Raw genomic sequence first — 57,025 nt, 5'->3', positions numbered from 1 at the left:
GAGTCGAATTCACGGACTGCCTTGACCACGGAAACGAAGAAATTCTTGTAGTACGACATGGTCCGGACGCAAATGAGGTCGGGCTTGAAGTCGGCAAGAATGGTCTTCAGGCCTTCATCACTGTCAAAGTCGACATAGGATTTGATGATTTTGCCGTTGACTTTGTCACCAAAATCCTTGTTGATGTATGACAAGAGCGCCAGCATGCCCAAAGGTGCTTCCACGATCTTCAGTTCGGCATTGTCGTCTTTTGAATAAAACTGCGTGGCATCGATGAACAGCACATTCAGTGCGTCGGGCTTTTTCTCGACGGGCTTGCCTTGCATCGTCTCGTAATCAATCCGAGAGGGATTCGGGCTGGGTTGAACTGAAAAATCAATTTCAGAACGATCGATTTTGGCCAGTCGCAGGATGTCGTCCATCGTATTGATCTGGCTTGGAAAATACGACTGGTACTTGAAGATCAGTTCGTCTTCGTTGAATGTCGACAATTGCTTCTGAATGATGTATTTCAGGCGATCCTTGTTGAGAACATAGTTTCTCACCAGATCCAAGCGCAATTTCATCGAGAATGCCGGGTCGAAATGCATCGTGGTCGGCATCAGGTGGTAGGGGATGGTCAATGATTCATTGATCTGTTCCGGGGTCACGCCATTTTCAAGCGCAACTTTTTCCAGCAAAGAGCCGGGGAAGATTCTGACATTGTGGAAGCCGATGAAGTGCAGCCACTTGATGTCCTTGATGAAGTCGACGGTGGAGCGTGCTTCTTCCTCGGTTTCGGTCGGAAATCCGTGCATGGCGTTCAAACCCAGAACAACATGCGGGTACTGCGTGGCGATGTATTGAAGATTCTTGAGGAACTTGTCGATGTTCAGGAACTTCTTCATCATCTTCTGGAGACGCGGCGACGCACTTTCCAGGGAGATGTTCACGCTCTTGACGCCGCCTTCCACCATGGCGTCGGCCGCAGACGCATCCAGTGCATCGCCGCGCAATCCACTTTGGAAGTAGAAGTTCATGTTCAAGCGGTTGTCTTTCACCATCTTGAAGAAATTGATGAATTCCTTTTTGTTGATGTTGAAGATGTCGTCGACAAATTCAATGTCGCGCACGCCAAGCGATGCCAGATGCTCTACTTCCGCATAGATGTTTTCGGAAGTTCGACGGTACAAATTGGGGGTCAGTTTCTGAACGTCGCAATAAAAGCAACGGTAGGGGCAACCACGCCCCCCTTGAATCGTCATGCAATTTCGAATGCCACTTTGCCCGATGTATTGATGGTACTTTTTGTAGTCAATCAGGGACCGATCGATCAATGGCAAGGTGTCCAGATCTTCAATCTGTTCGCGCAGATCCGTAAAGCATATTCCGCTGGCAGTCACCTTGTGCTTGACGTGCTGTTTGATGTGCTGCGTCGAAGGGTTGTGGAAGATGATCTGCGGGGAAATTTGTTGAAGCATGACGGGTCTCCGTGGCGGTGTGGTTGTTCGGGAGTGGGTTGGTTATTGTTTCAACGGCTGAGAAAACGAGGCCTGCCTTCAGATTCCAACGCCCTGGGGGCTGTCGAGCCCGTGCTGTCAGAGTCGCTGGATCGGGGGCCTCTGATCCGCCACCTCAGTGCAATTCGGGCCGCACGCCTCTTCCGGTCGTGAACGACTGCCCCACCATCAGGGGCCTGGCCAGAGGGATGTGTCAGGTCAGGCATGTCAGCGTATCCAATCGGACTCATTCGGCCAAGCCAGTATCGATGATGGATTTGATCTTAAAAGGGGCAAATTAGGGGGGGAACGGCAGGCTGTTCGCAGAAAAGGCCCTGTCAGTGGGCAAGATGCTACGTCCGAAGCACTGGTGCAGGCATTCCAGGCGGAATGCCCCTGCGGCCAGAAGTCTTGTACGGGCTGCGTGGCCGACATGGCCTTTAGGCTGGCGCGCCCTGCGTCACTGCATGGGGTGATTTCCACGCCGGTGACGGGTTCTCTTTCAAGGCCCCTGCACCCCGATTTTGAAGCACGCCTTCTGGGTTCAAATTGCGAGGCAAATCGGTGTCATTACGTCTCTTACGGGCTGGGCCGCTCTGCTAGCATCCAGGCGATCAAGCCGGGATGAGCCCGGCCGCATGCGCATCGATCGCGTGGTTTTCAAATGAAATGAGGTGGACCATGTCCAACAAAGAACGGTACGACCAAGTGTTCGAGAAGTGTTTTTCCGTCCAGCCCAGTGTGCTGGATGAGAAATTTGTCTACAACTGCATTCCGGCCTGGGATTCGGTTGGGCACATGGGTTTGATCGCAGCCCTGGAAGAGGAATTCAACATCATGATGGACACGGAAGACATCATTGAGTTTGGCTCTTACACCGTGGGCATCGACAAGTTGAAGAAATACGGCGTCGACATCTCGGCATGAACCTGCTTTGCCCCCGCTTTCCGCAGCGGCCAGCGCTGGTGCTGGACGGGGGGGCGGTGCTGAGTTATTCGGAGTTGCAGGAGGCCGTGCAATCGTTCAAGTTGCACTGGCAAGCCCGTGAGTTGGTCTTTTTGCTGCTGGACAACGACCTGAGCTCCATGGTGGCTTATCTGGCTGCCTTGGACGCCGGTGCCGTCCCCTTGCTGCTGGGGGCAGGCCTGCCGGCGCATGCCTTGCGCAGCCTGCTCGATCGCTACCAGCCTGAGTGTGTCTGGTTACCCGCCTCGCGTCAGGCCGAGTTGCCAGACTTCGAGGCCGTGCAGTCGCTTGGCGCTTATGGTTTGTTGCGGCGTCGCCAGGCCATGGTGCCGACGCCGGAGCCGCTGCATCGTGATCTGGCGCTGCTGTTGGCCACGTCGGGGTCCACCGGGACGCCTAAATTGGTCCGGCTGTCCACCCGGAATCTGCTGTCGAACGCCGACGCGATTGCACAGTACCTTCAGTTGGATGAGCAGGACCGGGCGATCACCACGCTGCCGTTCAATTACTCCTACGGGCTGTCGGTGATCAACAGCCACCTCCGCGTGGGGGCCAGTGTGGTGTTGACGCGTCTGGGCCTGTTCGACGGGGCGTTCTGGCCCCTGCTGAAGCAGCAGCAGGTCACCCGCTTCCAAGGGGTACCCTTCACGTATGAAATGTTGCTCAAGCTGCGGTTGGAACGGCTCGACCTGGGCGGCATGCGCTCCATGACCGTAGCCGGTGGCCGCCTGGCGCCCGAGCGGGTGTTGCAGGTTCATCAGCAATGTCTGGCCAAGGGGATCGACTTCTATGTGATGTATGGGCAGACCGAGGCCACGGCGCGCATGGCCTACCTGCCGCCGGCGCAGGTCGGGCTCAAGCCCGGCAGCATCGGACGGGCCATTCCCGGTGGTCACCTGGGTTTGATCGATGAGCAGGGACTGGCGGTTTTGGAGGCTGGCAAGACGGGCGAGTTGATTTACCAGGGCCCCAACGTCAGTCTGGGCTACGCCGAGTCCCGGGCCGATCTCCAATGCGGTGATCACCACCGCGGCGTTTTGCGAACGGGCGATCTGGCCCGCTTCGATGCCGACGGGTGCTTCTACATCGAAGGCCGTCTGCACCGCTTTCTGAAGATCCATGGCGTGCGTGTGTCGCTGGCCGCGGTGGAGCAGTTGCTGGAGCAGCGCGGCGTGGCCGCGGCTGCCTGGGGTGAGGATGATCGGCTCTGCATTTCGGTTCAAACCCAGGATGCCTCGGCCTTGCAGGCGCTGCGTGAGGAGTTGGCGGGGCTGCTGAATGTGAATCGTTCGACCTTGTCATTGCAGGCGCTTGCCGAGTTGCCTCGCCTGGACTCGGGGAAGATTGACTATCCACGCCTGATGGCGGTTGTTTGATGGACCTTTCGTCGATCCCCCCCTTTGGCCTGGCCTCGGCGGAAAAGCGCGAGTTCCTGGGCGAGCAACTGCAGCAGTTGCTTGATTGGCACCGTGCGCACTGTGAGCCTTATGCCAAAGTGCTCGATCGGTTGTGGTCCCCGATGGCGCCGGCTCCAGCGTTGGAGGATCTGCCTTTTCTGCCGGTTCGGCTGTTCAAGGACATGGAGCTTCTGAGCGTGCCCAGGAGTGACGTTGTCAAGACCATGACGTCGTCGGGCACGGGCGGGCGGGTGTCCCAGATCTTCCTGGACAAATCGACGGCGGCCTTGCAGATCAAGGTGCTGGCCAAGATCATGGCCGACTTCATCGGTCCCCAGCGTTTGCCCATGCTGGTGATTGACAGCCGTTCCACCGTGTCGGACCGGCTCAAGTTCTCGGCACGAACCGCGGGGATCTTGGGGTTTTCGATGTTTGGTCGCGAGGTCGAGTTTGCGCTGGACGACGACATGCAACTGAACCTGCCGCGGGTGACGCGCTTTCTCGACAAGTACCCGGAGGGTCCGATCCTGTTGTTCGGCTTCACTTTCATGATCTGGCAGCACCTGGTGCTGGCATTGGAGGGGGCAGCGCAGTGTCTGCCCCTGGAGCGTGGGGTGTTGATCCATGGCGGAGGGTGGAAGCAAATGCTTTCCCAGGCCGTCGATGCGTCGGTCTTCAAGGCCCGACTGGCCCGGGTGGCCGGGCTGAACCGGGTGCACAACTACTATGGCATGGTGGAGCAGACCGGCTCGATCTTCATGGAATGCGAGGCGGGCCACCTGCATGCTTCGTCGTTCTCCGAGGTCATCATCCGAGACCCTCATGATTTTTCGCCGCTCGGCCCGGGCCAACCGGGGTTGATTGAGTTGCTGTCGGTGATCCCCCGCAGCTATCCCGGGCATGCCTTGTTGAGCGAAGACCTGGGCGAGTGGTGCGGGGAGGACGACTGTCCCTGCGGTCGCATGGGGCGCTATTTCAAGGTACATGGCCGCATTCAGCAGGCCGAAGTCAGGGGCTGCAGTGACACCTATACCCGCTGAGTTGCGTGCCAGGATCGACTTCCTGATCGGGAAGCCTGACAGGCTGAGTGACCTGCCTGTGCCCGTGTTCGATCCAGCGCGCATGGCGTTTCTGGCCGATCTGTCGAGCCAATTGATGCAGGACGTGCGCCACCTGGATTTGCCGGACCTGGTCACATTTGCCTTCTGGTGTCGCAAGGCCAACCTGGCCCGCCTTGCCTTGGCCGCTCAGGATGAGCGTTTGCGCGTTGGCCTGGGCCTTGTTTTTCACATCTGCCCGTCCAATGTGCCGGTGAACGCGGCGTTTTCGCTGGCCTTCGGCCTGCTCAGTGGCAACAGCTGCGTGTTGCGCCTTCCGTCTTCCCCGACGCTGACGCAGGATATTTTGTTGGCGGCGATGGCGGCCACGCTGGCTCGTCCCGAGCACGAGGCGATGCGTTCGGCCGTGGCGCTGTTGCGCTATCCCCATGACGATGAAGTCAACGCCTGGTGGATGTCTCAGGCAGATGGTCGTGTGATCTGGGGCGGCGATGCCACGGTGGCCCACATGCGTGGCTTCGCCACCCCGGCGCGCTCACGCGAGGTGGCCTTTGCCGACCGATATTCATTCGGCGCTTTGGGGGCCTCAGCCTTGAACGCCTTGCCCGAGGCCGACCTGAAGGGGCTGTGCACCCGCTTGTTCAATGACCTGTACCTCATGGATCAAAATGCCTGCTCGTCACCGCATCTGCTGGTCTGGGTGGGGGCGGCCACCGAGATCGAGTCGGCCCAGGCGCGTTTGTGGGCGGCTTTCGAGGTCGAGGTGCTGGCGCGCTACACCCTGGCGCCGATTGCCGCGATGGACAAGTTTGTCGAAGCATGCACCCGAAGCGTTAACGATGAGGCCGTGCAGCGCATCCATCGGCACGGCAATGGCCTGTATCGGTTGGCACTCAGCGGCCTGGACTCCTCACCCACCACGCGCCGTGGACACCACGGCATGGTGTACGAGCTCGCAGTGGATTCGATCGATGCGGTGGCCCCGTGGGTGGATCCGCGCTTTCAGACACTCACCTACTTTGGTCTGGACGTGGCCCTGTTGAGGTCGTTCCTCGTGCGCCATCGGCTGCGAGGGATCGACCGGGTGGTTCCCGTCGGGCGCGCCTTGGACATGGGGATGCAATGGGATGGCTACGACCTGTTGTCATCCTTGTCCCGCTGGGTCGATATTCAATGAAATGAGGTTTTGCGTGGAAAAATTCAGTCTTGATTGCGTGCAGTTGCAGGCCTATCAGCCCAATCGTTATCCGTTCCTGATGATCGACCATGTCGACGAGGTGGTTCCAGGCCAATACGCCCGTGGCTACAAGAATCTGAGCCTCAACGAGTGGTATTTCCCGGTGCATTTCCCGGGCGCGCCCAACATGCCGGGGGCCCTGCAACTGGAGGCCTTGGCCCAGATGTTGACGGTGGCGATCACCACCTTGCCCGGCTTGCAGGGCAAGGTGACCCATGCCCTGTCCCACACGGTGCGCTATCGCAAAGAGGTTCTGCCCGGCAAGAAGTTTGAGATCCACACGGAGGTCCTGTCCTGGAAGCGTGGCATCTGCAAGGGCAAGGGGGTGGCCTATGTTGATCAGGAGGTGGCCTGTGAAGCCGAGATGATGATCACCATCCCGGACATCCTGAAGCAATACCTGCCGGGTCGACCGGCCTGAGGCGGCGTGGTGCAAGAGGCTGACGTCCTGATCATCGGCTCTGGTGCCTGCGGAGCGGCGGCAGCGTGGCGCCTGAGTCAGGGGACGGCCTTGCGCATCGTCTGCCTGGAGCAGGGATCGGCGTCGGCCCCTGAAGACTACCCTTCGCACACGGCGAGCTGGGAGTTGAGCCGGCAAGGCGATTTCAGCCCCAATCCCAACGTGCGGCAGCGGCCAGGCGACTACCCTGTCGACGATTCGCAGTCGCCCATTTCGCTGGCCAATTTCAATGGCTTCGGCGGAAGCACGATCTTGTACTCCGGCCATTTTCCACGCTTTCACCCCTCTGATTTCAAGGTGCGATCCCTCGATGGCGTCGCTGATGATTGGCCGCTGAGCTACGAGCAACTGCAGCCGTATTTTGCTGAGAACGAAAAGCAGATGGGGGTTGCCGGCCTGGTGGGCGATCCGGCCTATCCCGACTATGAGTCCCTGCTTCCGCCGGTGCCGCTGGGCGAGATGGGCAGGGCGTTGGCCCGGGGCTTCAACCAACTGGGTTGGCATTGGTGGCCGGCCTACAGCGCGATCAACACCCACCGGCATCTGAATCGGGCCTCTTGTGTCAATCTGGGACCTTGCAACACCGGCTGTGCCCAGGGCGCCAAATCCAGTGTGGATGTCACCTACTGGCCTCAGGCCCTGCGTCAAGGGGTTGAGGTCCGAACTGGTTGCCGTGTCGTGGAGATTTCCCTGGACGGCGCCGGCGCCGCCAATGGGGCCCTCTATCTGGATGACAAGGGGGCGATGCACCGTTGCCGGGCCCGCGTGGTGGTCGTGGCAGCCAGCGGTCTGGGCACACCCCGCTTGCTGCTGAATTCGGTGTCCACAGCGTTCCCGGATGGCCTGCTCAACGAGCAAGGGCTGGTGGGCACGCATCTGATGCTGCACCCGCTGGCCTATGTCGAGGGGGTGTTCGAGCAGGATCTGCGCTCCAGCATCGGCCCGCACGGTTGCTGTTTGCTGAGTCAGCAGTTTTATGAAACCGATCCTCAGCGTGGCTTTGTGCGGGGTTACACCTTGCAGGCCCTGCGCGGCGCCCCGCCCGTGGAGACGGCCGTCAATGGGTACTTCATGCGCCGCATCCCGCTGGGACCGGACCATCACCGCGAATTCATGCGCACCTACAACCACACGGCCGGGCTGGCGGTGATCACCGAAGACCTGCCCGAGGTGCACAACCGCATCGTTCTGGACCCCGAGCACCGCGACAGCAGCGGCATGCCGGGGGTCAAGGTGCACTACGCCCTCAGCGACAACACCCGCAGCATGCTCAAGCACGGCGTGGAGGCCAGCAAGCAACTGCTGACAGCCGCAGGCGCCAGGATCAGTGCTTCTTTTGCACCCGTGCGACATGCCGGCTGGCACATCATGGGTACGGCCCGCATGGGGCAGGATCCCGCCACCTCGGTGGTCAACCCCTTTGGGCAGGCCCATGCGGTCAAGAACCTGTTCATCGTGGACAGCAGCATTTTCGTCACTGCTGCCGCGGTGAATCCGGTGGCCACTTCTCAGGCACTCACCTTGTACCTCTGCGACCACATCAAACAGCACCTCAATGGGTTGGGTGAAAAGCCATGTTGAATCTGGTGCTTGACACCCTGCTGCCTGGCGACGAGTCGCTTCAAGCCCCGCCTGGGTCCTCGATCGACTTCGAGGCCTATCAGACCCGCTTTGGCATCCAGCAGCAGGTTGCCGATTTTCTGCAGGCCTTGCGCGACCTGGCTGAACAGCGGCATGGGCAGCGTTTTGAGTCGTTGGACACCGAACAACGACTGAAACTGGTCGATGCACTGCGTCGGCAGGATCTGCGCCTGTTCACCGGCATGGTCACCCATTGTCTGCGCGCCTATTATTCGAGCGAGGGGGTGTTGCGCGGTCTTTCGTCTGGCGCTGTGCCACCGTTTCCGGCCGGCAATCCGATGCCGGCCGACGATTGGTCTTTGCTTGAACCCGTCTATGTACGAGGCCCCATCTACCGTTCTGTGGAGCACTCTTTGAAATGAATACCCAGCTGCTGACAGGAAAGGTGGCCGTCGTGACAGGGGCCAATCGCGGCATTGGCCGCGCCATCGTGGCGTGTTTTCGCGCCCATGGATGCAGCGTCTATGCCTGCGCCCGAAAATTGGATGCGCGACCCGACCTGGCGGTCGATCCGTTGCCGGAGGCTGATGCCGGCTTCATTGAATGGGTGGAGCTTGACCTGTCCAATGAGACCTCCATTCGTGAGGCCTCCCGCCGCATCCTGGCTGACAAACGGAAAATCGATGTGCTGGTGAACAACGCCGGCACCGCCAGTGGTGCGCTGTTTCAGATGACCTCAATGGCCGACATGCGGCGCACTTTCGAGGTGAATCTGTTCGGTCCCTTGCAGTTCAGTCAGGGCCTGGCTCGCTGGATGACGCGCCAGGGCGGCGGCTCCATCATCAACCTGGCGTCGACGGCGGCCTTTGTGGCTGACGCGGGGACCCTGGCCTATGGCAGCAGCAAGGCCGCGCTGGCCCGGGCGACCCAGAGCATGGCCACCGAGTTGGGCGCTGCGGGCGTGCGTGTGAATGCCATCGCCCCAGGCCTCACAAAAACAGACATGTACGAGCAGATGGACCCCAACGCCCGCGAAGGGCTGCTGGCGGCCAGTGCCTTGAAGCGAGCTGCATCGCCCGACGAAATTGCCAATGTGGCCTTGTTTTTGGCCTCCGATCTGTCTTCGTACGTGACCGGTCAGGTCATCCGTGCGGACGGAGGCCTGGTTTGAACCTGGAAACCTTATGAGTACCGAGCACATCGAGCAGATGGCCCGCCTGATGCGGCGCAAGATCCTGGACATCAGCCACAGTTGCAACCTGAGCGCCCATCTGGGCGGTGGGCTGTCGATGGTGGACATCATGGCCACCCTGTATGGATCGGTGTTGCGTGTCGACCCGGCCCGTCCCAGATGGCCCGAGCGCGACCGTTTCATCCTGAGCAAGGGGCATGGGGTGCTGGGGTTCTTCAGCGCGTTGCTGGCGGCTGGTTTCATCACCGAGACGCAGTTCCAGTCGTTTCAGACCAATGAGAGCGACCTCATTGCCCATCCTGTGATGAACCTGGACCTGGGCATCGAATCCTCCAACGGCAGCCTGGGACAGGGCCTGTCCATGGGCGTCGGCTTGGCTCTGGCGGGGCGCAAGAGGGGCTTGGCTTACAAGACCTACGTCATGCTGGGCGACGGCGAATGCAACGAAGGCTCGGTCTGGGAAGCGGTCATGTCGGCCGCCCAATTGCGTCTGGATTCGTTGGTGGCCATGGTCGACTACAACAAGCTGCAAAGCGATGGTGACAGTCGCGCCATCCTGGATCTGCAGGACCTGGCGGCCAAGTTCCGCAGTTTTGGCTGGCATGCCCTGGAGGTCGATGGCCATGATGTGCCTGCCTTGCAGGCAGCGTTTGCTGCACCTTCTCCGTCCGGGCTGCCCAAGGTCCTGGTTGCGCACACAGTGAAAGGCAAAGGGGTTTCCTTCATGGAAAACAACAATGAATGGCACCACAACCGCTTGACCAAGGCCAATTACGAGCGTGCATTGGCTGAACTGGGAGACGTTGGACATGCTTGAAATCACGCCCAGCAATGCACGGCAATGGTCTCGCCTCGGTTCCCGCGGCGTGTTTGGCCAAGCCATCCTGTCCTTGGGGGCAGATCACCCTGATTTGATGGTGATGTCGGCCGATCTCGGAAACTCCTCGGGTCTGGACCGGTTCAAGGCTTCTTTTCCGGATCAGTTTCTCAACATCGGGATTGCCGAGCAGAACCTGGTCGGGGTGGCCGGGGGGCTGGCCAAAGAGGGCTACAACGTTTTTGTGACCTCGTTTGCCCCCTTCATCTCGATGAGGGCCGCCGAGCAGGTGCGCATGAACCTGGGCTACATGGCGCTCAATGTGAAGGCGGTCGCGATCGGCAGTGGTTTGGCCATGGCCTTTCTGGGCAACTCCCATTACGGCATTGAAGATGCGGCCGTCATGCGTGCCATTCCGAACCTGACGGTGGTGTGTCCCGCGGATTGCGCCGAGATCGTGAAAACGGTGCAGGCCGCCGCCCGCTTCCAGGGGCCGATGTACATCCGGCTCACGGGCGCGGTGAACAACCCGGTGGTCTACTCTGAAGACTATGAATTCACGATTGGCAAGGCCCTCTGGTTGCGGGAGGGGAGCGATGTGACCTTGGTGGCCCACGGCACCATGGTCTACGAGTCGCTGGAGGCCGCCAAACTGTTGGAGGCCGAGGGGGTGTCGGCTGCGGTGCTCAATATGCACACCCTCAAGCCGCTGGACACCGACGCGCTGGACAAGGCCCTGGCAGGCTCGCGGGCCCTTGTCACGGTTGAAGAGCATTCGCTCATCGGGGGCCTGGGTGCCGCCGTGGCGCAGTACAAAGCCCCTCTGCGGCACAGCCCGCCGCAGCTTTCACTGGGGCTTCCGGATGAGTTCGTGGCCGCCGCCGACTATCGCTTCATGTTGGAAAGGCATGGCCTGGTCGCGGCCTCGATTGCGGCGCGGGTGCGCGATTTCCTGGCCTGAGCGCGTGTGGGAAGCTGGCCTGAGGTTCAGGCCTGTGTGATGAGCCCGGCGATGGTGTCCACCTCGTCATCGCTGAGATCCGGGTAGATCGGCAGGCACAGGATCTGGCTGGCCATTCTCCGGGCCACGGGCAGCAGATGGGGTTGTGCCGAGGGCAGACCTTTGTACATCGGGAAGTCGCTGATCAAGGGGTAGAAGTAACGCCTGGCGTGGATGCCATGGGCGGCCAGGCGCTCATACAGCGCATCGCGGCTGAGCGGGAATTCACTGCCAACCAGGATGGGGAAGTAGGCATAGTTGGCCGTCTCCGAGGCCACCCCGTCGACACACTGGATGCCCTGGCAGGGGCTCAGCAACTGACGGTATCGCTGATCAATGACCCGCCGGCGATCGATGGCCTGCTCGACATACTTCAGCTGCAAGAGACCCAGCGCGGCGTTGAACTCGCTCATCTTGCCGTTGATGCCCGTGGCCACCACGGTGGTTTCATTGGCAAAGCCAAAGTTTTTCAGGTGGTTGATGCGTTCTTTGGTTTTGGCATCCGGGCAGACGATGGCGCCGCCCTCAAAGGTATTGAAGACCTTGGTGGCATGAAAACTCAGGACAGACAGGTCGCCGTGGTTGAGCACGCTGCCCGTTCCGGTTTTCACGCCAAACGCATGGGCTGCGTCGTAAATGACCTTGAGGTTGTAGTCGTCGGCAATCTTCTGGATGCTTTCCACGTCGCAGGGGTGGCCGTAGCAGTGCACGGGCAAGATGGCCGTGGTCTGGGGGGTGATGGCGGCCTCGATTTTGCTCGGGTCGAGGTTCAGTGTTTTTTCGTCGATGTCCACGAACACGGGCTTGATCCCGTTCCAGAGCAGGGAATGGGCCGTGGCCACGAAGGAATAGGGGGTGGTGATCACTTCCCCGGTGATGCGCAGCGATTGAAGTGCCGTGACCAGCCCAATGGTGGCGTTGGCAAAGAGCGCCACATGGGGCACACCCAGGTAGCGGGCCAGCTCGGCCTCAAGCTGTTGATGATACGGGCCACCATTCGTGAGTCGGCCGCTGGTCCAGATTTCCTGCAGATGGGGAATCAATTCCTCCAGGGGGGGCAGGAAGGGGCGGGTGACGTAAATCTTCTTGTTGCTCATCGTCAAGCCTTGTCGGTATCGCCTGCCTTCTGGCCTGCTTTGGTACTGCTGGTAAACAGCCTATAACTTTTGAATCAGTCCTCGCAATTCTTCCAGATGCGCATGGGGTGTCACAAGAGGGCGACCCCGATCGGCCAGATCAAAGATCAAGGTGCTCAGGGCCTCGTAGGTGCATTGCAGCAACTCTTTGGCAATGGGGCGCAATTCCCGACCCAGCTCACTGGACTGGAGCATGGTCAGCACGGCCTGAATGACGCCCATGTCGCTGAGCAGGCGCCCCGTGCAGTTGGCTTTGCTGAGGTAGCGCTGAGGTTTCGTGAAAAAGGTGTGCTCGTCAAAGATGAAGTCGTAGGTGCGAACGGTCTCTTCGGCCCGTCTGGACAGACCCACGGTCTGTGCGGTGCTGCTCGAGTTGTGAATCCGGTAGACGCCCTGCGACTCGTTCAGCACATAGGCTGCCGAGCGAGCCGCGAGTCGGGCAAAGATATACAGATCCACGTAACCGTAGGCCGGTTCTCCGACAAGTTCATTGCGGGCGATGTGGCGCAACAGGCCGCCCACCTCGTCAAAGGTGGAGCGCCGGATCACGGCAAACGAGGTGATGATCCAGTTGGTGATGCACAGCGAGTTGATCAACTGATGCGGCCCGGTGGGCAAGTCAGGTCGATAAACCCCCATGTCGGGTGAGATCTGACCATTCTGGAACCTGTCATACAGGCTGTAGCCGAAGCCGCATTCGGGGTGCTGCATCATGCCGTTCAACACCAGTCGCTCCAGAAACCGAGGTTTGATCACGTCGTCGTGGTTCAGCCAGACCACGTACTCGGCTTGCGTCTGGGCGTAGATCTTTTGCAGGCTGCGCACGGCGCCGATGTTTTTCTCGTTTTGGGTGAAATCGATGGCAAGGCCCAGCCCTCGCCATTTGTCGATCACGGCTTGTACCGGGTTGCCCGGGCTGTCATCCACCACATGGACCCTGAAGTCCTGCCAGGTTTGCCGGGCAACGGATTCGAGGCATTCGTCCAGGAATTCCGGCTGGTAGTAGGAAGTGATGAGGATGTCGACGGCGTGTGTCATGGTGCAGCTCGTTCTTGAAATCAGGGCGCAGTGGGACTCAGTTCAGCCACCCGTCAGTTTGTAATTGACCAAAGCGGTTGGGATTGGCTTGAAGCAGGTGCAAACGGGGGTGCACGCCCTCCAGCGTGCTCGCGTCGCTGACCTGGTTCAGCAGCACGGTGTGGGCCGGGGCCAGCAGGGGGCGCAGGCGGCTGCGCAGCAGGGCCGGGTGGGGGGGGCACAGGAAGTTGTCGGGCTGCTTGAGCTTGTCGGGCTCGTCCAGCAACACCAGGCAGGGCCGTGTCGGTTGGTGCTCGGCGAGGGTGGCCAGCAAGGCCTGGACCAGCGGCAGGTGGATGCCATGAAACAGGATCCGGTCAGGGGCGGTGCGCAGCACGTCCATCAGCCACTCTGCAAGCGGTCCGGGCTGGGCGCCGATCTCGAAGCGGCTGAGCTGGGCATCGTCGGCCGCACGCAGGCTTTCCTGCACGCGCTGCCACGTCGACAAGGGGCTGGCAGCGGGGCCCACCAGCAGCCAGCGCAGACGGCGGGCGTGTGAACCCACCCAGTGCGCTTGTCGCGCGGTCTCTGGCAGGCCGGGCTGGCTCAGGCTGAGGTGACGGTTGTAATTCGGGTCTTCGGCCAAGGCCCGCAAGGGCAGGGCGGGCCAGACGGGCGGGGCTTGGTTCAGGGCGGGCCCCTCGGCAGCGGCGTGCGGGTGTTGCAGTACCACCGCGTGCGGTGTCCAGACCAGCAAGCGCTGCTGCGCGCGCAGGCGCAGGCCCAGTTCAGCCCAGGCAGCCCGCTCAGGCAGGTCTTCGCTCAACCACGGTGAGCCGACCAGTGCGGAGCGCTTGATCAGCAGCACCGAAGCATTCACGGCCAGAGCGCTCTGCTCGCACAGGGCGCGCTCGTGCTGGCCAGGCTCATCCAGCGCCAGGTCTTTGAAGACCGGGCCGGCCAAGCCCTGCAGCCCCCCCACCCAGTAGCTCTCGATGAGCAGTGAGTTGGCCGGGTTGACCAGGCGGGGGGCCACGGCACCCACTTCGGGGCGCTGGACGATGCCCAGCAGACGCTCCAGCCAGTCGGCCTGGATCAGGTGGCTGCGCACATCCACGCACAGCAGGTGTTCGGCGCTGCTGTGGCGCAGGCCCAGGTTCAGCGCCTGGGCGGGGGTCAGACCCCGTGCGTCCAGCCGTTGCAGGCGCCCTTGCCAGAACGCATCGTGCGCCAGGCTGTCCAGGTAGGCCTTCTCGTCGGGGTCTTCGCAGCCCAGGTCCAGCAGCAGGATCGGGGTGCGGTCGCCTGGGCGCAGTTGTTGCCAACTGGCCAGCAAGGGCTGCAGGTATTGGCGGTCATGGCGCACCGCGATCAAGGCGGTGACATCGCTTTCCATGGGGGCTGCATAACGCACCTGATGGGTGTGTGGGCTCAAACCGGGCCAGACCTCGGCGGCCAGCCCTTGACGGACCAGATGCTCGCCCAGGGCGACGCGCTCGGCTGCGACCTCGCCGTGCCGGCTGCTGGCGCTTGGCAGCAGCCACAGCAGTTCGCTCAAATGGCCGATGGCGGCGGCGCCGGCCTGGTCGTGCAGGCGCAAGGCCACGTCGTAGGCCGTGGCCCCGGTCTGTGTGCCCAGGCCCCCGCAACTCAGCAAGGCCTGCTTTTCGACGAACACCGCACGACCGATGTAGGCGCTGGAACGCAGCAGGTCCAGGTTGAAGTCGGGCTTGAAGTGCGGGTCGGGTGAGTGGCCTGCCTGCTGCACCGCGTCGTCGCCATAGACCAGGCGCCAGGCCGGCTGTGCATTGATCTGGTCGGCCAGCACCTGCAGTGATTGCGGCTCGGCCAGGACCACGCCCGCGGGCAACAGGCCCAGCCAGTCGGCCGGCGAGGCCTCGGCCAGGGCTTGCAGCACGATGGGGGCGGAACTGGCCTCGCGCAGGCACAGCCATTGGAGCCGCGGGTTGGTGGCGATGGCGCTGGGCGCATCGGCGGTGCTCAGGACCGTCAGAATCCACTCGGGGTAGAGTTGGGCGTCCAGGCTGCTCAGCAAGGCCTGCATCTGTTCCTGCTCGCCCGGCAGGCTGCTCACCAGCAGGTGAAAGCGGGGCTTGTGCTGCCAGTCCACCATCATGCGTTCGGCCAGGGCCTGGGCCGTGAACTCATTGAGCGATTGGCCCTGGCGCCACTGGGCAAAGGCCAGGTCGGCGGCACTGGGCTGGTAGAGCGCGGGCTGGGGCGTGGGCTCGATCAAGGGCAGGGCCTGACTGTCGCGGATGAATTGCTGCAACTTGACCCAGAACTGCTCCTCCAGCCGCTGGTACGTGGCCTGCATCTGGCCCACGGTGCGGCGGGCATAGGCGACCTCATCGGGCGCATCGCTGAAGGCCAGGCCCTCGCGGCCCAGCTCTGCCGAACTGATGGCATTGCCGTCAAAAAGGGGCGAACGAAGCACCACCGCGGGGCACCCGCACAGCACGGCCTCCAGGGCGATGGCGGTGGATTCGAAGCAATACAGCGTCTCGCTGCGCCGCATCAGGGCCGCCAGCTCGGCGCGGCTGGCGGGCCAGGTCGAGGTGATCACCGTGCCGTGGGCCAGCTCGGGGTGCTCCTTGAGTGCGTTCAGGTGCCGACCGGGGTAGACCAGGATGCCCTGGCGTTGTGTGTCCAGCGGGTTGTCGCGGTTGTTGAACAGGCCGGTGTCCACCGAGGGGAAGAACAGCACATTGCCCGGCGGTGCGTTGGCGGGCAGCAGGCTCTGGCCATAGGCGTAGATCAGTTCGGTGTCGGCAAAGGTTTTGTCGCCCCCGATCAGGCCTGGCACATTGAGCACGTAACGCACCACCGACTTGGCCCTGCGCGGGTTGCCGCTGACGATTTCGGGGTAGACCACGATGGGTTCACGCCCGGCCTGCAGGTGGCGTCGCACCACGTCTTCCGTGACGGTGGGGGTGTTCAGCTCAGGATTCACCTCGGAGGTGAAGACATAGGCCTCCTCGCCCAGCCGGTTGAGCACATGGCAGAGCATGTGCATCACCCGGATCCCGGCCGAGGAGCGGCGGTAGGGCGGCGTCTCGATGTAATAAGGGCGGCGCTGCGATTCGTACAGTTGAGGCATGGTCAATCCTGGGCAAGGGGCTGGCTGGGGTTGGCCGTGCCCGCAATGGCCTGGGCCAGCGGGGTCCAGACATCCAGCTTGAGCTCCTGACGGGCGCGTTCGATGGCGGGCACATAGCAGGAGCGAAGAGGGTTGTCGACAGCTCGGCGCGCCAGCGTGACGGATTGGCCGGGGCTGAGCTGGTGGTTGATCAGGCAGGCCAGTTGTTCAATGGTGATGGCCTGGTCTGATCCGACGTTGTAGGCGCGGCCGTGCTCACCGTGCAGCAACATCTGCAGCAACCACACGGCCAGGTCGGCCCCATAGAGGTAGCTGCGCACCGGCGTGCCGTCGCCCTGGACCTGCACGCCCCGGCCGGCCAGGCCATCTCGAATGAAGTTGCCGATCGCGAAATGCCCTTCGAGATCCAGGCCTGCGCCTACAAAGGCAAAACAGCGCGCCACCGGAATGCACAGGCCGTGGGCCTGGCCAAAGTGCTGGCACCACAACTCGGCCGTGGCCTTGGCTTCGCCATAGGGGTCGGGCTGGTCCAGGCTGCGCTGCAGCGGGGTCGCCTCAGCCGTGTGGCTGCTGGCACGCGCGGCCGGGCCATAGACCGCACCAGAGCTGACGAACAGCGCTCGTTTCACCCCCTGGGCCAGGGCCTGCTGCAAGGTGTTGCGCGTGCCGAGCAGCACATCGTCCATGATGGAAAGCGGCCGGGTGTGGGCCTGGGCATGGGTGTCTGTGGCAGCATGGATCAACCAATCGGCGGGCCGCGTGTCCGTGAAGTGGCGCGCGTCACCGGTGATGGTCTCGATCCAGGCTTGGTCTGCAAAGAAGGGGGCCACCGTCTGGAAACGCTTCGGGTCGCGCGTAAGCAGTCGCACCTGAAACCGGTGTCCGCGCTGCTGCAGGAGATCCAGCAGGCTGAGCAGCCAATAGCCGAAAAAGCCGGTGCCCCCCGTGATGAACAGGGTCTTGCCGTCCAGCGCCGAGGCGTCCAGGTGCGGCAGCAATTGGGCCAGCCGCCCCTGGATGGCGGGCAGGCCGGGGGCGGGGTAGGGCTTGCTCACGGGACAGCCGTTGCCGGGGGTCAGAGGCCTCGGTCGTAAATGGCCTGGCGCAGGGACTCGTGCTGGGCGTAGGGGCTGTCCACGTCGTCGATGGTCAGGGCCGAGTCACGCGAGACAGGGCGGGTCAGCTTCAGGCCGTTCATGGTTTCGCGGCAGGAGAGCTGGCCTTTTTGCAGCGGGATGGCGAGGTAGAAGTCCTCGTCATGGCCTGGGTGCTTGAACTCGTAGCCTGCAGGCAGGTCCCGCTTGACGTAGACGCCGCGCACCAGGCCATCGAGGTACTCGGTTTCTTTTTTCTTGGGCAGGCGTTTGGATTGGCCTGAACCGCCGCACATGGCCACAGCCTTGTGGTAGGCCTTGAACCAGGCGTCGATCTGGTGCGGCAGCGAGCAGTAGGGCGAGACCGGAATGCCCCCTTCCTCGATGTCGATGTGGCGTTCCCAGGTGCGCGCACCCTTGGCGTAGGACAGCAGCATGGACGAGGTCCAGTCGCTGTACTCGTGGGTGGAGAAGCCGATGACGTTCTTGGGATAGAGCTTTTTGAGGTAGTCGATCTGGTTGATTTCCAGCTCGTCGTCTTCGCTGGGGTAGAGCGACACGCAATGGTTCACGGCCAAGGGAATGTTGCGGTTGGCAAAGAAGGTCACCATGTCGTCGATGTCCTTCTGGCTGGAGCCGCCGGTGGAGACGATCACGGGCTTTTTGGTCTCTGCGATCCGCTCGATCAGGAACCAGTCGTTGATGTCTGAGCTGGCGATCTTGATCAAGGGCAGGTCCAGTTCCTCGCACAGATCGACCGAGCGCTCGTCGAAGGCGGTGGCCATGGGGATACAGCCACGTTCCTTGATGGTGCGGGTCAGGGTCTTGTATTCGGCCTTGCTGAGCTTGGTGACCTCGGTCTTCTTGATGTAGCGGATGTCTTCGCGACCGCGGAAGTCCTTGTGGATGAAGTGGTCCACTTCGCGAAACTGCAGCTTGATGGCGGCGCGCACATTGTTGAAGCGCACCACCTGGGCAAAGTCGTTCACGATGCGCAGGCCCCGGTCCAGCCGCCCCCAGTGGTTGTTGGCGAGTTCCAGAATGAAAAGGTCTTCGAAAATGCTGTTGGGATTGGTGTTAATAGGCATAAAAAACCCCGTCAAATGAGTTTCTGGAGTGGCTGCGGTACGCGAGCCTGTAGTTCAAGGCCAGTTCGGCGACAAAGGCCGGTATACGCCACAGATCATCCCAGCGATGGTAGGCCGCGATGGCCAAAATAGGCCGGCTTTTCAGGATCAAATCCCGGGCCCCCTGCAAGGTGGGGATTTCCTGTCCCTCGACATCCAGCTTCAGGTAGTCCACACGGGTGTTTTGCAGGCAGTCGTCCAGGCGAACCACCTGGATGATGCTGTCGCCGTCATCCTTGACCGCGCTGGCTTCGCCCTGGCCGGTGGCAAAACGAAGTTGTTCGTTGCGCCCTGACAGGCCACAAGGGTAGTTGACGGCCCTGAGCCCCAGCTGCCGGGTGCGTTGGGCCAGGTGCTCGTAGTTGCCGAGGTCTGGCTCAAAGGCATAGACCTGCTGGAAAGGCAACTGGCTCAGTGCGGCCTCCAGCGTGTCGCCGTTGTAGGCGCCCCCGTCCAGAAAAACCTGCGCGCCTTGCTCGCGCGCCTGGCAGGCCGCCACGGCAAAGTCCGGAAAGTAGTGCGTTACCTCGGCGTCGGGCAAGGGCGCTGCCAAGGTCTGCCCCAGCCGAAAGGCCAAGGTTTGCGCCATGGCTTGTCGGCTCGGTTCGTCGTGCAATTGATCGAATGCGGTGCTCAATTCGTGGGCATGGGCCGCGTAATCTGCCCGGGGCGTGAGCCAGTAACGCCATCCCAGCGCGTCGGCGACCACCTCAAAATACTGCTGAGGAAATGATGCTGCAAATCCAGCCGCGCGACAGGTCTGGTCAATCAGCGCGTAGTCTGAGTGGGCGAGGTGGTTGTACACCCCGACCCAAAGGGGTTTGTCCTTGTAGGCCTCGGGCAATTGACTGATCTGCCAGACCGGCAGGCCACTGCGCGCTGCAGGAGGCGAGCCTGAAACGACAAAGCCCAGCACCGGCAGGCCGCTTTCCTGTGCGGCCGCTGCCAGGTCATGGGCGAACGAGCCATATCCGAAAATCAGAAGCCCCTGTTTTCGCACTGTCCCCAGGTCCACCTGACCCACAGCATCCAGGGACGGGAATGAGGTTGTTTGCATGGGTCAGAGCCCTCAATGAGAGACGAGGCGAGCGGCCTCGGCGCGAACCGCTGCCACTTCCTCGGCAGGCAGGAAGGGGAACATGTCATCCAGTTCGGGGGTGGCAAACCCCCCCTCGGGCAAGGCGCGCGACTTGATGCGGGGCTCGAACCCGGGCTCCGGGTCCACCGTCACGGCCAGCAATTGCGGGCCGTCTTGTTGCAAGGCTGCGTCCAGGGCCGGCAGGTCGCCACTGTTGCGCACGTCGACCGTGCGCAAGCCAAAGGCCGTGGCCAGTCGTGCGAAGTCTGGGAAGGCCACACCCGAGGCCGGCGTGGCCCCCACGATGCGACCGAAGAAGTTGTCGTGCGTGAGCCGTATCGACAGGTAGCCGCCGTTGTCGATCACTACCACCAGCACGTTCAGACCCAGGCTCTTGAGGCTTTGCAGCTCTTGCAGGTTCATCTGCAGGCTGCCGTCACCGGCGAAGCAAATCACCCGGCGATGGGGGGCGGCCATGGCCGCACCCAAGGCGGCGGGCAGGTCGTAGCCCATGGAGGCCGAGCCCGAATTGCTGAACAGGCGCTGGCCTTGCTTGAGCTGGGCAAGCTGGAAGGGCAGGATGCAGGCCGAGGCATTGCCGCAGACCAGGATGTCGTCGTCGCGCAGCTGGGCGCAGACCCGATCGACCATCGCATAGGGGTGAATGGCGGTGCCCGTTCCGCTGGGGGCCTCCAGGTGGTAGCGGCGACGGATGTCCTGGCACCAACTGACCCAGGCCGCATAGCCGGGCAAGCCACCTTCGCAGCACGTGCGCAGGGATTGCAGGAAAGCGTGCGCGTCGGCCGTGATCTTCAGGTCGGCCTGCACCAGGGGCTTGGTCAGCTCGGCGGGATCGACATCCACTTGCACCACGAAGGCATGCTTGGCGAAAGTGTCCCAGTTGTAGCTGACCTGGCGGATGTTCAGCCGCGAACCCACCACGATGACCAGATCGGCCGCCTGCAGGCAGAAGTTGCCGGGGCGTGTGCCGATGGTGCCGGGGCGGCCAGCAAACAGGGGGTGATCGCTGGCGATGAGGTCGTGGGTCCAGGCCGTGGCCACCGGAATGCCGTGGGCTTCTGCAAAGGCCAGCAGGTCTTGCTCGGCCCGGGCCAGGCGTACGCCTGTCCCGGCCAGGATCAGTGGGCGCTGGGCCTGGGCCAGGCGCAGGGCAATCTGCTCGCAATCGGCCTGCAAGGTCTCTGGCTGCAGTGGCGGCGTGAAGACCGGGGCCGGGATGGGGCCGCATTCGGCCGATTGCACATCCAGCGGAATGTCCAGCCAGACCGGCCCGGGCCGGCCGCCCACGGCGGTGGCCAGGGCTTGCGGCAGCAGCGTCATCAAGGCCTCTGGGCTGCCCACGCCTTCGGCCAGCTTGGTCACCGGGCGGGCCATCTGCAGCACCGGGCCCTCCTGGTCACCGAGTTGGCGCAGACCAGGGACGGGCGTGTAATCCAGGCAGGTGGCGCGCTTGACCTGGCCGCTGATCACCAGCATGGGAATCGAGTCGGTGTAGGCACCAAAGACGCCGTTCAGCGCATTGATGCCGCCAGGCCCGGTGGTCACCATCACCACCGCCGGTTTGCCTGCAATGCGGGCATAGCCTTCGGCGGCCATGGCGCAGGCCTGTTCGTGGTGCAGGTAGGTGCATTGCAGACCGGGGTGCGCCCCCAGGGCCTGGTTGAGGTACATGGCGCCACCGCCCGTGACGGCAAAGACTTGGGTGATGCCTTGCTGGACCAGCCAGTCGGCGATGCGTTCGGAGAGGTTCATAGCGGTTCACTCAGAAAGTGGAGTCGTTGCCGGGCACCCGGGGCCAGGTTGTCCAGGGCGGCGGCAATCTGCTGAGGATCGATGGCCACACAGACGAGGATGGCCGCCTGCGGGTACTGCTGCAGCCCCAGCGCAGGCGCCAGGATGGGCAGGCCGTCGAGTTGCAGGCCTTGTTTGTTGGGGTCACTGTCGAGAAACGCCACCAGGCGGTCGCGCGGCAATTGCCCCTGACCCAGCAGGCGCTGGGCCCACGAGCCTGCGCCCCAGGCCAGCACCGGGCCTTGTGTGGGCAGGGGCGGCTGGGGCACACGGCTTGTGCCCTGGGCGCAGTCGGCCAGGTAGCGCTCAATCGCTTGCACTGTCGAGGGTTGGTGGGGCAGTGCGGGGGCGGCTCCCCGGCCGGCAACCACGGCCAGTGCCGGGTAGTGGCCGCCATCGGACAGGGTCAGGGTCACGGCCTCGGCACGGTGCAGTGCCAGCCCTGTCGGGGCCAGCAGCCGGCCCAAGGCCTGGGCGCTGAAGTGGTTGATGTGTTCGCTGTCGAAATAGTAGTAAGGGGGGCGCTCGCCACAGGCGTAACCCGCCGGGTGGGGGACTTCGATGTAGAGCCTGCCTTCGGGCGTCAACAGCTCGGCCAAGGCCGGCAGGCCCTGGAGGTCGCGCAGGTGCTCGGCCACATGGGACAGCACGATCAGGTCGTAGCGCTCACCGGCACAAAGGGTTGCGGCATCCTGGATCAGGCCCTCGTGCAGGTGCAGGCCTCGGGCCCGGCCCGCTTGCACCGCGCCGGGATCCGGGTCCAGACCTTCGACCTGGGACAGCCCCCGTGCCCGCAGCACCGCCAACAGTCCGCCAGCACCACAACCCAGGTCCAGCACCCGGCCCTGGCCTTGCGGCAGGCAGTGCTGCAAGCGGTCTGCCAGTTGTTCCAGCCGGGCTTGGTCGGCACTGTGCAGCCCAGCACCGGTGCCGGTGGGGCCGCCATACTTGGCACAGCGTTGGTAATAGAGGTCGTAGGCCGACTGCGGGGCCGGTGTCTCGGCAAACACCAGATCGCAGTGGGCGCAGGCCATCAGCCGGTAGCCGCCGGGCAGGGGCGAGCCCGAAGGTTGGGGCAGGGAGAGGGTCTTGAGGGCACGCGCCTGAGGGCTGGCACAGACCGGGCAGGGCCGTGCGCAGGGAGTGACTTCACCGGGGGCTGCTGCTGCTGCTGCTGGCGATGTCGGGGCGCGGTCGAGGGTGGGCATGGCCTGATGCTCAGAAGTTGAGGCCCAGCACCTGCCTGAGGTGGCCCACCATGTAGTCGAGCTGCGCGCGGCTCAACCCTGGCCAGACGCCGATCCAGAAGGTGTCGTTCATGATCTGGTCGGCGTTTTTCAGCGAGCCCACGACGCGGTACTGGCGATCCTGCATGTAAGGCTGGTGGATCAGGTTGCCGGCAAACAAAAGGCGGGTACCGATGCGGTGCTCGTCCAGGTATTGCAGCAGGTACTGGCGATTCAGGCCGGCCTCGGGGCGCAGGGTGATCGGAAAGCCGAACCAGGAGGGATCGCTGCCTGGGGTGGCTTCGGGCAGGACCAGCAGATCGGCGCAGTCTTGCAGTTGCCCGCTGAGGTAGGCGAAGTTGTCTTTGCGCGCCTGCACAAAGCCCTCCAGGCGATCCAGTTGGGCCAAGCCGCAGGCGGCCTGCATGTCGGTGATCTTGAGGTTGTAGCCCAGGTGGCTGTAGGTGTACTTGTGGTCGTAGCCGGCGGGCAGGCTGCCCAGCTGCCAGTTGAAACGCTTGCCGCAGGTGTTGTCGCAGCCGGGTTTGCACCAGCAGTCGCGGCCCCAGTCGCGGAAGGATTCCGCAATCTGGCGCAGTTCGGGGTCGCTGGTCAGCACGGCACCGCCTTCGCCCATGGTGATGTGGTGCGCTGGGTAGAACGACAGCGTGGCCAGGTGCCCGAAGGTGCCAACCTTGCGGCCCTTCCAGGTCGAGCCCAGGGCATCGCAGCAGTCTTCCACCAGCCACAGGCCGTGGGCCTGGGCAAAGGCGCACACCGCGTCGAGATCGAAGGGGTTGCCCAGGGTGTGGGCAATCATGATGGCCTTGGTGCGAGGCGACAGGGCCGCCTCCAGCTGAGACACGTCGATGTTGTAGGTGGGCAGCACCGCATCGACAAACACCGGCACGGCCCCGTTCTGGATGATGGGGTTGACGGTGGTCGGAAACCCCGCCGCCACGGTGATGACTTCGTCACCCGGTCGGATGGCGCGGATGCCCAGCCGTGGCGAGGTCAGGGTGGAGAAGGCCACCAGATTGGCCGAGGAGCCCGAGTTGACGGTCAGGGCGTGCTTGACGCCCACAAAATCGGCCAGGCGTTTCTCGAAAGCATCGTTGAAGCGGCCCGTGGTCAGCCACGCGTCGAGCGCGGCATCGATCATGGCGTTCTTTTCAGGATCGCCGACCACTTTGCCCGAGGGCGGGATGGCATCGATGCCAGGGCGCCAGGGCTGGGCCGTGGGGGCTGGGCGTGCCGGGCGCACGATGATCTCAAGCGCCTGGCCGGCCAATTCGGGCAGGTTGAGTTGGACCTGGCCATCGGCGGCGGCAGTCAGTTGATGTCGGGTCAGGCTCATGCGGCGCTTTCGAATTCGGTGATTTGGTCCAGGGTCAGCTGACGCATGTCCGCCCCGGTCTGCCAGGCGCGGTGCCAGTCCAGGGTGTATTGCAAGGCGGTGTCGGCCCGCCAGCGGGGCTGCCAGCCCAGGCGGCTGTGGGCCTTGCTGCAGTCCAGCTTCAACGTGTGGGCTTCATGGGGCTGGGCCTGGGTCTCGGTTTGCCAGCGTGCGTCCGGGCCCCAGCGGCGCGCCAGTTCTTGCACCACCCAGCCCACGGTGCGGGCGTCTGATTCGTGGGGGCCGAAGTTCCAGCCCTCGGCCCAGGGCAGGCCTTGCTCGTGCAGGCGCTGGGCCAGGGCCAGGTAGCCGCTCAGGGGCTCCAGCACGTGTTGCCAGGGCCGGATCGCACCAGGCTGACGCAAAGTGACCGCCTGTTGTGCCGAGAAGGCCGCGAGCACATCGGGGACCAGGCGCGTCGGGGTCCAGTCACCGCCGCCGATCACGTTGCCGGCCCGGGCACTGGCCACGGGCACCTGGGCCGCGTTCAGGAAAGATCGGCGGTAAGAGGCCACCACCAGTTCGGTGCAACCTTTGCTGGCGGAATAGGGGTCGTATCCGCCCATGGGGTCGGTTTCACGGTAGCCCCAGACCCATTCCTGGTTCTCGTAGCACTTGTCGCTGCTGATGGCCACCACCGCCCGCACGCCCGGCGTGCGGCGCACGGCCTCGAGCACGTTGGCCGTGCCCATCACGTTGGTGGAGAAGGTGTCCAGCGGCTGCTCGTAGGACAGGGGCACCAGCGCCTGCGCGGCCAGATGCAGCACCACTTCAGGTTGTGCCTGGGCCATGGCCTGGCTCAGTGCGTCGAGGTGGCGGATGTCCCCGAAGGTGGAATGCATGCCTTGGGCCACCGAGCCCACTTCAAACAGGTTGACCGAGGTCGCTGGGGGGAGGGAAAAGCCCCAGACCTCGGCACCCATGGCCTGAAGCCACAGGCTGAGCCAACCGCCCTTGAAACCGGTGTGGCCGGTCAGAAAGACGCGTTTGCCAGCCCAAAAGCCGGGGTTCACCACTTCTTCCACGGCGCGGCTCCACTGGCCCACAGTTCTTCGAGGTAGGTCTTGTCGCGCAGCGTGTCCATGGGGCGCCAGAAGCCGGTGTGTTGGTAGGCGGCCAGTTGCTGCTGGCGCACCAGGGCGTTCACAGGCTTGTCTTCCCAGATGGATTCATCGCCGTCGATCAGGTCCAGCACCTGGGGGGAGAGCACAAAAAAGCCCCCGTTGATCAGGTTGCCATCACCCAGGGGCTTTTCGGTGAACGCCTGCACCTGGCCATCGGTGATCTCCAGGGTGCCGAAGCGGCCCGGCGGGGCCACGGCGGCCACGGTGGCCAGCTTGCCATGGCTGCGGTGAAAGGCGATCTCGGCGCTGATGTCGATGTCGGACACGCCGTCGCCGTAGGTCATGCAGAAGAAGGGCTCGTTTTCGACATAGCGGCGGATGCGCCGGATGCGCCCCCCGGTCTGGGTGGTATCGCCCGTGTCCACCAGCGTCACGCGCCAGGGCTCGGCATGGTGTTCGTGGATTTCCATCTGGTTGGTCGTCATGTCAAAGGTGACGTCTGAGGTGTGCAGGAAGTAGTTGGCGAAGTACTCCTTGATCACATAACCCATGTAGCCGCAGCAGATCACAAAATCATGGATGCCGTGGCTGGAGTACATCTTCATGATGTGCCAGAGGATGGGCTTGCCGCCTATGCCGATCATCGGTTTGGGGCGGGTCAGCGTCTCTTCGCTGATGCGGGTGCCCAGCCCTCCGGCCAGGATGACGGCTTTCATGTCAAATTCTCCAGACGAGTGGGTGTCCAAGCGCACCCGATGGTTGGCGCCCTGGAGATTCTAGAGGCTGGGCTTGCTCTTGGCGCCCTGGGGTGAGCATGATTTGCCCCTCAAATGCCTCAATCGAAAATGGCTGAGAACCACCTCTCGGTATTTTTGGAAAGGTAGAAGTTTTCGCGCACCCACTGATTCAATTGCTGGCCCATCTGATGGCGCAGCGTGCTGTCGTCGATCAGACGCCGCACGGATTCGATCCAGGCCTCTTTCTCGTTGGGCACGTGCAGCACAGGCGGATTGGCGGTGCGGAAGGGGTAGACGTCCGAGCACACCACCGGCCAGCCCATGGCGCCGTACTCCAACAGGCGCAGGTTGCTCTTGCAGCGGTTGAACGGGTTGTCCTCCAGCGGGGCGATCGCGATGTCGAGGTCCAGCGAGGCCAGTTTGGCGGGGTAGTCCACGTACGACACGAAGGGGTGGTACTCCTTGATGTACGGGCGCAGGCTGTCGGGGCACATGCCCATGAAGATCCAGTCGACCTCGTCCTTGAACCGGGCCACGACCTCGCCGATCATTTCCAGGTCGCCCAGATGCTGCGCTGCGCCGGCCCAGCCCACGCGCAGGCGTGAACGTGGCGTGGGCGTCTTGTAGAACTCACCCCACACGCGGTCATCAAGGCAGTTGGGCATCACGCGCACGTCGCGGCAATAGTCCCCGTAGACGTCGACCAGGGGCTGGGTGGAGACGATCACGCGGTCGCACAGGCTCATGGCCTCGCGCATGCGCACATAGCCTTCACGCTGGTGGTAATTGTGCAGGTGGTGCTTTTGCGGCAGGTCGTGGAACAGGTCGTCCACCGTCTGGATGGTGAACAGGTCCGGGTTGGTCTTGCGGTAGTCGCGCAGCAGTTGCAGATGAGCGTCACCGATCGAGTGCTGAACAATCATGCGGTCCGGGTTCACTCGCGTGATCTCAAGCGCCGTCGGGGTGCGGTACAGGCTGTGGGTGACCGGAAACACGATGCACGACTGCGCCAGGCCCGCGTGCTGCAGTGCGTTCAGGGGCTCGACCACCCGGTACTGGCCCGAGCCGCTTGAGATGGGGAAGGCCATGGCCCGTGGTCTGTCCTTGCGCGAACTCATCCAGTCGACCACCAGATCCGCTTCGACGTCGTAAGGGGTCTGCAATGACAGGTGCCGGTTGTAGCCTTTGTCCTGGGCGATGTGCTTGACCCAACGGGTCAGGAAAGACTGCTTTTCGCGCAGCGCCGCTGACTTGATCTCGTAAGCGCGGCCGGCTTCACGACCCAGTGCCTCCACCGTCTTGCCGCCCTGGTGCAGCACGCTGCTGACCGGGGTCCAGATGTGCCGATACCCGGCCTGGCTGGCACGGATGCAGAAATCATGCACCGTGGTGAAGGTGTGGCAGTCGTCGGTGTTGAAGCCGCCGAGCGTCTGCCACAGAGTGCGCTGCAGCAGGAAGAAGTGGCCCGCCACGGTGGACACGTCCTGCGACGTCTGCAGGCGAGAGAAGACGCCTTGCTCGTCCAGCAAGCGACGCTCGCCGTTGTAGCAAGCGGCCCAATCGCCGATACCCAGGGTCATCGGGCCGCTCTGCAAGGTGGGTTTGTCCCCTATTTGCAATACCAGGCGTGGGGCCACGCACCCGACATCGGCTTGGTCCAGGTAGGCCGTCAGGCTGCTCAGCCAGGGGCGCTGGATGGCCTCGGTGTCATCATCGGCGAACAGCAGCACGTTGCCGGTGGCCATCGCGGCCCCGGTGTTCAGGGCCACGCCGTGTTGGTAAGGGCCCGCCGGGGTGGACACCACGTGCAGCGGGACTGGCAAAGTGACCGATGTCGCCGCGTTGTGTGCCGCCGCCTCGTGTTCAGGCTGGGTGACCAGAATGATCTCGTGCAGTTCCGGCTCGGCATAGAGCTGCAATGAACTCAGCAGACAGCGCAGGTAGCCGAGTTGGTACCCGGTCGGAATGATCACCGAGACGCGTCGTGGCTGTTGGCCCTGGTAGTCGAGTTGCCGGCATCCGGCAATCTTCTGGGCCTGCACGCGCGCGGGCAATGCCTGGTTGTTCAGGTGGGCTTGCAGTTGCTGCAGTTCGGCCAGTTCACGGGCTGGCGACACATGACCATCGCTCTTGAGCAGCACGGTATCGACGTGGCGGATGCTGACTTTGCTGGACGACAGGTTCAGCGCCAGGCCGTAGATGTGATCGAAATCCAGCATTTGCCCATGCTGGCGCCAATCAGCCGAGCGCACGGCCACGGCAGAACCCAGGTAATTGGTGCTGCGAAGCCACTCGATGTTCAGGTCGGGTTTGAAATGAGGTGTTTCAAGCCCATTGGAAGCGATGAAGGCCTCGTCGGCATAGACCAGCCGGGCCTCTGGCGCTTTGGCCGCCAGTGCAAACTCGACCAGTGCGTGGGGCGCCAGTGTGGTGCCGGATTCCATCAGCAACAGCCATTGCGGTAATGCGTGCCCGAAAGGGTCGTGTTGGGCCGGCAACTGGTGCCAAACGCACTGAGGGCCCAGGTCGGCAGGACTGATCGGGCATTCAAAGTCAGCCAGGATATGCAACTGGCTGGCCTGATAGAAGTTCTGCTCCAGGCTGTCCAGGGTTTGGGCCAGGCCGTCCAGGTCGCCTTTTCGAACATAGACGTAGACGGCCAAGGCGGGCAGATCGCCACGGGTCACGTGTTCGGCATAAATCTCGCCGTCGATCTCCCGCAGGGTGCTGCGTTTGCTCCAGCTTTGAAATTGACGCTGCAAGCGGATGTATTTGGACTGGTCGGCATGTTTGGCCAGGTCCTTGCCATCGATCACGAGTTCACCCATCAGGGTGACAGACTCTTCTGACCAAGCGGCCTCGAATGGCATGTCTCTCAGTGCACGCTGGGTGTCTTCGATGAAGCGATCGAGTTCGACTGCGCTGTCGCGGAAATTGGCGAGGTGTTGTTGTTGGTAGCCCGCAAGCTCGTGTTGTGCTTTGGCCATTTCGGCCGCGTTGTCACCCCAGGCCGTGGCCAGGCTCAACCAGGGAGAGGCGGCCGGCAGGGCCAAGGTGCGGTCATTCTGGATGTAGACGACGGGACAACCGCACAGCAGGGCCTCCGCGGTGATGACCCCGGCCTCATAACAGTAGATTCGGCTGGCTGAGCGCAGGATCTCGGCACGATCTTCAGCTTTTGCGTACCCGCTGGAGGGGGCGCCCAGGTTTTCCAGGTGGGCATGGCCGGCCTGCAGACTGCCACCGGCTTTCAGGTACTTGTCGGCATATACCAGGGCAGGACCGTCGGGCCGCATCGCCGCGGGGGCGAACACCGTGCTGTCCACCCAGGGCAGTGCCAGGGGCAGGTTGATGCTGGCGGCCTTGTCGCCCTGGGCGAACTCGATGCGACCCTTGCCGAGCTGTGTCTTTTCGCTGGCATGGATTTCGGGGGTGTAGGCCAGCGTCCAGTGTGATTGCTGGCGCAGTATCTTGTCGAAAGCGAGATGGATCCAGACGGGCTTTTTGCCCGCCTTGTAGTGCGCCGCCCGCTGTTCCAGCGACAGCTGGGGGGTCCATAAATGACCATTGAGGGTCTTGGCGCCCCAGACAAAGGCCTCGAAACCTCGGGTGTTCAGCTCATGGCACAACTGATGCAGTTGCCGGATGTGGATCTGGCTGCTGTCGTAATCAGCGGTGGCAATGTAATAGGGGTGCTTTTCGGCGGCGGGGCGTGAGGTTCCGTGCGCATGCATGGTGGGTGAACACTTTCTGCTTGAGCCCATGGGCAGCCTGGGCAAGGCATTCGTCAAGGCAACTGGCTGGCATCCATGAGGCGGTGAGCCGGCCTGCGGGTGGCCAGGCAATTCTCTCAGCCTTGGCTGGTGAGTTTAAGCTTGCCTTGGTGCACCGGCAGTCAGGGGCGTGGCGCATGGTGTTCTGGAAGGGGCAGGGGGGGATCTGGTGAGGATCCAGGTCTCAATCACCCGGAGGGTGATCGAGACTCAGCCCTTCAGCAGGGACAGAACCTGTTGCGGCAACTGGTTGGCCTGGGCAATCATCGCGGTGCCGGCCTGCTGCAGGATCTGGGCACGGCTCAGATTCGAGGTTTCCGTGGCGAAGTCGGCATCCATGATCCGGCCCTTGGCTGCGGTCTGGTTTTCCACGGCGCTTTGCAAGAATGTGATGGTGTTCTGGAAGCGGCTCTGGGCGGCACCGAGTTGGGCGCGGCTGTCGTTGATGGTCTGCAGCGCCTTGTCGATGGCATCGATGTTCGCCGCGTTGGAGCTGTTGCTGCCGGCCGCTGTGGTCAGCGCGCTGGTGGTGCCGCCGAAGACGGCAGACACGTTGCCGGCCTGGTCAAGGTTGAGCGTACCCGACGCAACGGTGATGGTCTGGCCCGAGTTGGCACCCACCTGGAAGTCATAGCTGCCGGTGGTGGTCAGGATCGAGGTGCCGTTGAACTGGACAGCGCTGATGGTCCGGCCGATTTCCGAAGCCAGCTGGGTGTATTCCTGGTTCAGCGAGGCCACGTCGGACGAGGTGTTGGTCGAGTTGGTGGCCTGCACAGCCAGCTCACGCATGCGCTGCAGCATGTCGGACACGGTCTGCATGCCGCTTTCAGCGGTCTGCAGCATCGAGATGCCGTCGTTGGCATTGCGGATGGCCACGCTCATGCCGCGGGCCTGGGCATCCATGCGGGTGGCGATGGCCAGGCCGGCAGCGTCGTCCTTGGCGCTGTTGACGCGCAGGCCTGAGGACAGGCGCTGGATCGAGGTGGACAGGCTCATCTGGTTGGCCGCAGCATTGCGCTGGGCGTTCAGTGAGTTGATGTTGGTGTTGATGGTCATTGCCATGGGACGGCTCCTTCAATGAATGCAAGATGAACGATCCACACGGTGCGATGTCTGTACGAAATACAGCGACCGATCCCAGCCGAGTGTTAGGAAAATTATTCGGCTTGGGCGAAAAACAGAAGGCTGAATAAGCGGGCTTCTGGCCGCTCAGTTCAGGACTTTTACCGAATGTCGGCGTCTGCTGAGGGCGTGGCCCACACGTCGCCCGGGGCAGATTGGGCGATGGGGCTGAAGAAGTGAAGCGCAGGCGGGCTGTTGCCGCCGTGGCTGGAGAAGGGGGGTGGAGCCGGGGTCAGGCGGACGATTTGTTCCAGGTGGTGATCTGCTGGTTCACCAGGCTGCTGAGGCTGTTGAGGCTGGTCAGGTTGGTGTCCAGGGCGTTGTATTGCTTGTAAAGGCGGGCCTGGATCACCGCGATCCGGTCCTGCATCTTGGTCACGTCTGAACTGTTGCGGGTCAGGGAGGTCTGCAGTGCCGTGGTGCGATTGTTGACGGTGCCGCCCACGTTGTTGGCCGCCATGGCGAAGTCCCGAATGCGGCGGGCAATGCCGTTGGTGGTGGTGCTGCCGCCGTTGGCGTCAAACAGGGACTCCAGGCTGCTGGGGTTGGTCGTGATGGCGGTACTCAGTTTGGAGCTGTTGACCGACAGTGTGCCGTCTTGCTGCATGGAGATGCCCACGGCGCTGAGGCTGCTGTAGCTGCTGCTGGCCGGGCCGTTGCCCACCACCATCTGGCGCAAGGCATTTTGCAGGCCGATGGCCGTGCTGTCACCCTGCAGGGGGGAGGCCGTTTTGGTGCCGGGGTCGTACTTGGTGAGGTTGCGCATGGCTGCAATCGCCTGGTTGTAGGCGGTCACGAAGGCATTGACCTTGTTGGTGGTGGTCGTGGTATCTGCCGCCACGCTCATGGTGACGGGCGAGGTGGTGACCTGCTGCAGATTGAGGGTCAACCCGGTGACTGCGCCGGTGATCTGGTTGTTGGCCGAACTCACGGCCACGCCGTCCACGGTGGCGGCTGAATTCTTGGCCGCCTGTGACAAGCCCATGCCAACGATGGCGCTACCGGTGCTGGCATAGGCCAGCTTGCCCGTGCCTGTGCTGCCATCGGTGATGGCCGTGCCGGTGCTGTCAAAGGCCTGGATTTGAAAACCATTGCTCTCGCCGGTGTTCGCACCGCGCACGACCAGCTTGTCCTGGCCGCCCGAGGTGACGACCGAGGCACTGACGCCAGAGTTGGAGCCATTGATGCGGGTCGCAATGTCGCTCAGGGTGTCGGTGGCGTTCACTGTGACGCTCACGGTGGAGCCGCTGCCCTGGGTGAAGGTGTTGCCGTTCCAGGTTCCGACCTGGATGTCCAGTCGTCCGTCCGAGCCGAAGGCACTGCCGGAGGTGATGCCGCTGGACAAGGTGGTTTGCGATTGCGCCAACTGGGTGACCGACACGCTGTAGTTGCCGGCCAGTGCGCCTGTGGTCACGGACCCGGTCACTGCGCTGCTGTTGCTGGAGCTGACAGTTCGGGACGCCCAGGTGGTTTTGTCCAGCAAGGCTGAGGCGGCGTCCTGGATGGCGGAAAGTTGGGATTTGACCGAGCCCCAGGACGAGATCGTGCTCTGGATCTTGGTTCCTTTTTGCTGCAGCAGGGTGACGGGCTGACTCTCGACGGCCACCAGCTTGGTGACAATCGAATTGACGTCAAGGCCATTGCTGCCAATGCCGGGTGAAGAAATGGTCATTTTGGTATCCCCAGGTGCAGACAGAGAGGCTGCGCTCTTCTACTCTAGCAAGCGAATCTCCAATTGAAAAGCCACAACTCCAGTAGAAAACCCCGGCTTATGCCGGGGTTCGAAGGTTCAACTTGAAGTGGGAGAAGGCTTAACGGAGCAGAGACAACACACCCTGCGGCAACTGGTTGGCTTGGGCGATCATCGCGGTGCCTGCCTGCTGCAGGATCTGGGCGCGGCTCAGGTTGGCCGTTTCAGAGGCGAAGTCGGCATCCATGATGCGGCCCTTGGCAGCGGTCTGGTTTTCCACGGCGCTTTGCAGGAAGTTGACCGTGTTTTGGAAGCGGCTTTGAGCAGCACCCAGTTGAGCGCGGCTATCGTTGATCGATTGCAGGGCCTTGTCGATGGCATCGATGTTGGCGGCGTTGGAGCTGTTGCTGCCTGCGGCGGTGGTCAGTGCACTGGTGGTTCCACCGACCACGGCCGACACGTTGCTGCTTTGGTCCAGATTCAGCGTGCCCGAGGCGATCGTGATGGTTTGACCCGAGTTGGCGCCCACCTGGAAGTCGAAGCCGGCCGTGGTGGTCAGCACCGAGGTGCCGTTGAACTGGACAGCGCTGATGGTCCGGCCGATTTCCGAAGCCAGCTGGGTGTATTCCTGGTTCAGCGAGGCCACGTCGGACGAGGTGTTGGTCGAGTTGGTGGCCTGCACAGCCAGCTCACGCATGCGCTGCAGCATGTCGGACACGGTCTGCATGCCGCTTTCAGCGGTCTGCAGCATCGAGATGCCGTCGTTGGCATTGCGGATGGCCACGCTCATGCCGCGGGCCTGGGCGTCCATGCGGGTGGCGATGGCCAAGCCGGCAGCGTCGTCCTTGGCGCTGTTGACGCGCAGACCCGAAGACAGGCGTGCAATGGAGGTGGACAGGCTCATCTGATTGGCGCTTGCGTTACGTTGCGCCGTCAGCGAGTTGACGTTGGTGTTGATGGTCATTGCCATTTTGAAGCTCCTTCAAGTTAAAAATCAGCCTATCGCTGATGTCAAACCTGCGGTGTCGCAGGCTTGGCAACGAACCCTTCTTGAAGCCCGTTGCATTGTTTTTCGGGTCGGGCCCGGAAAACTTTAGGTCTACTTGTGGGTGGAGATGCAAACAAGTTGGCATCTTGCGTGCGGAGGGCATCGCCCTGGGGTCTCTGGTCGGGCGTTTGATCGTTCTATATAGAGTGGGAATCCGGCTTGTTCCGGGGTTTGCGGGCCCCTCTGGGAATAGCCTGCCAAATGTCTTGCTATTGAGGCCTTCAGAACCGGGCTGCGCTGCCGATACACCATTTGTACCGTGCGACAATTTGCGAGGCCAAAAGAATGTTTACACCCGTGAGTACCCGAGCTGCATCTGCCTATCAACGTGTTGGCGTCGAAACCAGTATCACTGGAGCGGACCCCCATCAGCTGGTGGTTCTGTTGTTTGACGGCTTGCTGGACAGCCTCTCGAAGGTTTCGGGTGCCATGAGCCGCGGCGATATCCAGGAGAAATCCCGGTATCTCAACAAGGCCATCCAGATTCTTCAGGATGGCCTCCGAGGTGTTCTCAACGAAAAGGAAGGGGGCGATGTGGCCAAGAACCTGGATTCGCTCTACAGCTACGCGGTGTTTGAACTGACCAAGGCCAATTTGAGCAACAGTCCCGAGGCTGTCCAATCCGTGATCGAACTGATCCGACCCGTCGCTGAGGCCTGGAAGGCCATCAGACCTCAAACACGTTGAATAGCAAGGGGGCATAACGTGCAACAACAATCTCTGCTTGATTACTACAAGGCCATCGAAGGCGCTAGCCAGCGCATGTTGATGGCCGCACAGCGTGAAGACTGGGAGCAGGTCATGCAACTCGAGGGCGCCTGCGCGGTGCTGATCGAGCAATTGCACCATCAGTCCCAGGTGGAGCCTCTGGCCTGCGAAGATCGCAGTGAGAAGGGGAAGATCATGTTGCGCATCCTGCGCAATGACGCCCTGATCCGCAATCTGGCCGAGCCTCGGCTGTCTGACATCCAGCGCCTGCTGGATGGGGGCTCGCGACTGCTCCACTGATGCGGGAGGCCTGCCGTGGCGGGCCTCTTCCTCGACTGGGGGCCCCGGAACGTGGGGCCTCATGGCAAAAAGCCCGCTTCGATCACCGAAGCGGGCTTTTTGCTTTGGGGGCGTGTGTAGACGGGGTGCTCAGACCTGCATGTTCATGATGTCGGTGTAGGCCTGAACCATGCGGTTGCGCACATGCATGGTGGCCTGAAAGCCGATCTGGGCCTTCTGGATGGCGATCATGGTGTCTTCCAGGCTGACACTGGGGTTCTCCATCTGCACTTCCTGCTGCATCTGGGTGGCCTTGTTCTGGGCGGCGCTCACGGATTTGAGGGCGTTGCTCAGCTCGCCCGAAAAGCCGGCGCTGCCGGTGGATGAGGTCTGGCCTGCCGCACCGGTGGCTGCCTTGCCGATTTGCGGGGTGCGGGTGCTGAGTGGGCTGAGGGTGGCGGTTGAGGGGAATCGCAGATCCATGGCGCTTCTCCGGTGAGATCATTGGCGCCGATGTTAGGGGCTTGGCCGTGAGGCAGACCCTTGAATTGAGGTCCAAAGAGCTGGTTTATCCCGGCGATGGCATGGCGGTCTGGCTGAATAATCGGCTCCAACCTGAGGTGTATTGCCACCCCTTTGACCTGGAAACAAGATGTCTGCCGTCGCTGAAATTAACGCTACCCCAGTGGCCCCATCGTGGACACAGAAGCTCGCCGAGCTGGATCGGTCGCAGAAGATCAAGCTCGCGCTGGGCATTGCCTTGCTGGTGGTCGTGGCCTTGGCCGGTACCTTCATGACGCGTCAGGCCGATTGGAAGGTGCTCTACGCCAACCTCGGCGACAAGGATGGTGGTGCCGTGGTGGCGCAACTGGCCCAGATGAATGTGCCCTACAAGTACTCCGAGGGGGGCGGGGCCATCATGGTGCCTTCGGACCGAGTGCACGACCTGCGTCTGCGACTGGCCTCGCAGGGCCTGCCCAAAGGGTCCGTGACCGGCTTTGAGTTGATGGAGGGCAACCGCTTCGGCGTGACCCAGTTCCAGGAGCGGCTGAACTTCCAGCGTGGTCTGGAAGGGGAGCTGACCCGCTCGATCCAGGCTGTAGCCGCCATCCAGAGTGCCCGGGTGCACCTGGCGTTGCCCAATCAGAACGGATTCTTCCGCGAGCAGCTCAAGCCTTCGGCCTCGGTGCTGGTCACCCTCTACCCGGGCCGCATTTTGGACCGTGCACAACTGGCCGGCATTGTTCACCTGGTGGCTTCCAGCGTGCCGGACATGAACCCGACTGCCGTGAGCGTGATCGATGACAACGGCAAGCTGCTGTCGGCCACCCCCGAGGCGGCCGGTGCAGGTGGCGATGTTCAACAGCTGCAGTATGTGCAGCAGATCGAGCAGCTTTACAGCAAGCGCATCATCGACATCCTGGAGCCTGTGGTGGGCCGGCAGAACGTCAAGGCCCAGGTGACGGCTGAAATTGATTTTTCGCAGACCGAATCGACCTCGGAGTTGCACAAACCCAACCAGACCCCCGATTCGGCCGCCGTGCGCAGCCAGCAGGTGGTGGAAAGCGGTAGTGGTGCCGCCGCCACCCCACCCACCGGTGTGCCGGGTGCCACCAGCAATCAGCCTGCCGCCCAGGCCAATGCCCCCATCAACGGCGCTGCGCCGACCCTTTCGGCGGGCGCCTCGGGCCCCGGCAGCAGCACCCCCACCAAGAAGGAGTCTGTCACCAACTACGAGGTGGACAAGACCGTCAAGGTGGTCAAGGGCGGCACGGGCGCCGTCAAGCGCCTGAGCGCCGCGGTGGTGGTCAACTACCAGAGTGGCCCAGAGGAAAAGGGCAAGCCCGTGAACAAGCCACTGACACCTGAGCAGTTGGAGCAGATGACGGCGCTGGTGCGCGACACGATCGGCTACAGCAAGGAGCGTGGCGATTCCGTCAACCTGATGAACACGCCGTTCATGGCGATCGCTTCGGACAATACGCCGGTGCCGTTGTGGAAGCAGCCTGAGATGCTGGAGTTGGCCAAGAGCTTTGCCTGGCCGGTGGGCATGGTGCTGTTTGGCCTGGTGGTGTTGCTGGGCATGGTGCGCCCGGCCGTGAAGGCCATGAATGCGCCCAAAGTGGCGCCGGTGGTGCCCACCGTGGCAGGGACCCAACTGGATGCCATCGAGTCCGAGACGCCCAACCGGCCTGAATTGCTGGCCGCCCCGGTCGTGGACAACTCGCCGGTGCCGCCGACCAAGGAGCAGTTGCGCCTGGAAGATGCCCGCCAATTGGCCAAGCAGAACCCGATTGCGGTGGCTAATATCATCAAGACCTGGGTCAACGGCGAAGCGCCGGCATGATCAGGCACTCTCCGGAGAGATGATATGGACGAACAAGGTCTGAACGACGCGGCGATTTTTCTGATGTCGCTGGGTGAGGAAGAGGCGGCCGAGGTGTTCAAGCACCTGTCGCCCAAAGAGGTGCAAAAACTGGGCGAGACCATCGCCCGCACCCGGTCTGTCTCGCGCGACCGGGTGGACGACGTGGTCAACAAGTTCACCGAGGCCGCTGCGCAGCAAAGCCTGCTGGTGTCCGACACGGGTGACTATGTGAAGGCCGTGCTGCGTCGTGCCCTGGGCGACGACAAGGCTTCGTTGCTGATCGATCGCATCTTGCAGGGGGGCGATGTCTCTGGCATCGAAAGCCTGAAGTGGATGGATCCCTTGTCGGTGGCCGAGCTGCTGCGCAACGAACACCCGCAGATCGTGGCGGCCATTCTGGTGCACCTGGATTACGACCAGGCGGCATCCGTTCTGTCCCAATTGACCGAGCGCCAGCGCGGCGAGGTGGTGCTGCGCATCGCCACCCTGGAGGGTATTCAGCCGACGGCCCTGAAAGACCTCAACGAGGTGTTGTTCAAGGTGCTGGCTGGCGGCGACAAGATTCGCAAGACCTCGCTGGGTGGCATCAAGACGGCGGCCGAAATCATCAACCTGATGGGCAGCAATGTCGAGGGCACGGTGCTCGAGTCGATCCGGGGCTATGACCCCGACCTGGCCCAGAAGATCATGGACAAGATGTTCGTGTTCGACGATGTCATGAAGCTCGACGACAAGGCCATCCAGATGGTGCTCAAGGAGGTGGCGTCGGAGACCCTCATCGTGGCTCTCAAGGGGGCCGCGCCCGAACTCAAGGAGCGTTTCCTGTCAAACATGTCTTCGCGGGCTGCCGAAACGCTGCGCGAAGACCTCGAATCCCGTGGCCCGATGCGGTTGTCCGAGGTCGAGGCCCAGCAGAAGGAGATTCTCAAGACCGTGCGGCGTCTGGCCGACGAAGGCCAGATCGTGATCGGAGGCGGCGGTGACGACCAACTCGTCTAATCGCTCCCGCCAGTACGCCCGCTTCATCCCAAGCGAGGAGATTGGCGACGTCGCCCAGTGGCAGTTCACCGAGGTGGATGAAAGCCGGCGCGTGGCGGCCATGCTGGCCGCCCAGACCCCCGCCGAGCCCGTGATCAGCCCTGCCATGCTGGACGACTCGCATCAGCAAGGCTTTCAGCAGGGCCTGGAGCAAGGGCGATTGGAGGCCTCGCTTGAGGGCCAGCGCCGCCTTGATGAATACATTGCCCAGCAGGGGGCCGAGGCGCGTCAGCGCATAGACGCTTTGTTGGCCTCGCTGGAGCAGCGCTTCGCCGATGCTGAGCAGGTGGTGGCGCAGGGCGTGCTGGACGTGGCCTGTGAGTTGGCCCGCCAGGTGGTGCGCCGGGAACTGGCTCAGGACCCGGGCGCACTGCGCCCCGTGATTCGGGAGGCCCTGGGTTTGTTGTCGGCAGACGCCCGCACCGCCGTGGTCCGGCTGAACCCGCTCGACCATGACGTGCTGGCCAACGCCCCGGCCGGTGAATTCGGCAGCGTGGAGATCAAATGGGTGGCGGATCCCGCCGTGCAGCCCGGCGACTGCCTGCTGGAGGCAGCGGGTGCTCAGGTGGATGGCAGCCTGGCGCGCCGCTGGGCGCGCGCGGTGGCCAACCTGGGCCTGGACCGCCCCTGGGCCGATGATGCGGAGGTGGCCGATGTCGACTGAGCACGACAGCCCGCCGCGCTGGGACGTTTTCATGCAGGACCTGCGTCAGCGGGTCTCGCGGGGCATGGCCCTGGAGAGCCGTGGCACCCTGACACGGCTGACCGGTCTGGTGCTGGAGGCCACAGGCATCCGCGTGCCGGTGGGCTCGCAGTGCTGGATCACCCAGAAGGATTCCGAGCCGGTGTTGGCCGAGGTGGTGGGCTTCTCGGGCGAGCGCGCGTTTCTGATGCCTGCCGGTGACATCCATGGGTTGTCGAGTGGTGCGGTGGTCACGCCGGCCTTGCCTTTTGTGCCTGTGCCTCGCTTGGGTGACGAGCCCTTGCCGGCCTCGGCCTTGTCCTTGGGCGTGTTGCGCCTGCCATTGGGCGACGGCCTGCTGGGGCGGGTGGTGGATGCATCAGGCCAGCCCCTGGATCACCAGGGGCCGGTGCTCGATGTGGTGGCCGAACCCCCGGGCCGGCGTCAGATCAATGCCATGGACCGCGACCCCGTGCGGGAGCCGTTGGACACGGGCGTGCGCGCCATCAATGCCTTGCTGACCGTGGGGCGTGGCCAGCGGCTGGGCTTGTTTGCGGGTTCGGGCGTGGGCAAGAGTGTGCTGCTGGGCATGATGGCCCGCTACACCCAGGCTGACGTCATCGTGGTTGGGTTGATCGGCGAGCGTGGGCGCGAAGTGAAGGAGTTCATCGAGGACATCCTGGGCGACGATGGCCGTGCTCGCTCGGTGGTGGTGGCGGCGCCCGCGGACGCGCCGCCGCTGCTGCGCATGCAAGGGGCCGCGTACGCCACCGCGGTGGCTGAGCACTTCCGCGACAAGGGCAAGCACGTTCTGTTGTTGATGGATTCCCTCACCCGGTATGCGATGGCGCAGCGCGAGATTGCGCTTGCCATCGGCGAACCGCCGGCTACCAAGGGCTACCCCCCTTCGTGTTTCGCCAAGCTGCCCCAGTTGGTGGAGCGCAGTGGCAATGGTCTCAATGGTGTGGGGTCGATCACGGCTTTCTACACGGTGCTGTCCGAAGGGGACGATCAGCAGGACCCGATCGCCGATGCAGCCCGTGCCATTCTGGATGGTCACATTGTGTTGTCCCGCACCCTGGCCGAGGCCGGCCACTACCCTGCCATCGACATCGAGCAATCGGCATCGCGGGTGATGCACAACGTGGTCAGCCCGATCCACATCGAGGTGGCCCGGCGCTTCAAGGCAATGTATTCGCGCTATCAGAAGAGCCGCGATCTGATCCAGGTCGGTGCCTATGTGCAAGGCAGTGATCCCGATCTGGACGAAGCCATTCAGTTGCAGCGGGGCATGGCCGGCTTTTTGCAGCAGGACATGCACGAGGCCGTCAATTTGCAGCAGGCGCTGGACCAAATGGCCGCCAGCCTGGGCCTGCAGATCAACCCCTGACCCAGGAGCAGCACGATGGCAGCGTCTCACGGATTGCAGGTGGCCATGGAACAGGCGACGCGTTTGCGTGATGCCGCCGTCCAGCGCCTGGCCCAGGCTCGCCAGGCCCGACTGCGGGCACAGCAGCAAATGGACCAACTGACCGGCTACTCGGGTGAGACCGAGCAGCGGTGGTTGATCCGGGGCCAACTGGGCATCGCGCCGGAGGTGATGTTTCATCACCGGCAGTTCATGGCCCGGCTCGACCAGACCATTGAATTGCAGAAAAGCCAGATGGCGCGCCATGACCAGATGGTGCAGGACGCCGAGCGCGAGCTGACCCAGGCCGAATTGCGCCTCGTGAGCCTGCGCCAGGTGGTGCAGCGCCGTCAGCACGATGCGGCGCTGCTTTTGCAGCGCCGTGAACAGAAAGAGGTGGATGAGCTGGCTGCATCACGCCACCGCCTGAAGATTCAGCCCACAGCCTGACGAGGTAGACCATGAGCGTAGAACAAGTCAAATCCAGCAGCACGTCGGCCAATGCACCGGCTAACGCATCGGCCAGTGCCAGCCACGCCAGAGGGCATGGCAAGTTGGCAGCAGGCGCTGGTGCCGGATTCACCGGACTGCTCGATGATTTTTCGACGGCCTTGACCGATGGCACAGATGCGTCGGCGGCCTCGGGGATGGATGGGGCCGGTGATCTGGGGGCGCTGCTGGCGGGTGGGCCAGGCCATGCCCGGCGCAAGCCCGGAGTGAAAGGGGGGGATGACGGCACCGACGCCTTGACCCCAACGGATGGGGCTTTGCCCACGGATCTGGTTTCTCAAATGGCTTTGTTGGCCGAATCTGCTCGCCAGGCTGCGACAGGCGCAACAGCGGATGCCAAGACCGTGGCGAACGGGACGGGTGGCGGCGCGGGGCTGCCTGGGGGCATGGCGGCAGGGGCCGATGTGACCAAGGCCACGACCGACCCGGCCGTGTTGGCGCAAATGGCTGCGGCGGCGCAAAAGGACGCTGGCGTGGCGGGGGCTTCCGCCACCGGAGGCAGTGCGGTGGGTGACGCGGGGCGCGTTTCGCTGGAGTCGGGTGCTCTGGCGCGCAAGGGCCATCGCGACATGCTGGCTCAATTGCAGGCGCAGGCCGGTGGCGGTACGGAGGTCGGCAAGGCCGCCTTGACCACGGATGCCGGCAGCGCCGGCAACCTGGTGCCCTTGGCCAAAGCCGATGTTGATTTCAAAGACATGGCCACCCGCCTGATGGACAACACCCCCTTGACGGCTGCCGCCGAGGAGGCTGGCAAACTGCTGGGCCGCCTGACCGGGGCGGATCAGAGTTCATCCAGCGAGCACAAATCGGTGCAGGCGCAGGATGACCGGCAAAGTGCCAGTCTGCAGCCTTTTTCTGATGGGCAGGACCGAAGCCAGAACCTGGGGGTGAGTGCTGCCACGGCCGGTGCGGCGGGTGGTGGCCTGAACGACTCCAATGCGCGCAGCTCGGAGGAGGTGGTTGCTGAGCAGGTCAGCTACTGGATCCACCAGAAGCGCCAGTCTGCCGAGTTGACCCTGGATGGTGGAAACGGACAGCCCGTGGCCGTGAGCATTTCCATGAATGGCAATGAGGCCAGCGTGGCCTTCCGTTCCGACCAGGCCGCCACGCGCGACATGCTCAATGGGGCCTTGCCAGAGCTGAAAACCCTGCTGCAGGGCGAGGGTCTGGTCTTGGCCGGCGCGTCCGTGGGCGCGGGCAGCGCCCAGTCGGACAGCTCTCCGTCGTCGCCTCGTCAAGACGGGAGCGCCACCTCGGGCATCCGTCGAGTGGGCGCGCGAGGCGCGGCCTCGCCGGCTGATGACGGCCCGGCCACCGTGGTGCGGCGATCCGTCAGTACCAACCGCACGCTCGATCTGTTTGTTTGAGTCTGGTGCCAGGTTTGGCCTGCCGCAGGTCGAATCAGGTGCCCTGACACCGTGGCTTGAACCTGTTTAACCCCATTTTTGGGCTTCTATTCTGGCTATTATTGGGCTCGATTGACCCAATAATCCCCAACATGCATCTACTGTGAGCCGTCCCGGCGTGCAGTGGGGTGATCGCCGGAAGGAAACAACGTGTCTGATGCTCCCGCAGCCGATGCCAAGGAAAAGCCCAAAAGCAAAAAGATGATCATCATCATCGCCGCGGCCGTGCTGTTGCTGGGCGGTGGTGGTGCCGGTTACTTTTTGCTCATGAAAAAGAACGTGGACGAGGACGGCGACGAAAAGCCAGCCGCGTCGGCTTCGCACGACTCCAAGAAGGTGGCGCCCACCTATCTGCCGCTCGAGAACATGGTGGTCAACCTGGCCGACCCGGGGGGCGACAGGTTTGCCCAGATTGGTGTCACTTTCGAGATCGAGGACGCTCACGCGGCTGATCAGGTCAAGGCCTATCTGCCCAAGATCCGCGACATGATTTTGCGCCAGACCTCCCAGCGCACGTCGGAAGAGTTGCTGACCACCGATGGCAAGGAAAAATTGGCCGGCGAAGTCCTCAAGGAGGCCTCGCGCATCCTGGGTTTCGAGCCTGAGGACGAAGAGGAGGAGTCTCCCAAGGCCAAGAAAAAGAAGAAGGCTAAACGACCTGAGAGCCCGCTCACAGCCGTGCTGTTTTCCAACTTCATCGTCCAGTAAGGAGCCTTCATGAGCGAATCCTTTCTCTCCCAGGAAGAAGTCGATGCGCTTCTGGAAGGTGTCACGGGCGAGAGCCAGAAGATTGTCGAGGACATCCCCGAAGCGGGGGCGGTTCGCAGCTACGACATCTCCAGCCAGGAGCGGATTGTTCGTGGGCGCATGCCGACGATGGAAATCGTCAACGAGCGCTTTGCCCGCAACTTCCGGATCGGCCTGTTCAACTTCATCCGCCGCAGCCCCGAGATTTCGGTGGGCACCGTGGCCGTGCAACGCTACAGCGCCTTCCTGCGCGAGCTGGCCGTGCCCACCAATTTCAACATTGTGGCCATTCGCCCCTTGCGTGGCAGCGGCTTGATCGTGTGCGAGCCGGCGTTGGTGTTTGGCATCATCGACACCCTGTATGGCGGGGTCGGCAAGTTCCAGACCCGCATCGAAGGGCGGGATTTCTCCCCGACCGAGCAGCGCGTGATCAATCGGCTGGTGGATGTGATCTGCACGGAATACAAGAAAGCCTGGCAGGGCATCTACCCGCTGGAGCTGGAGTATCAGCGTTCGGAAATGCAGCCCCAGTTTGCCAACATCGCCACGCCCAGTGAGATCGTGGTGTCCACCGCGTTCCAATTAGAAATCGGCGAGCTGTCGGGGGCCATCCACCTGTGCATGCCCTATGCGACCCTGGAGCCGATTCGTGACGTGCTGTATTCCTCGACCCAGGGCGACTCGATTGAAGTGGACCGCCGATGGGTGAAGGTGCTGACACGAGAAATCCAGGCGGCCGAAGTGACTCTGGTGGCCGAGTTGGCGCGGGCCGACGCTACCGTGGAACAATTGTTGGCCATGAAGCCGGGTGATTTCATCGAACTGGACCGCCAACCGCGCATTCGCGCCTCGATTGGCGGTGTGCCGATTTTCGAGTGTCAATACGGCACTCACAACTCAAAGTATGCGATCCGGATCGAGGAATGCCTGCGCAGCCACGATCTGAACTGGATTGGAGATAAGAATGTCGTCTGAAGAAAACCAGGATCCAGCCGACGATCCCATGGCCGGCTGGGCCGAAGCGCTGGAAGAGCAGAAGCGTGCCGATGACGGCCCGGTGCATGAGCCCGGCGGTCCCTTGTCGGGTGGCGAGCCCATGCGTTCGTCCTACGGCGGCTCGACAGGTGGCGATGGCTCGCTCAACGACATCAACATGGTGCTGGACATCCCAGTGCAGTTGTCGGTGGAGTTGGGCCGCACCAAGGTGCCCATCAAGTACATCCTGCAGTTGGCCCAGGGGTCGGTTGTTGAACTTGATGCTTTGGCGGGTGAGCCCATGGACGTGTTGGTGAACGGCTACCTGATTGCGCAGGGCGAGGTGGTGGTGGTGAACGACAAGTTCGGTATCCGCCTGACCGACGTGGTCACGCCGTCCGAGCGCCTGCGTCGCGTGAGCAAGGGATAGAGACATGTGGCAATCAATCGGGCCTTTGGCCTTGCTGGTGGGCTTGCTGGCTTTGCTCCCCTGGGGGCTGCGCTGGTTGCAGCGCCTGCAACGTGGCAAGGCTGGTGGGGCTTGGCTGTCCTCAGACCTGATCTCCAGCGTGGCCGTGGGGCCTCAGCAGCGGGTGGTGACGGTTGAGGTCGGTCCAAGCCACGCGCGGACCTGGCTTGTGCTGGGCGTGACCGCCCAGCAAGTCACCTGTCTGCAAAGCTTTCCGGTGCTTGCGCCAGGAACTGCATCCAATGCGGCTACGCCTGCCAGTTTTGCCGCGGCACTCGCCGCTTCACCTGCTGGATCGGCGAACGATGGGCATTGATTGGAAGGGCTTGATCCGCGCCCAGCGCCTGCGGGCTTCGTGTCTGGGCCGGGCGGGGGTGTTGGCGAGCGTGGCGCTGGCGTTGATGGGTTTGTTGCCCTGGTGCGCGCAGGCGCAGCCCGCCGGGCAGTTGCCGCTGTTGGTGGGGTCCGGCAGTGGCGGCACCAGTTTTTCGGTGCCCATCCAGACCTTGCTGTTTTTCACGGCGCTCTCGTTCCTGCCAGCCATTCTGCTGATGATGACGGGCTTCACGCGCATTGTGATTGTGCTGTCCTTGCTGCGGCAGGCGATGGGAACGCAATCTGCTCCACCGAACCAGGTGGTGGTGGGTTTGTCGCTGTTCCTGACCTTTTTTGTGATGGGGCCCACCTTCGATCGCATTTACGAAGAGGCCTATCAGCCCTACAGCACCAATGCCATCAGTTTTGAGCAGGCCATGGCCAAGGCTGACCCGCCCATCCGGCAGTTCATGTTGAAGCAGACTCGACAGTCTGATTTTGCGCTGTTCGCCCGTCTGGCCAAGCTGGACCCCAGCGTCACGGCCGAGACGGCGCCCTTGCGCATTCTGGTGCCCGCCTTTGCCACCAGTGAGCTCAAGACCGCGTTCCAGATCGGGTTCATGATCTTCATCCCCTTCCTGGTGATCGACATGGTGGTCTCCAGCATCCTGATGTCGCTGGGCATGATGATGCTGTCCCCCGTGCTGGTGGCCTTGCCGTTCAAACTGATGCTGTTCGTGTTGGCCGACGGCTGGAACCTCATGATTGGCTCGCTTGCGGCCAGTTTTGCGAACTGACGCGCCAACAGAGAGGGACGTTTGTGAATTCTCAAATGGTGCTGACCATCGGGCGCGAAGCGATGGAGTTGATGTTGCTGGTGTCGCTGCCTATCTTGTTGGTGGTGATGGTGGTGGGCTTGGTGGTGAGTGTGTTTCAGGCCATCACGCAAATCCATGAGACCACGCTCACCTTTGTCCCCAAGTTGTTGGCAGCGGTGGCGGTGTTTCTGGTGGGTGGGCCCTGGATGCTGACCACGCTGGTGGACTATCTGCGACGCATGATCGAGTCGATCCCGACCATGGCGGGCTAGGCGTGATCTCGTTTTCCGAGGCGCAGATCGTCGCCTGGATATCCCCGATCCTGTGGCCTTTTCTGCGCGTCCTGGCCATGTTCTCGGTGGCGCCGGTCTATTCGGTGCGCTCGATCCCCATGCGGGCCAAGATCGGGCTGGCTTTTTTGGTGGCTTTGTCAGCCCAGGCCGTGTTGGTGGATCAACCCATGATCTCGGTCAACAGCTCCCAGGCACTGGGCGCGGTGCTGCAGCAGGTGGGGGTGGGCCTGGCGATTGGTTTTGCGGCGCGCCTGGTGTTTGGCTGTGTCGAGTTGGCCGGTGAACTGATTGGCCTGCAGATGGGCCTGAGCTTCGCGTCTTTCTTTGACCCCATGACCAGTCGGCAATCCAGCGCGGTGTCGTCTTTCATGGGCAACATCGCCACTTTGCTGTTTGTGGTGATCAACGGGCACTTGATGCTGTTGATGGCGGTGATCAAAAGCTTTGAGGCGTTCCCGGCCGATGGCAACTTCCTGGAGGCCCTGGCGCAATTGAAGCTGTACCAACTCGGGGCGGATCTGTTTGCGAGCGCTCTGTGGATTGCCTTGCCGGTGATCGGGTTGCTGTTGTTCGTCAACCTGATGCTGGGGGTGATCTCGCGCGTGGCGCCCCAGATGAACATCTTCTCGGTGGGGTTTCCGGTCACGCTCAGCATCGGTTTGCTGGGCGTATCGCTGATCACCCCGATGCTGGATCAACCGGTGCTGGCCTTGCTGGAGCGCGTCATGGACCTGTTCGGGGTGCATTAGGGCGCTTGCGGATCCACCGCCGAGCCTGCGGGGTGGGTCAGACCAGGTTGTTGCGTATCGCGTAGACCGTCAGTTCAGCATTGTTGCTGAGGCTCAGCTTTTCCAGCACCCGGGTTCTGTACACGCTGACGGTCTTGGGGCTGAGCATCAGCTCTTCGGCAATGTCAGACAGGCGCTTGCCCGAGGCAATCTTCAACAGGGTTTGCAGCTCGCGCTCGGACAAGGTGGCGTGGGGCGCCTCATGGGCGGGGCGCGACAGGCTGTCGGCCAGCAACTGGGCCACTTCGGGCGTGAGGTGCTTGCGGCCCTCCATCACGGTGCGCACCGCCTTGATCAGGTCTTCAGGGTCGCCCGCCTTGTTCAGGTAGCCCTGGGCCCCGGCCTTGAGGCATCGCAGCGCGTACTGATCCTCCGGGTACATCGAGACAATCAGCACCTTGATCTCAGGGTGGGTCTCCTTCAGGCTGGCGAGCACCTCCAGGCCTCCTCGGCCCGGCATGTTCAGGTCCAGCAGCAGCACGTCGCAAGGGGAGTTGCGCAGGGCTTCGCGCAATTCAGGGTAGCTTCCGGCCTCGGCCGTGACCTGGATGTCCACGGCCTCTGCCAGTGTGTCGCGGATGCCGCGGCGCAGCATGGCATGGTCGTCGCAAAGCATCACGCGGATCATGGGTTGTCCTCTTCGTTGGGGGGCTGGTCGGGCGCATCGTCCATGGGCACCGTGAGCGTGATCGCGGTGCCACGCCCGGGCTGGCTGCTGATGTCCAGCCAGCCACCGGCCATTCTGGCGCGCTCCTGCAAACCTTTGAGGCCGAACGACTTGGGCTTTTCGAGTTCGTCGCCCTGAATGCCCCGGCCATTGTCCGAGACTTCCAGGGTCAAGGCAGCCCGGTCTTCGGCAATATCGATGTCGACCCGGCTGCATTGAGCGTATTTCGTGATGTTGGTCAGGGATTCCTGGGCGGTTCGGTAGGCCACCAACTGGACGTCGCGCGATGCCCGGCTGCTGGTGCCTCCCTCAAGGCGTGCCTGCAGGCGTGCCGGAATGCCGGTGCGGCGGGAGAAACTGTCTGCCAGCCATTGCAGGGCAGGCACCAAACCTTGATCCAGGATGGGTGGGCGCAGGTTCAGCATGATGCGCTGGCTGGCGCCCAGGGCGTGCTGGAGCATGTCCGAGGCCGCTCGGATATGGGCGTCCATGGGTTCGCTGGTGCTGTGTCGGCTCAGCCAGGCCAAGTCGAACTTCACGGCGGTGAGGGCGCCGCCGATGTCGTCGTGGATCTCGCGCGCGATCGCGCTGCGCTCTTGTTCGATCGAGCTTTGCAAGTGTTCCGCCAACTCGGCCAGCCTTTGCTGCGAGGCCGCCAATTCGCGTGCCGCATGTTCTCGTTCGCGATGGGCCTGGTGGATTTCAAGTGCCCGGGTGATGGTGTGCGCCAGCTTGCCGATGCTGTCCTTGAGCAGGTAGTCGCTGATGCCTTGTTGAATGGCTTGCACGGCGGCTGTCTCACCGATGGCGCCTGAAAGCAGGATCACCGGCATCTGACTGGCCAGGCCTGCTTTTTGCACATGCTGCCAGGCATCCAGTGCGTTGAAGCCAGGCAATTGGTAGTCAGCCAGAACGATGTCGGGGCGGGAGGCCAGGGCCCGGTCAAAGTCTTCCAGGGTGTCGACGCGCTCAATGGAAAACTGCAGGCCGGCGCGCTGCAGGGCCAGTCGAGCCAGGTCATGGTCGACTGGGGAGTCTTCCAGATGAAGGATGCGCAGCGATGGGCCGGTCGATTCGTGAGGCATAGCTCAATATGATAGAGCACGCATGATCATCTTCATGGGTGTATGTCCGGGGTGCAGTTTGCGCAGCTTTTTCGCAAAATCAGGGCTGCCGCCTGGCTTTTTTGTGGTCTTGATCGGGCGCAGGTCATGCGCCTATTGCAAAATGCTTTGGCAGTAACGGTGAATTGCAAACGCTAGAAAGTGTGTCGTGGCGACGGAGAAAAAATGCAACCAGCGCTAGAAAATTCCAACGAACCGGCTGTTCACCTCCCCGTCATGGCGGTGGCCGAGATACAAGATTCATTGTTGGTGGTGATGCATGATCTACACCGCCTTGAAGGCTTGCTCAACCATGCGGCTGACAATCTGTTGGATCGCTTTGGTGTGGCCAATCAGAGTCTGTCCGAGTTGGATGTGGCGAGTTCGGAATCGATAGGTCGGGTGCGGGATGCACTGAAAAGTGCGGTCACGGAACTGCAGTTCCATGACATGGCGACCCAGTTGATCACGCACACCACCAAGATCCTGCAAGGATGCGCATTCCGACTGGCCTCCGAATCCATGGGCAATGACGAGGGCGAAGAAGCTGCGCCTTATGCCGATCAGATGCCGGAGCGGCCAAATCCCGTCACTCAGAGCGAAATGGACGCAGGGTCGATCGACCTTTTCTGACGCCCGCGCCTGTTCCCCCTAACCAAGCTGATAAATATAGTTGCTGGAGCCTTAAATGCAATCGATTCTCGCCGTTGATGACTCTCCGTCCATGCGCAAGATGGTGTCCTTCACCTTGACGGGTGCTGGGTACAACGTGGTGGAGGCCGTGGATGGTCAAGACGCTTTTGAAAAGGCTCAAACCCACCACATCGACCTGGTTCTGGCCGACCAGAACATGCCCCGGTTGGATGGCATCGGCCTGACGCGTAAGTTGCGCGAGCATCCCAAATTCAAGACCATTCCTATCTTGATTCTGACCACTGAGTCGAGTGACCAGATGAAACAGGCGGGGCGCAGTGCAGGCGCGACTGGCTGGTTGGTCAAACCATTTGACCCCAATCGCTTGATCGAAGTCATCCAGAAGGTCATTCGATGACCGGACACTTTCTTCAGTTGACGTTTTCAGGAGCAAGGCATGGCTGAAGTGCATGACGGTGGAAGTTCTGGTGCGGACTTTGATCTTAGTCAGTTTTATCAAATTTTCTTTGAGGAAGCTGGTGAGAATCTTGACTTGATGGAGCAGATGCTTCTGGAGTTGGATCTGGCCAGTGCCGATGACGAAGAGCTCAACGGCATCTTCCGTTGCGCCCACTCGATCAAGGGGGGGGCTGCGACGTTCGGTTTCTCCGATGTGGCCGAGTTGACCCATCACATGGAATCCCTGCTGGACAAATTGCGCCGGCGTGAGTTGAAGCCGATTCCCCAGATGGTGGACGTTCTGCTGGAGTCGGCTGACGCCTCCCGCGGGCTGTTGGCAGTGCATCAGGCGGGTGGAGAAGGAACGCCTCCGTCCACCGAAGACTTGGTGCGGCGTATCAGTGAACTGGCCTCGGGTGGTGTACCTGCGGCACCCGCGCCCGCACCGGTGGCCGCAGCGGCGCCAACGCCCGTGGCGGCGCCGGCACCTGTTGCAGCCCCTGCAACCGCAGCAGCGGGTGGGATCCGTTCGCTTGAGATCGTGATCGGCCCCTTGGGTCGTCCGGAACAGGCCGACGCCATCCCGGAGTTGTTCCGCGATATCCCTGGTTTGGGCACCATCGAGGCACGCCCGAGCTCGCAGGCGGACCTGCGCGTTTTTGCCGTGGAAACAGCTTCATCGGATGACGAGTTGCTGGATTTGTTTGTCTTCCATGTGGCCAAGGATCAGGTCAAGATCCGTGACTTGGCCGCAGCACCTGCGCCGGAAATCCCTGGCTTTGGATTGTTCGATCCGGTAGAACCCCCGGCCGTGGTGCCGTCCGCATCGGCTTCGCCGGCACCCGCTTCGGGCTTCGGTTTCTTTGCCGGCGCGCCCGGTGTTCCGGAAGCGGCTGCAGCACCGGTGACGAAGGTGGTCGAGACCGAGGTGGTCAAGTCATCTGTGCCTGCCAAGGCTGCCGAGCCCAAAGCCCATACGCAGGCTCAATTGGAGGCCGCGACGATCCGTGTGGCGGTGAACAAGGTGGATCAACTGATCAACCTGGTGGGCGAACTGGTGATCACTCAGGCGATGTTGGCGCAAAACAGCCGCAGCCTGGACCCGGCTCTCAACCAGCAGTTGCTGGCCGGCTTGGCCGATCTTGACCGAAACACCCGCGACCTGCAGGAATCGGTCATGTCGATCCGCATGATCCCCATGTCCATCGTGTTCAGCCGCTTCCCGCGGATGTTGCGTGACCTGGCCAACAAACTGGGCAAGAAGGTGGACCTGATCACCCAGGGCGAGGCCACTGAGCTGGACAAGGGACTGGTGGAAAAGATCACTGATCCGCTGACCCACCTGGTTCGCAACAGTTGCGACCATGGCATCGAGTTGCCCGAGGAGCGTCTGGCCAAAGGCAAGTCGGCTCAGGGCACCATCACATTGTCTGCGGCACACCAGGGTGGCTCGATCGTGATCGAGGTGCGCGATGACGGACGAGGCCTGTCGCGCGAGAAAATTTTGGGCAAGGCGCGTGAGCGTGGCCTGGATGTTTCCGACCAGATGAGTGATGCCGATGTTTGGCAGCTGATTTTTGCCCCGGGCTTCTCGACCGCTGAGGTGGTGACCGATGTGTCTGGCCGCGGCGTCGGCATGGATGTGGTGAAGAAGAACATCTTGGCCCTGAATGGCACGGTGGAGATCGATTCGGCCGAAGGCTACGGCATGAAGGTGTCGGTGCGTCTGCCGCTGACGCTGGCCATCATGGATGGCATGTCGGTGGGGGTCGGCGACGAGGTCTACATCCTGCCCTTGTCGTCGGTGGTGGAGTCCTTCCAGGTGAACGACGACTCTGTCAGCACCGTTGCGCAGGGCTCGCAGCTGGTCAAGGTGCGTGAAGAGTACATGCCGGTGATCGAGTTGGAGAAGGTTTTCCAGGTGCCGCGCTTCGATTTCGAGAAGAGCAGCAGCATCATGGTGGTGGTCGAGGCCGAGGGCAGCCGTGTGGCGCTGTTGGTGGATGAACTGCTGGGCCAGCATCAGGTGGTGGTGAAGAACCTGGAAACCAATTACCGCAAGGTTCCAAACGTGTCGGGTGCCACCATCCTGGGCGACGGCAAGGTGGCCTTGATCCTGGATACGGCGGGCCTGGTGCGGCGCGCTCGTCATTGAGTCTGTGAGTCTTTGAAGGAGAACATCATGAGTGTGATCGGTAAAACTTCTGAAGGTGCCCCGGCCGGTGCTCGTGAGTACCTGACCTTTCGCCTGGATCAGGAGGAGTACGGGATCGACATCCTGAAGGTGCAGGAAATCCGGGGCTATGAGCCCCCGACACGCATTGCCAATGCACCTGAATTCATCAAGGGTGTTGTGAACCTCCGCGGCACGATCGTGCCCATTGTGGACATGCGTCTGAAGTTCAACTGTGCCAACGCTGAGTACAACAACTTCACGGTGGTGATCATCCTGAACCTGCGCACCCGTGTGGTGGGTATCGTGGTGGATTCGGTGAGCGATGTGATGGAGTTGTCGCCCGACAACATCAAGGCTGCACCAGACATTGAGAGCGTGATCGACAACGGTTGCATTCTGGGTCTGGGTTCGGTGGGTGAGCGGATGCTGATCCTGCTGGACATCGAGAAGCTGATGTCGGGTGTGGACATGGGTTTGGTGGCGGCCATTTGAGCCTTTCTTCGTTCCCGTTTGAGACTGCCTCGGCGAGCCATCTTCCCGCTTGGGGTGTGCTCGCAGATAAGGATGCCCAATGATGTCCAGCATGCACCGAGTTGATGCCGGCAGTTCCTCTGTCAAAGACAAGGCGCCGGCCATGCCCGCCACCAATGGCCCGGTCATGCAAGGACGAGAGTTCGTCTGGACCGATGCGGACTTCTCGCGGGTGCAGTCGCTGATCTACCAGCGAGCTGGCATCAACCTTCACGATGGCAAGCATGCGATGGTCTATAGCCGTCTCTCGCGGCGCCTGCGCGAAACCGGGCACACCAGTTTTCGTGACTACCTGAGTTGGTTGGAAACGCATGATGGCCCCGAATGGCAGGAGTTCGTCAATGCCTTGACGACCAACCTGACGGCGTTCTTCCGTGAACAACACCATTTCGAGATTTTTGCAGCCCACCTTAAATCACGGCCTACTGGTTCGCCTTGGAAGGTCTGGTGCAACGCGGCGTCGACGGGGGAAGAACCTTACTCGATTGTGATGACGGCTTTTGAGACGCTGGGCAACAACGCTCAGTTCAAGTTGACCGCCAGTGACATCGACTCCAAGGTGCTGGCGTCGGCAGCCCAGGGTGTTTATCGGCTCGACAACCTCAAGGGCCTGACACAGGAGCGATTGCAGCGCTTTTTCATGCGCGGCAAGGATTCCAACGCGGGTCTGATTCGGGTGAAGCCTGAACTGCGAAAAGCCATTGAGTTTCTGAGCGTCAATCTGATCCGCGATGACTGGCCGTTCAAGGAACCTTTTGATGTGGTTTTTTGCCGCAACGTGATGATCTACTTTGATGCACCGACCCAACGTAAGGTGTTGGAGCGAATTCATCGCGTGCTCAAACCCGGTGGAATGTTGTTTGTCGGGCATGCCGAGAACTTCAGTGAGTCGCGTGACCTGTTCACCTTGCGTGGCAAGACGGTCTATGAGCGTCGGTGACGCCAACCCATTCATGATTTGTCGACCATGACACTTACGCCAAACAACCCGTTCCCATCGCCTCGCGGCATGCCCTTGCCGGCCGGCGTTGATCGGCGACAGGCGCCACGCATTCAACCTGTGTCGCCCAACGCCTACAACACGGCGGGGGCCAATGGGGCGCGGACCTCGACATTGGAGGAGCTCAAGCTGAAATCCCGCAAAGCAGGGGAGGCCAGTTTCTTCTACTTCGATCACCATTTCCAGTACAACGCCGTCAAGGTGTTGCCCGGTGAGTACTTCGTGGCCGATGAAAACCTGGTGATCATGACGGTGCTGGGGTCGTGCATTGCCGCCTGCATCTGGGACAGTCGCTCTCTGGTCGGGGGGATGAACCACTTCATGCTGCCAGAAGGCGAAGGCGGGGATTCATCGGGTCGCTATGGTTCGTACGCGATGGAATTGCTGATCAACGAATTGATGAAGCAAGGTGCCCGACGGGAGACCATGCAGGCGAAGATCTTTGGTGGTGGTGCTGTGATGGCCAATTTCACAACCATGAATGTGGGGGAGCGCAACACCAAGTTCGTGCGTGACTACTTGCAGACTGAGCGCATCCCGGTGGTTTCCGAGGACGTGTTGGATATCTACCCACGCAAGGTCTGTTTCTTCCCGGTCACGGGCAAAGCCATGGTCAAGAGGCTGGCCCACGCCCATCCCGAAACCATGGCGCAGGAAAAGCGCGGCAACGTGGCGACGGTGGTGCAAACCACGGCCGGTGGTTCTGTGGATCTGTTCTGATTTCGATGGGATAGAAGAGAAAAATGGGGATGTCAAAAAAAATCCGAGTGGTGGTGGTGGATGATTCGGCGCTGGTTCGCAGCTTGTTGTCCGAGATCATCAACCGGCAGCGCGACATGGAATGTGTGGGGACGGCCAACGATCCGCTGATCGCTCGGGAGATGATCCGGGAGTTGAATCCGGACGTGATCACCCTGGATGTTGAAATGCCTCGAATGGATGGGATCGACTTCCTGGGGCGCCTGATGCGCTTGCGACCCATGCCGGTCGTGATGATTTCGACGCTGACTGAAAAAGGCGCCGAGGTGACCTTGAGGGCACTGGAGTTGGGCGCCGTGGATTTCGTGGCCAAGCCCCGTGTCGGGCTGGCCAACGGCATCAATGAATTGGCCAATCAGATCGTTGACAAAATCCGTGTGGCGTCAGTGGCGCATGTTCATCGGGGGCATCAGGACCTGCATGTGGCTGGTGCCGTGCAGGCACCGTCTGGCGGCGCAGCAAGTGTCACACCAGCCCGTCCCGCCCCGACTTTGCTCGGGCGCTTGTCTACTGAAAAGATCATTTTCATTGGGGCCTCCACAGGGGGAACCGAGGCCATCAAGGAGATCCTGGTGCGCATGCCCGCGGACTCTCCTGCGATCGTGATCACCCAGCACATGCCGCCAGGCTTCACCACCAGTTTTGCCGCACGGCTCAACGGCCTATGCCAGATCACGGTCAAGGAGGCTTCGAACGGTGAACGAATCCTGCCCGGTCACGCCTACATCGCCCCGGGCGGACGCCAGTTCCGCATTGATCGCAGCGGTGCCAACTACGTCGCCGTGGTTGAAGACACGGAGCCGGTGAACCGGCATAAGCCCTCGGTTGAAGTCTTGTTCAAATCGGCTGCGTCAGTGGTGGGACGCAATGCCTTTGGCATCATGTTGACCGGAATGGGCAACGACGGTGCCAAGGCCATGCGCGAAATGAAGGATGCCGGTAGCTACAACTATGTGCAGGACGAAGCCAGCTGCATCGTGTTCGGCATGCCTCGTGAGGCCATTGCACACGGCGCTGCAGATGAGGTCTTGCCGCTCGACAAGATCGCTGGGGCATTGCTGGCCCGATTGGGTGGTACCACCGATCGGCTGCATCACCGCATTTGAGTTGGGTTAGGCGATGACGACGGCGTGAACTGTTGGCCAGTCACGCCGAAGGGCGTGATGGGTGCTTCAGTTCGACAATGTCTCCCAGCGTTCCAATGCATTCATCAGGGCTTCTTCGATTTCCGCGTTGCGCTGGGTGAGTTGCGTGGCCTTGGCTGGATCGTTGGCATAAAGTTGCCCGTCGGCCAGTGCAGCGAGCAAGGCTGATTGTTCTGTTTCCAACTGCTCGATCAATGCAGGCAGGGCATCCAACTCTCTTTGTTCTTTGTAGCTGAGTTTGCGCCGAGCGGCCACCTGCTGAACCGGACCGCTGCTCACCGAGGCTTCGGCGGCGGCAGGTTCATTCTTCACGGGGGCTGTTTTGCCAGCCTCCTTGGCCGCACTGGCCAAGATCTGCCGCGATCGTTGGGACTGGATCAGCCAGTCTTGCACACTGCCTTCGTATTCTCGCCATTGGCCTTCACCTTCCCAGGCGATGGTGCTGGTGACCACGTTGTCCAGAAAAGTCCGGTCGTGGCTGACCAGGAAGACGGTGCCATCAAAGTTCTGGAGCAGGTCCTCCAGCAATTCCAGGGTATCAATGTCCAGGTCGTTGGTCGGCTCGTCCAGAACCAACACATTGGTGGGGCGGGCGAACAGTCGGGCCAGCAACAAGCGGTTGCGCTCGCCGCCAGACAGCGTGCGGACCGGAGAGTTGGCGCGGGCTGGAGAGAACAGAAAATCGCCCAGGTAGCTCTTGACATGCTTGCGCTGCTGACCGATTTCGATCCACTCGCTGCCTGGGCTGATGAAGTCGGCCAAGGTCGCGTCCAAGTCAATCGCTTGTCTCATTTGATCGTAGTAGGCCACCTGAAGATTGGCACCCTGCCGAACTGTTCCTGTATCGGGCTGTAGCTCGCCCAGAATCATTTTCAACAAGGTCGATTTGCCAGCACCATTGGGCCCAATCAGCCCCACTTTATCGCCACGCAAAATCGTCCCCGTGAAATCACGCACGACGGTTCGCTCTCCGAAGGATTTGGTGACATGAGCCAGTTCGGCAACGAGCTTGCCAGACGGCAGCCCAGAAGCCACATCCATTCGCACACTCCCCAGGGCTTCGCGACGCGCACTTCGCTGGGCCCGCAGCTTTTCAAGGCGTCCGATGCGGCTTTGGCTGCGAGTCCGGCGGGCCTCAACGCCTTTGCGAATCCAGACCTCCTCTTGAGCCAGGAGCTTGTCTGCCTTGGCCGCAATGACAGCCTCCTGGGCCAGTTGTTCTTCCTTCTGGATGAGATACTGAGCAAAGTTGCCTGGATAGGAGCGCAGGTGGCCTCGATCCAGCTCAACGATGCGGGTGGCGACCTGGTCGAGGAACGTCCGGTCGTGTGTGATCGTGACGACGCTTCCTTTGAACTCTTTCAGCAGCCCTTCCAGCCACTCGATCGAATCCAGATCCAAGTGGTTGGTGGGCTCATCCAGCAGAAGTACGTCAGGTTTGGCGACGAGCGCCTGTGCCAAGGCAACCCGCTTCTTTGTCCCCCCAGAAAGAGTGCCAACTTTCGCATCAGGGGCAAGATGCAAGCGATCTAAAGTTTCCTCGACGCGCTGTTCCCAATTCCATGCGTCATAGGCCTCGATCTGGGATTGCAGTGCGTCGAGATCAACGCCCTCGGCGCCAGACAAATACTGGTCTCTTAGTGCGATGACCGTAGACAGTCCAACGCTCGCAGCCTCGAATACGGAGTGATCGGGTTCAAGAAGGGGTTCTTGGGCCACGTAGGCGATTCGGAGCCCTTGCTGCACTTGGAGTAAGCCGTCGTCGGGTTTTTCAAGCCCGCCAAGGATCTTCAGCAGTGAAGATTTGCCAGCTCCGTTGCGACCGATCAAGCCAACGCGCTCGGTCGATTCAAGAGAAAAGGTGGCGCCATCGAGCAAAGCGACGTGCCCAAACGCCAAGTGGGCGTCAAGTAAGGTTAGGAGTGCCATTGGGCACAGATTATCGGCGCCCTTGCTGTTGCGTGCCCTTCCCCGGCGGGCTAGTTCGGCCGAAGATCGCAGCAGAAGCTTCCGGGAAGCCACTCTTGTTTCGGGCCTGATTTTTTGTGTATACTAGCGGGCTCGACTGCACAGAACAGTGCTTAGCGAGGTGGCTGGGGTCTGATGGCTCTGGGTGCTTGG

At 62.1% G+C, this 57,025-nt stretch carries 52 protein-coding genes (1 of these 52 cut by a window edge); 32 read left to right on the top strand and 20 right to left on the bottom strand.

The window, feature by feature from the left end; genetic code table 11:
- Positions 1 to 1,460, bottom strand: the 5' portion of a protein-coding gene (locus AC3WUT_RS21925) for a B12-binding domain-containing radical SAM protein (protein WP_492349210.1). It extends 214 nt beyond the left edge of the window; only the first 1,460 of its 1,674 coding nucleotides appear in the window; the start codon lies at positions 1,458 to 1,460; its stop codon lies beyond the left edge, outside the window.
- A 699-nt stretch (positions 1,461 to 2,159) separates the two neighbouring features.
- Here AC3WUT_RS21925 and AC3WUT_RS21920 point away from each other — a divergent pair.
- Genes AC3WUT_RS21920 through AC3WUT_RS21875 form a run of 10 tightly spaced genes read left to right on the top strand, consistent with a single transcriptional unit; the run spans position 2,160 to position 11,147 of the window.
- The gene (locus tag AC3WUT_RS21920; RefSeq protein ID WP_492349209.1) at positions 2,160 to 2,405 is read left to right on the top strand and encodes an acyl carrier protein; all 246 of its coding nucleotides are present in this window, start codon (positions 2,160 to 2,162) and stop codon (positions 2,403 to 2,405) included.
- Positions 2,402 to 3,820 carry an AMP-binding protein gene (locus AC3WUT_RS21915; RefSeq protein WP_492349208.1) on the top strand — a complete coding sequence of 473 codons (1,419 nt, stop codon included), beginning with the start codon at positions 2,402 to 2,404 and terminating at the stop codon, positions 3,818 to 3,820. The genes AC3WUT_RS21920 and AC3WUT_RS21915 overlap by 4 nt, the downstream gene beginning before the upstream one ends.
- The gene (locus AC3WUT_RS21910) at positions 3,820 to 4,881 is read left to right on the top strand and encodes a LuxE/PaaK family acyltransferase (protein WP_492349207.1); all 1,062 of its coding nucleotides are present in this window, start codon (positions 3,820 to 3,822) and stop codon (positions 4,879 to 4,881) included. Before AC3WUT_RS21915 ends, AC3WUT_RS21910 begins: the two co-directional genes overlap by 1 nt.
- The gene (locus tag AC3WUT_RS21905) at positions 4,862 to 6,076 is read left to right on the top strand and encodes an acyl-CoA reductase (protein ID WP_492349206.1); all 1,215 of its coding nucleotides are present in this window, start codon (positions 4,862 to 4,864) and stop codon (positions 6,074 to 6,076) included. Before AC3WUT_RS21910 ends, AC3WUT_RS21905 begins: the two co-directional genes overlap by 20 nt.
- Positions 6,077 to 6,089: 13 nt before the next feature.
- On the top strand, positions 6,090 to 6,557 hold the full coding sequence (gene fabZ / locus AC3WUT_RS21900; protein ID WP_492349205.1) for a 3-hydroxyacyl-ACP dehydratase FabZ: 468 nt from the start codon (positions 6,090 to 6,092) through the stop codon (positions 6,555 to 6,557).
- Between the two features lie 9 nt (positions 6,558 to 6,566).
- Positions 6,567 to 8,177: a GMC family oxidoreductase gene (locus tag AC3WUT_RS21895; RefSeq protein WP_492349204.1), complete on the top strand. Its 1,611-nt coding sequence runs from the start codon at positions 6,567 to 6,569 to the stop codon at positions 8,175 to 8,177.
- Positions 8,171 to 8,599, top strand: coding sequence for a gluconate 2-dehydrogenase subunit 3 family protein (locus tag AC3WUT_RS21890; protein WP_492349203.1), 429 nt, complete (start codon positions 8,171 to 8,173; stop codon positions 8,597 to 8,599). The genes AC3WUT_RS21895 and AC3WUT_RS21890 overlap by 7 nt, the downstream gene beginning before the upstream one ends.
- A complete protein-coding gene (locus AC3WUT_RS21885; protein ID WP_492349202.1) occupies positions 8,596 to 9,348 on the top strand; it encodes an SDR family NAD(P)-dependent oxidoreductase in 753 nt (250 codons plus the stop codon). The genes AC3WUT_RS21890 and AC3WUT_RS21885 overlap by 4 nt, the downstream gene beginning before the upstream one ends.
- Positions 9,349 to 9,361: 13 nt before the next feature.
- Entirely contained in the window at positions 9,362 to 10,186 is an 825-nt protein-coding gene (locus tag AC3WUT_RS21880; RefSeq protein WP_492349201.1) for a transketolase, read from the top strand.
- On the top strand, positions 10,179 to 11,147 hold the full coding sequence (locus AC3WUT_RS21875) for a transketolase family protein (RefSeq protein ID WP_492349200.1): 969 nt from the start codon (positions 10,179 to 10,181) through the stop codon (positions 11,145 to 11,147). Before AC3WUT_RS21880 ends, AC3WUT_RS21875 begins: the two co-directional genes overlap by 8 nt.
- 26 nt (positions 11,148 to 11,173) lie before the next feature.
- On the opposite strand, the gene AC3WUT_RS21870 is transcribed toward AC3WUT_RS21875, so the two are convergent.
- The 15 genes from AC3WUT_RS21870 to AC3WUT_RS21800 form a co-directional block, all read right to left on the bottom strand.
- Complete coding sequence (locus AC3WUT_RS21870) at positions 11,174 to 12,283, bottom strand: DegT/DnrJ/EryC1/StrS family aminotransferase (protein WP_492349199.1); 1,110 nt, start codon at positions 12,281 to 12,283, stop codon at positions 11,174 to 11,176.
- Positions 12,284 to 12,343: 60 nt separating this feature from the next.
- Positions 12,344 to 13,360: a glycosyltransferase family 2 protein gene (locus AC3WUT_RS21865; RefSeq protein ID WP_492349198.1), complete on the bottom strand. Its 1,017-nt coding sequence runs from the start codon at positions 13,358 to 13,360 to the stop codon at positions 12,344 to 12,346.
- Between the two features lie 37 nt (positions 13,361 to 13,397).
- Entirely contained in the window at positions 13,398 to 16,460 is a 3,063-nt protein-coding gene (locus AC3WUT_RS21860; protein WP_492349197.1) for a glycosyltransferase family 2 protein, read from the bottom strand.
- A 2-nt stretch (positions 16,461 to 16,462) separates the two neighbouring features.
- Positions 16,463 to 17,515, bottom strand: a complete 1,053-nt coding sequence (locus AC3WUT_RS21855; protein ID WP_492349196.1) for an NAD-dependent epimerase/dehydratase family protein — start codon at positions 17,513 to 17,515, stop codon at positions 16,463 to 16,465.
- Positions 17,516 to 17,535: 20 nt separating this feature from the next.
- Complete coding sequence (locus AC3WUT_RS21850; protein ID WP_492349195.1) at positions 17,536 to 18,642, bottom strand: N-acetylneuraminate synthase family protein; 1,107 nt, start codon at positions 18,640 to 18,642, stop codon at positions 17,536 to 17,538.
- Entirely contained in the window at positions 18,632 to 19,738 is a 1,107-nt protein-coding gene (locus tag AC3WUT_RS21845) for an FkbM family methyltransferase (protein WP_492349194.1), read from the bottom strand. The genes AC3WUT_RS21850 and AC3WUT_RS21845 overlap by 11 nt, the downstream gene beginning before the upstream one ends.
- Before the next feature lie 12 nt (positions 19,739 to 19,750).
- The gene (locus AC3WUT_RS21840) at positions 19,751 to 21,532 is read right to left on the bottom strand and encodes a thiamine pyrophosphate-binding protein (RefSeq protein WP_492349193.1); all 1,782 of its coding nucleotides are present in this window, start codon (positions 21,530 to 21,532) and stop codon (positions 19,751 to 19,753) included.
- Positions 21,529 to 22,779 (bottom strand): methyltransferase domain-containing protein, encoded by a 1,251-nt coding sequence (locus AC3WUT_RS21835; RefSeq protein ID WP_492349192.1) that lies wholly within the window; start codon positions 22,777 to 22,779, stop codon positions 21,529 to 21,531. The genes AC3WUT_RS21840 and AC3WUT_RS21835 overlap by 4 nt, the downstream gene beginning before the upstream one ends.
- A 10-nt stretch (positions 22,780 to 22,789) precedes the next feature.
- Positions 22,790 to 24,154 (bottom strand): lipopolysaccharide biosynthesis protein RfbH, encoded by a 1,365-nt coding sequence (gene rfbH / locus AC3WUT_RS21830; protein WP_492349191.1) that lies wholly within the window; start codon positions 24,152 to 24,154, stop codon positions 22,790 to 22,792.
- Entirely contained in the window at positions 24,151 to 25,218 is a 1,068-nt protein-coding gene (rfbG, locus tag AC3WUT_RS21825; protein WP_492349190.1) for a CDP-glucose 4,6-dehydratase, read from the bottom strand. Before rfbG ends, rfbH begins: the two co-directional genes overlap by 4 nt.
- Positions 25,203 to 25,973 (bottom strand): glucose-1-phosphate cytidylyltransferase, encoded by a 771-nt coding sequence (gene rfbF, locus AC3WUT_RS21820; RefSeq protein WP_492349189.1) that lies wholly within the window; start codon positions 25,971 to 25,973, stop codon positions 25,203 to 25,205. The genes rfbG and rfbF overlap by 16 nt, the downstream gene beginning before the upstream one ends.
- Positions 25,974 to 26,092: 119 nt before the next feature.
- Positions 26,093 to 29,728, bottom strand: a complete 3,636-nt coding sequence (locus tag AC3WUT_RS21815; RefSeq protein ID WP_492349188.1) for a glycosyltransferase — start codon at positions 29,726 to 29,728, stop codon at positions 26,093 to 26,095.
- A gap of 249 nt (positions 29,729 to 29,977) precedes the next feature.
- Positions 29,978 to 30,829 (bottom strand): flagellin N-terminal helical domain-containing protein, encoded by an 852-nt coding sequence (locus AC3WUT_RS21810; protein WP_492349187.1) that lies wholly within the window; start codon positions 30,827 to 30,829, stop codon positions 29,978 to 29,980.
- 292 nt (positions 30,830 to 31,121) lie between these two features.
- Positions 31,122 to 32,561 carry a flagellar filament capping protein FliD gene (gene fliD / locus AC3WUT_RS21805; RefSeq protein WP_492349186.1) on the bottom strand — a complete coding sequence of 480 codons (1,440 nt, stop codon included), beginning with the start codon at positions 32,559 to 32,561 and terminating at the stop codon, positions 31,122 to 31,124.
- Between the two features lie 139 nt (positions 32,562 to 32,700).
- Positions 32,701 to 33,549, bottom strand: coding sequence for a flagellin N-terminal helical domain-containing protein (locus AC3WUT_RS21800; RefSeq protein ID WP_492349185.1), 849 nt, complete (start codon positions 33,547 to 33,549; stop codon positions 32,701 to 32,703).
- A gap of 375 nt (positions 33,550 to 33,924) precedes the next feature.
- Here AC3WUT_RS21800 and fliS point away from each other — a divergent pair, with 375 nt between their 5' ends.
- On the top strand, positions 33,925 to 34,314 hold the full coding sequence (gene fliS / locus AC3WUT_RS21795; RefSeq protein ID WP_492349184.1) for a flagellar export chaperone FliS: 390 nt from the start codon (positions 33,925 to 33,927) through the stop codon (positions 34,312 to 34,314).
- A gap of 18 nt (positions 34,315 to 34,332) precedes the next feature.
- On the top strand, positions 34,333 to 34,635 hold the full coding sequence (locus AC3WUT_RS21790; protein ID WP_492349183.1) for a flagellar protein FliT: 303 nt from the start codon (positions 34,333 to 34,335) through the stop codon (positions 34,633 to 34,635).
- 129 nt (positions 34,636 to 34,764) lie between these two features.
- Here the strand turns inward: AC3WUT_RS21790 and fliE are convergent, their stop codons facing one another.
- Positions 34,765 to 35,097 carry a flagellar hook-basal body complex protein FliE gene (fliE, locus tag AC3WUT_RS21785; protein ID WP_492349182.1) on the bottom strand — a complete coding sequence of 111 codons (333 nt, stop codon included), beginning with the start codon at positions 35,095 to 35,097 and terminating at the stop codon, positions 34,765 to 34,767.
- A 169-nt stretch (positions 35,098 to 35,266) separates the two neighbouring features.
- Here fliE and fliF point away from each other — a divergent pair, with 169 nt between their 5' ends.
- The 13 genes from fliF (at position 35,267) to fliR (ending at position 46,392) form a co-directional block, all read left to right on the top strand.
- On the top strand, positions 35,267 to 36,961 hold the full coding sequence (fliF, locus tag AC3WUT_RS21780) for a flagellar basal-body MS-ring/collar protein FliF (protein ID WP_492349181.1): 1,695 nt from the start codon (positions 35,267 to 35,269) through the stop codon (positions 36,959 to 36,961).
- A 24-nt stretch (positions 36,962 to 36,985) separates the two neighbouring features.
- On the top strand, positions 36,986 to 37,981 hold the full coding sequence (fliG, locus tag AC3WUT_RS21775; RefSeq protein ID WP_492349180.1) for a flagellar motor switch protein FliG: 996 nt from the start codon (positions 36,986 to 36,988) through the stop codon (positions 37,979 to 37,981).
- Complete coding sequence (locus AC3WUT_RS21770; protein ID WP_492349179.1) at positions 37,962 to 38,684, top strand: FliH/SctL family protein; 723 nt, start codon at positions 37,962 to 37,964, stop codon at positions 38,682 to 38,684. Before fliG ends, AC3WUT_RS21770 begins: the two co-directional genes overlap by 20 nt.
- 31 nt (positions 38,685 to 38,715) lie before the next feature.
- Positions 38,716 to 40,092 carry a flagellar protein export ATPase FliI gene (gene fliI, locus AC3WUT_RS21765; RefSeq protein ID WP_492349320.1) on the top strand — a complete coding sequence of 459 codons (1,377 nt, stop codon included), beginning with the start codon at positions 38,716 to 38,718 and terminating at the stop codon, positions 40,090 to 40,092.
- A 15-nt stretch (positions 40,093 to 40,107) separates the two neighbouring features.
- On the top strand, positions 40,108 to 40,560 hold the full coding sequence (gene fliJ / locus AC3WUT_RS21760; RefSeq protein ID WP_492349178.1) for a flagellar export protein FliJ: 453 nt from the start codon (positions 40,108 to 40,110) through the stop codon (positions 40,558 to 40,560).
- Between the two features lie 11 nt (positions 40,561 to 40,571).
- Positions 40,572 to 41,987, top strand: coding sequence for a flagellar hook-length control protein FliK (locus AC3WUT_RS21755; RefSeq protein ID WP_492349177.1), 1,416 nt, complete (start codon positions 40,572 to 40,574; stop codon positions 41,985 to 41,987).
- 189 nt (positions 41,988 to 42,176) lie between these two features.
- A complete protein-coding gene (locus tag AC3WUT_RS21750; protein WP_492349176.1) occupies positions 42,177 to 42,734 on the top strand; it encodes a flagellar basal body-associated FliL family protein in 558 nt (185 codons plus the stop codon).
- 9 nt (positions 42,735 to 42,743) lie between these two features.
- On the top strand, positions 42,744 to 43,748 hold the full coding sequence (fliM, locus tag AC3WUT_RS21745) for a flagellar motor switch protein FliM (protein ID WP_027476357.1): 1,005 nt from the start codon (positions 42,744 to 42,746) through the stop codon (positions 43,746 to 43,748).
- On the top strand, positions 43,738 to 44,178 hold the full coding sequence (fliN, locus tag AC3WUT_RS21740) for a flagellar motor switch protein FliN (RefSeq protein WP_492349175.1): 441 nt from the start codon (positions 43,738 to 43,740) through the stop codon (positions 44,176 to 44,178). The genes fliM and fliN overlap by 11 nt, the downstream gene beginning before the upstream one ends.
- Positions 44,179 to 44,182: 4 nt before the next feature.
- The gene (locus tag AC3WUT_RS21735) at positions 44,183 to 44,533 is read left to right on the top strand and encodes a FliO/MopB family protein (protein WP_492349174.1); all 351 of its coding nucleotides are present in this window, start codon (positions 44,183 to 44,185) and stop codon (positions 44,531 to 44,533) included.
- A gap of 85 nt (positions 44,534 to 44,618) precedes the next feature.
- Complete coding sequence (gene fliP / locus AC3WUT_RS21730; protein WP_492349319.1) at positions 44,619 to 45,329, top strand: flagellar type III secretion system pore protein FliP; 711 nt, start codon at positions 44,619 to 44,621, stop codon at positions 45,327 to 45,329.
- Positions 45,330 to 45,352: 23 nt separating this feature from the next.
- Positions 45,353 to 45,622 carry a flagellar biosynthesis protein FliQ gene (fliQ, locus tag AC3WUT_RS21725; protein ID WP_492349173.1) on the top strand — a complete coding sequence of 90 codons (270 nt, stop codon included), beginning with the start codon at positions 45,353 to 45,355 and terminating at the stop codon, positions 45,620 to 45,622.
- Between the two features lie 2 nt (positions 45,623 to 45,624).
- Positions 45,625 to 46,392 (top strand): flagellar biosynthetic protein FliR, encoded by a 768-nt coding sequence (gene fliR / locus AC3WUT_RS21720; protein WP_492349172.1) that lies wholly within the window; start codon positions 45,625 to 45,627, stop codon positions 46,390 to 46,392.
- Positions 46,393 to 46,429: 37 nt separating this feature from the next.
- On the opposite strand, the gene AC3WUT_RS21715 is transcribed toward fliR, so the two are convergent.
- Together AC3WUT_RS21715 and AC3WUT_RS21710 are read right to left on the bottom strand one after the other, a co-directional pair.
- Complete coding sequence (locus AC3WUT_RS21715; protein WP_492349171.1) at positions 46,430 to 47,059, bottom strand: response regulator; 630 nt, start codon at positions 47,057 to 47,059, stop codon at positions 46,430 to 46,432.
- Positions 47,056 to 48,183, bottom strand: coding sequence for a hybrid sensor histidine kinase/response regulator (locus AC3WUT_RS21710; RefSeq protein ID WP_492349170.1), 1,128 nt, complete (start codon positions 48,181 to 48,183; stop codon positions 47,056 to 47,058). Before AC3WUT_RS21710 ends, AC3WUT_RS21715 begins: the two co-directional genes overlap by 4 nt.
- Before the next feature lie 204 nt (positions 48,184 to 48,387).
- Between AC3WUT_RS21710 and AC3WUT_RS21705 the strand changes: the two genes are divergently transcribed.
- From AC3WUT_RS21705 to AC3WUT_RS21675, 7 genes are all read left to right on the top strand, one after another.
- On the top strand, positions 48,388 to 48,834 hold the full coding sequence (locus tag AC3WUT_RS21705) for a hypothetical protein (protein ID WP_492349169.1): 447 nt from the start codon (positions 48,388 to 48,390) through the stop codon (positions 48,832 to 48,834).
- Between the two features lie 55 nt (positions 48,835 to 48,889).
- The gene (locus tag AC3WUT_RS21700; protein WP_027476349.1) at positions 48,890 to 49,252 is read left to right on the top strand and encodes a response regulator; all 363 of its coding nucleotides are present in this window, start codon (positions 48,890 to 48,892) and stop codon (positions 49,250 to 49,252) included.
- Between the two features lie 39 nt (positions 49,253 to 49,291).
- Positions 49,292 to 51,448, top strand: coding sequence for a chemotaxis protein CheW (locus AC3WUT_RS21695; protein ID WP_492349168.1), 2,157 nt, complete (start codon positions 49,292 to 49,294; stop codon positions 51,446 to 51,448).
- Positions 51,449 to 51,475: 27 nt separating this feature from the next.
- Positions 51,476 to 51,961, top strand: coding sequence for a chemotaxis protein CheW (locus AC3WUT_RS21690; protein WP_027476347.1), 486 nt, complete (start codon positions 51,476 to 51,478; stop codon positions 51,959 to 51,961).
- A 142-nt stretch (positions 51,962 to 52,103) separates the two neighbouring features.
- Entirely contained in the window at positions 52,104 to 52,940 is an 837-nt protein-coding gene (locus AC3WUT_RS21685; RefSeq protein ID WP_492349318.1) for a CheR family methyltransferase, read from the top strand.
- 69 nt (positions 52,941 to 53,009) lie between these two features.
- Entirely contained in the window at positions 53,010 to 53,720 is a 711-nt protein-coding gene (gene cheD, locus AC3WUT_RS21680) for a chemoreceptor glutamine deamidase CheD (protein WP_492349167.1), read from the top strand.
- A 29-nt stretch (positions 53,721 to 53,749) separates the two neighbouring features.
- Positions 53,750 to 54,865: a protein-glutamate methylesterase/protein-glutamine glutaminase gene (locus AC3WUT_RS21675; protein WP_492349166.1), complete on the top strand. Its 1,116-nt coding sequence runs from the start codon at positions 53,750 to 53,752 to the stop codon at positions 54,863 to 54,865.
- Positions 54,866 to 54,931: 66 nt separating this feature from the next.
- Here AC3WUT_RS21675 and AC3WUT_RS21670 read toward each other — a convergent pair whose 3' ends face one another.
- Positions 54,932 to 56,833 (bottom strand): ABC-F family ATP-binding cassette domain-containing protein, encoded by a 1,902-nt coding sequence (locus AC3WUT_RS21670; protein ID WP_492349165.1) that lies wholly within the window; start codon positions 56,831 to 56,833, stop codon positions 54,932 to 54,934.
- Positions 56,834 to 57,025 lie beyond the last annotated feature (192 nt).

Source organism: Curvibacter sp. EU05-FHT14A10 (assembly GCF_058791075.1).
The sequence above is the reverse complement of the archived record's forward strand: the minus strand, read 5'-3'. Positions and strand labels throughout refer to the sequence as shown.

Bases quoted from the DNA above. Each gene is read 5' to 3' on its own strand.
- AC3WUT_RS21920 (WP_492349209.1), top strand. From the start codon at position 2,160: ATGTCCAACAAAGAACGGTACGACCAAGTGTTCGAGAAGTGTTTTTCC.
- AC3WUT_RS21915 (WP_492349208.1), top strand. From the start codon at position 2,402: ATGAACCTGCTTTGCCCCCGCTTTCCGCAGCGGCCAGCGCTGGTGCTG.
- AC3WUT_RS21910 (WP_492349207.1), top strand. From the start codon at position 3,820: ATGGACCTTTCGTCGATCCCCCCCTTTGGCCTGGCCTCGGCGGAAAAG.
- AC3WUT_RS21890 (WP_492349203.1), top strand. From the start codon at position 8,171: ATGTTGAATCTGGTGCTTGACACCCTGCTGCCTGGCGACGAGTCGCTT.
- AC3WUT_RS21885 (WP_492349202.1), top strand. From the start codon at position 8,596: ATGAATACCCAGCTGCTGACAGGAAAGGTGGCCGTCGTGACAGGGGCC.
- AC3WUT_RS21880 (WP_492349201.1), top strand. From the start codon at position 9,362: ATGAGTACCGAGCACATCGAGCAGATGGCCCGCCTGATGCGGCGCAAG.
- AC3WUT_RS21875 (WP_492349200.1), top strand. From the start codon at position 10,179: ATGCTTGAAATCACGCCCAGCAATGCACGGCAATGGTCTCGCCTCGGT.
- AC3WUT_RS21870 (WP_492349199.1), bottom strand. From the start codon at position 12,283: ATGAGCAACAAGAAGATTTACGTCACCCGCCCCTTCCTGCCCCCCCTG.
- AC3WUT_RS21865 (WP_492349198.1), bottom strand. From the start codon at position 13,360: ATGACACACGCCGTCGACATCCTCATCACTTCCTACTACCAGCCGGAA.
- AC3WUT_RS21860 (WP_492349197.1), bottom strand. From the start codon at position 16,460: ATGCCTCAACTGTACGAATCGCAGCGCCGCCCTTATTACATCGAGACG.
- AC3WUT_RS21850 (WP_492349195.1), bottom strand. From the start codon at position 18,642: ATGCCTATTAACACCAATCCCAACAGCATTTTCGAAGACCTTTTCATT.
- AC3WUT_RS21845 (WP_492349194.1), bottom strand. From the start codon at position 19,738: ATGCAAACAACCTCATTCCCGTCCCTGGATGCTGTGGGTCAGGTGGAC.
- AC3WUT_RS21840 (WP_492349193.1), bottom strand. From the start codon at position 21,532: ATGAACCTCTCCGAACGCATCGCCGACTGGCTGGTCCAGCAAGGCATC.
- AC3WUT_RS21835 (WP_492349192.1), bottom strand. From the start codon at position 22,779: ATGCCCACCCTCGACCGCGCCCCGACATCGCCAGCAGCAGCAGCAGCA.
- rfbH (WP_492349191.1), bottom strand. From the start codon at position 24,154: ATGAGCCTGACCCGACATCAACTGACTGCCGCCGCCGATGGCCAGGTC.
- rfbF (WP_492349189.1), bottom strand. From the start codon at position 25,973: ATGAAAGCCGTCATCCTGGCCGGAGGGCTGGGCACCCGCATCAGCGAA.
- AC3WUT_RS21815 (WP_492349188.1), bottom strand. From the start codon at position 29,728: ATGCATGCGCACGGAACCTCACGCCCCGCCGCCGAAAAGCACCCCTAT.
- AC3WUT_RS21810 (WP_492349187.1), bottom strand. From the start codon at position 30,829: ATGGCAATGACCATCAACACCAACATCAACTCACTGAACGCCCAGCGC.
- fliD (WP_492349186.1), bottom strand. From the start codon at position 32,561: ATGACCATTTCTTCACCCGGCATTGGCAGCAATGGCCTTGACGTCAAT.
- AC3WUT_RS21800 (WP_492349185.1), bottom strand. From the start codon at position 33,549: ATGGCAATGACCATCAACACCAACGTCAACTCGCTGACGGCGCAACGT.
- fliE (WP_492349182.1), bottom strand. From the start codon at position 35,097: ATGGATCTGCGATTCCCCTCAACCGCCACCCTCAGCCCACTCAGCACC.
- fliF (WP_492349181.1), top strand. From the start codon at position 35,267: ATGTCTGCCGTCGCTGAAATTAACGCTACCCCAGTGGCCCCATCGTGG.
- fliG (WP_492349180.1), top strand. From the start codon at position 36,986: ATGGACGAACAAGGTCTGAACGACGCGGCGATTTTTCTGATGTCGCTG.
- fliI (WP_492349320.1), top strand. From the start codon at position 38,716: ATGCAGGACCTGCGTCAGCGGGTCTCGCGGGGCATGGCCCTGGAGAGC.
- fliJ (WP_492349178.1), top strand. From the start codon at position 40,108: ATGGCAGCGTCTCACGGATTGCAGGTGGCCATGGAACAGGCGACGCGT.
- AC3WUT_RS21755 (WP_492349177.1), top strand. From the start codon at position 40,572: ATGAGCGTAGAACAAGTCAAATCCAGCAGCACGTCGGCCAATGCACCG.
- fliM (WP_027476357.1), top strand. From the start codon at position 42,744: ATGAGCGAATCCTTTCTCTCCCAGGAAGAAGTCGATGCGCTTCTGGAA.
- fliN (WP_492349175.1), top strand. From the start codon at position 43,738: ATGTCGTCTGAAGAAAACCAGGATCCAGCCGACGATCCCATGGCCGGC.
- AC3WUT_RS21735 (WP_492349174.1), top strand. From the start codon at position 44,183: ATGTGGCAATCAATCGGGCCTTTGGCCTTGCTGGTGGGCTTGCTGGCT.
- fliP (WP_492349319.1), top strand. From the start codon at position 44,619: ATGGGTTTGTTGCCCTGGTGCGCGCAGGCGCAGCCCGCCGGGCAGTTG.
- AC3WUT_RS21715 (WP_492349171.1), bottom strand. From the start codon at position 47,059: ATGATCCGCGTGATGCTTTGCGACGACCATGCCATGCTGCGCCGCGGC.
- AC3WUT_RS21710 (WP_492349170.1), bottom strand. From the start codon at position 48,183: ATGCCTCACGAATCGACCGGCCCATCGCTGCGCATCCTTCATCTGGAA.
- AC3WUT_RS21705 (WP_492349169.1), top strand. From the start codon at position 48,388: ATGCAACCAGCGCTAGAAAATTCCAACGAACCGGCTGTTCACCTCCCC.
- AC3WUT_RS21700 (WP_027476349.1), top strand. From the start codon at position 48,890: ATGCAATCGATTCTCGCCGTTGATGACTCTCCGTCCATGCGCAAGATG.
- AC3WUT_RS21695 (WP_492349168.1), top strand. From the start codon at position 49,292: ATGGCTGAAGTGCATGACGGTGGAAGTTCTGGTGCGGACTTTGATCTT.
- AC3WUT_RS21690 (WP_027476347.1), top strand. From the start codon at position 51,476: ATGAGTGTGATCGGTAAAACTTCTGAAGGTGCCCCGGCCGGTGCTCGT.
- AC3WUT_RS21685 (WP_492349318.1), top strand. From the start codon at position 52,104: ATGCCCGCCACCAATGGCCCGGTCATGCAAGGACGAGAGTTCGTCTGG.
- cheD (WP_492349167.1), top strand. From the start codon at position 53,010: ATGCCCTTGCCGGCCGGCGTTGATCGGCGACAGGCGCCACGCATTCAA.
- AC3WUT_RS21675 (WP_492349166.1), top strand. From the start codon at position 53,750: ATGTCAAAAAAAATCCGAGTGGTGGTGGTGGATGATTCGGCGCTGGTT.
- AC3WUT_RS21670 (WP_492349165.1), bottom strand. From the start codon at position 56,833: ATGGCACTCCTAACCTTACTTGACGCCCACTTGGCGTTTGGGCACGTC.